The organism is Streptomyces sp. NPDC002054, from assembly GCF_040296685.1.
In the GTDB taxonomy this organism is placed as follows: domain Bacteria; phylum Actinomycetota; class Actinomycetes; order Streptomycetales; family Streptomycetaceae; genus Streptomyces.
The window spans coordinates 1-50,198 of sequence record NZ_JBEOXT010000049.1; the positions used below are offsets into that span (position 1 = coordinate 1).

43 protein-coding genes and 1 tRNA gene are annotated in these 50,198 nt (G+C 72.7%); 19 read left to right on the plus strand and 25 right to left on the minus strand.

The window, feature by feature from the left end; translation table 11 throughout:
* Window positions 1-272: 272 nt before the first annotated feature.
* The 3 genes from ABT123_RS32970 to ABT123_RS32980 are packed head-to-tail and all read right to left on the minus strand — an operon-like array spanning window position 273 to window position 3,126.
* The gene (locus ABT123_RS32970; protein WP_351321461.1) at window positions 273-1,184 is read right to left on the minus strand and encodes a LysR family transcriptional regulator; all 912 of its coding nucleotides are present in this window, start codon (window positions 1,182-1,184) and stop codon (window positions 273-275) included.
* Window positions 1,185-1,193: 9 nt separating this feature from the next.
* On the minus strand, window positions 1,194-2,126 hold the full coding sequence (locus tag ABT123_RS32975) for a DMT family transporter (RefSeq protein ID WP_502971125.1): 933 nt from the start codon (window positions 2,124-2,126) through the stop codon (window positions 1,194-1,196).
* 49 nt (window positions 2,127-2,175) lie between these two features.
* Complete coding sequence (locus ABT123_RS32980) at window positions 2,176-3,126, minus strand: EamA family transporter (protein ID WP_351321463.1); 951 nt, start codon at window positions 3,124-3,126, stop codon at window positions 2,176-2,178.
* Window positions 3,127-3,218: 92 nt separating this feature from the next.
* Between ABT123_RS32980 and ABT123_RS32985 the strand changes: the two genes are divergently transcribed.
* Window positions 3,219-3,716, plus strand: coding sequence for a MarR family winged helix-turn-helix transcriptional regulator (locus tag ABT123_RS32985; RefSeq protein ID WP_351321466.1), 498 nt, complete (start codon window positions 3,219-3,221; stop codon window positions 3,714-3,716).
* Window positions 3,717-3,847: 131 nt separating this feature from the next.
* Here ABT123_RS32985 and ABT123_RS32990 read toward each other — a convergent pair whose 3' ends face one another.
* Genes ABT123_RS32990 through ABT123_RS33000 form a run of 3 tightly spaced genes read right to left on the minus strand, consistent with a single transcriptional unit; the run spans window position 3,848 to window position 6,411 of the window.
* Window positions 3,848-4,084 (minus strand): hypothetical protein, encoded by a 237-nt coding sequence (locus ABT123_RS32990; protein ID WP_351321468.1) that lies wholly within the window; start codon window positions 4,082-4,084, stop codon window positions 3,848-3,850.
* Between the two features lie 20 nt (window positions 4,085-4,104).
* The gene (malQ, locus tag ABT123_RS32995; RefSeq protein WP_351321470.1) at window positions 4,105-6,156 is read right to left on the minus strand and encodes a 4-alpha-glucanotransferase; all 2,052 of its coding nucleotides are present in this window, start codon (window positions 6,154-6,156) and stop codon (window positions 4,105-4,107) included.
* Window positions 6,157-6,171: 15 nt separating this feature from the next.
* Window positions 6,172-6,411 carry a hypothetical protein gene (locus ABT123_RS33000; RefSeq protein WP_351321472.1) on the minus strand — a complete coding sequence of 80 codons (240 nt, stop codon included), beginning with the start codon at window positions 6,409-6,411 and terminating at the stop codon, window positions 6,172-6,174.
* A 224-nt stretch (window positions 6,412-6,635) separates the two neighbouring features.
* On the opposite strand from ABT123_RS33000, the gene ABT123_RS33005 reads away from it, so the two are divergent.
* The gene (locus tag ABT123_RS33005) at window positions 6,636-9,692 is read left to right on the plus strand and encodes a glycoside hydrolase family 84 protein (RefSeq protein WP_351321474.1); all 3,057 of its coding nucleotides are present in this window, start codon (window positions 6,636-6,638) and stop codon (window positions 9,690-9,692) included.
* Between the two features lie 56 nt (window positions 9,693-9,748).
* On the opposite strand, the gene ABT123_RS33010 is transcribed toward ABT123_RS33005, so the two are convergent.
* Window positions 9,749-10,288 carry an HNH endonuclease gene (locus tag ABT123_RS33010; protein WP_351321476.1) on the minus strand — a complete coding sequence of 180 codons (540 nt, stop codon included), beginning with the start codon at window positions 10,286-10,288 and terminating at the stop codon, window positions 9,749-9,751.
* Between the two features lie 263 nt (window positions 10,289-10,551).
* Here ABT123_RS33010 and ABT123_RS33015 point away from each other — a divergent pair, with 263 nt between their 5' ends.
* The 14 genes from ABT123_RS33015 (at window position 10,552) to ABT123_RS33080 (ending at window position 29,312) form a co-directional block, all read left to right on the plus strand.
* Window positions 10,552-11,640 (plus strand): mechanosensitive ion channel family protein, encoded by a 1,089-nt coding sequence (locus tag ABT123_RS33015; RefSeq protein WP_502971126.1) that lies wholly within the window; start codon window positions 10,552-10,554, stop codon window positions 11,638-11,640.
* A gap of 183 nt (window positions 11,641-11,823) precedes the next feature.
* Window positions 11,824-13,020: an ROK family transcriptional regulator gene (locus tag ABT123_RS33020; protein WP_502971130.1), complete on the plus strand. Its 1,197-nt coding sequence runs from the start codon at window positions 11,824-11,826 to the stop codon at window positions 13,018-13,020.
* 116 nt (window positions 13,021-13,136) lie between these two features.
* Window positions 13,137-14,471 (plus strand): ABC transporter substrate-binding protein, encoded by a 1,335-nt coding sequence (locus ABT123_RS33025; protein WP_351321482.1) that lies wholly within the window; start codon window positions 13,137-13,139, stop codon window positions 14,469-14,471.
* Between the two features lie 7 nt (window positions 14,472-14,478).
* Window positions 14,479-15,432 (plus strand): carbohydrate ABC transporter permease, encoded by a 954-nt coding sequence (locus tag ABT123_RS33030; RefSeq protein WP_351321484.1) that lies wholly within the window; start codon window positions 14,479-14,481, stop codon window positions 15,430-15,432.
* A gap of 1 nt (window position 15,433) precedes the next feature.
* On the plus strand, window positions 15,434-16,354 hold the full coding sequence (locus ABT123_RS33035; RefSeq protein ID WP_351321486.1) for a carbohydrate ABC transporter permease: 921 nt from the start codon (window positions 15,434-15,436) through the stop codon (window positions 16,352-16,354).
* Between the two features lie 5 nt (window positions 16,355-16,359).
* Complete coding sequence (locus ABT123_RS33040; protein ID WP_351321489.1) at window positions 16,360-17,625, plus strand: 6-phospho-beta-glucosidase; 1,266 nt, start codon at window positions 16,360-16,362, stop codon at window positions 17,623-17,625.
* Complete coding sequence (locus tag ABT123_RS33045; RefSeq protein ID WP_351321491.1) at window positions 17,616-18,629, plus strand: N-acetylglucosamine kinase; 1,014 nt, start codon at window positions 17,616-17,618, stop codon at window positions 18,627-18,629. Before ABT123_RS33040 ends, ABT123_RS33045 begins: the two co-directional genes overlap by 10 nt.
* A gap of 193 nt (window positions 18,630-18,822) precedes the next feature.
* A complete protein-coding gene (locus tag ABT123_RS33050) occupies window positions 18,823-20,226 on the plus strand; it encodes a GlnX family signal transduction membrane protein (RefSeq protein ID WP_502971129.1) in 1,404 nt (467 codons plus the stop codon).
* Window positions 20,227-20,350: 124 nt separating this feature from the next.
* Window positions 20,351-21,289 (plus strand): glutamate ABC transporter substrate-binding protein, encoded by a 939-nt coding sequence (locus tag ABT123_RS33055; RefSeq protein WP_351321536.1) that lies wholly within the window; start codon window positions 20,351-20,353, stop codon window positions 21,287-21,289.
* Between the two features lie 26 nt (window positions 21,290-21,315).
* Window positions 21,316-22,551 carry a coiled-coil domain-containing protein gene (locus ABT123_RS33060; RefSeq protein ID WP_351321537.1) on the plus strand — a complete coding sequence of 412 codons (1,236 nt, stop codon included), beginning with the start codon at window positions 21,316-21,318 and terminating at the stop codon, window positions 22,549-22,551.
* The gene (locus tag ABT123_RS33065) at window positions 22,548-25,424 is read left to right on the plus strand and encodes a serine/threonine-protein kinase (protein WP_351321493.1); all 2,877 of its coding nucleotides are present in this window, start codon (window positions 22,548-22,550) and stop codon (window positions 25,422-25,424) included. Before ABT123_RS33060 ends, ABT123_RS33065 begins: the two co-directional genes overlap by 4 nt.
* Window positions 25,425-25,427: 3 nt before the next feature.
* On the plus strand, window positions 25,428-26,990 hold the full coding sequence (locus ABT123_RS33070; protein ID WP_351321495.1) for a PP2C family protein-serine/threonine phosphatase: 1,563 nt from the start codon (window positions 25,428-25,430) through the stop codon (window positions 26,988-26,990).
* A gap of 18 nt (window positions 26,991-27,008) precedes the next feature.
* Window positions 27,009-28,331: a vWA domain-containing protein gene (locus ABT123_RS33075; protein ID WP_351321497.1), complete on the plus strand. Its 1,323-nt coding sequence runs from the start codon at window positions 27,009-27,011 to the stop codon at window positions 28,329-28,331.
* A 42-nt stretch (window positions 28,332-28,373) separates the two neighbouring features.
* Window positions 28,374-29,312, plus strand: coding sequence for an FHA domain-containing protein (locus ABT123_RS33080; protein WP_351321499.1), 939 nt, complete (start codon window positions 28,374-28,376; stop codon window positions 29,310-29,312).
* Between the two features lie 15 nt (window positions 29,313-29,327).
* Here the strand turns inward: ABT123_RS33080 and ABT123_RS33085 are convergent, their stop codons facing one another.
* On the minus strand, window positions 29,328-30,305 hold the full coding sequence (locus tag ABT123_RS33085; protein ID WP_351321501.1) for a methyltransferase domain-containing protein: 978 nt from the start codon (window positions 30,303-30,305) through the stop codon (window positions 29,328-29,330).
* 85 nt (window positions 30,306-30,390) lie between these two features.
* Between ABT123_RS33085 and ABT123_RS33090 the strand changes: the two genes are divergently transcribed.
* Window positions 30,391-30,795, plus strand: coding sequence for a globin (locus ABT123_RS33090; protein WP_351321503.1), 405 nt, complete (start codon window positions 30,391-30,393; stop codon window positions 30,793-30,795).
* A 39-nt stretch (window positions 30,796-30,834) separates the two neighbouring features.
* On the opposite strand, the gene ABT123_RS33095 is transcribed toward ABT123_RS33090, so the two are convergent.
* From ABT123_RS33095 to ABT123_RS33130, 8 genes are all read right to left on the minus strand, one after another.
* Entirely contained in the window at window positions 30,835-31,536 is a 702-nt protein-coding gene (locus ABT123_RS33095) for a DUF8010 domain-containing protein (protein WP_351321505.1), read from the minus strand.
* Entirely contained in the window at window positions 31,533-31,964 is a 432-nt protein-coding gene (locus ABT123_RS33100; RefSeq protein ID WP_351321507.1) for an acyl-CoA thioesterase, read from the minus strand. The genes ABT123_RS33095 and ABT123_RS33100 overlap by 4 nt, the downstream gene beginning before the upstream one ends.
* Window positions 31,965-31,966: 2 nt before the next feature.
* The gene (ettA, locus tag ABT123_RS33105; protein WP_351321509.1) at window positions 31,967-33,631 is read right to left on the minus strand and encodes an energy-dependent translational throttle protein EttA; all 1,665 of its coding nucleotides are present in this window, start codon (window positions 33,629-33,631) and stop codon (window positions 31,967-31,969) included.
* 95 nt (window positions 33,632-33,726) lie between these two features.
* Complete coding sequence (locus ABT123_RS33110; protein WP_351321511.1) at window positions 33,727-35,232, minus strand: bifunctional phosphatase PAP2/diacylglycerol kinase family protein; 1,506 nt, start codon at window positions 35,230-35,232, stop codon at window positions 33,727-33,729.
* 63 nt (window positions 35,233-35,295) lie between these two features.
* Window positions 35,296-36,453: a TQXA domain-containing protein gene (locus ABT123_RS33115; RefSeq protein WP_351321513.1), complete on the minus strand. Its 1,158-nt coding sequence runs from the start codon at window positions 36,451-36,453 to the stop codon at window positions 35,296-35,298.
* Window positions 36,454-36,626: 173 nt separating this feature from the next.
* The gene (locus tag ABT123_RS33120) at window positions 36,627-37,028 is read right to left on the minus strand and encodes a single-stranded DNA-binding protein (RefSeq protein WP_351321516.1); all 402 of its coding nucleotides are present in this window, start codon (window positions 37,026-37,028) and stop codon (window positions 36,627-36,629) included.
* A 101-nt stretch (window positions 37,029-37,129) separates the two neighbouring features.
* Entirely contained in the window at window positions 37,130-38,956 is a 1,827-nt protein-coding gene (locus ABT123_RS33125; protein WP_351321518.1) for a GTPase, read from the minus strand.
* A gap of 4 nt (window positions 38,957-38,960) precedes the next feature.
* Window positions 38,961-40,562 carry a dynamin family protein gene (locus ABT123_RS33130; protein WP_351321538.1) on the minus strand — a complete coding sequence of 534 codons (1,602 nt, stop codon included), beginning with the start codon at window positions 40,560-40,562 and terminating at the stop codon, window positions 38,961-38,963.
* Window positions 40,563-40,857: 295 nt separating this feature from the next.
* Between ABT123_RS33130 and ABT123_RS33135 the strand changes: the two genes are divergently transcribed.
* Window positions 40,858-40,933: transfer RNA gene (locus ABT123_RS33135), tRNA-Arg, on the plus strand.
* A 9-nt stretch (window positions 40,934-40,942) separates the two neighbouring features.
* On the opposite strand, the gene ABT123_RS33140 is transcribed toward ABT123_RS33135, so the two are convergent.
* From ABT123_RS33140 to ABT123_RS33175, 8 genes are all read right to left on the minus strand, one after another.
* The gene (locus ABT123_RS33140; RefSeq protein ID WP_351321540.1) at window positions 40,943-41,809 is read right to left on the minus strand and encodes an LmbU family transcriptional regulator; all 867 of its coding nucleotides are present in this window, start codon (window positions 41,807-41,809) and stop codon (window positions 40,943-40,945) included.
* A gap of 229 nt (window positions 41,810-42,038) precedes the next feature.
* Window positions 42,039-42,773: a response regulator transcription factor gene (locus ABT123_RS33145; RefSeq protein ID WP_351321520.1), complete on the minus strand. Its 735-nt coding sequence runs from the start codon at window positions 42,771-42,773 to the stop codon at window positions 42,039-42,041.
* A 39-nt stretch (window positions 42,774-42,812) separates the two neighbouring features.
* Entirely contained in the window at window positions 42,813-44,234 is a 1,422-nt protein-coding gene (locus ABT123_RS33150) for a class II 3-deoxy-7-phosphoheptulonate synthase (RefSeq protein ID WP_351321522.1), read from the minus strand.
* Between the two features lie 58 nt (window positions 44,235-44,292).
* Window positions 44,293-44,604 carry a phosphopantetheine-binding protein gene (locus ABT123_RS33155; RefSeq protein WP_351321524.1) on the minus strand — a complete coding sequence of 104 codons (312 nt, stop codon included), beginning with the start codon at window positions 44,602-44,604 and terminating at the stop codon, window positions 44,293-44,295.
* A gap of 241 nt (window positions 44,605-44,845) precedes the next feature.
* Window positions 44,846-45,064 carry a hypothetical protein gene (locus ABT123_RS33160; RefSeq protein WP_351321526.1) on the minus strand — a complete coding sequence of 73 codons (219 nt, stop codon included), beginning with the start codon at window positions 45,062-45,064 and terminating at the stop codon, window positions 44,846-44,848.
* Window positions 45,065-45,267: 203 nt separating this feature from the next.
* Window positions 45,268-46,605: a lysine N(6)-hydroxylase/L-ornithine N(5)-oxygenase family protein gene (locus ABT123_RS33165; RefSeq protein WP_351321528.1), complete on the minus strand. Its 1,338-nt coding sequence runs from the start codon at window positions 46,603-46,605 to the stop codon at window positions 45,268-45,270.
* Window positions 46,606-46,692: 87 nt separating this feature from the next.
* Complete coding sequence (ddaH, locus tag ABT123_RS33170) at window positions 46,693-47,529, minus strand: dimethylargininase (RefSeq protein WP_351321529.1); 837 nt, start codon at window positions 47,527-47,529, stop codon at window positions 46,693-46,695.
* A gap of 140 nt (window positions 47,530-47,669) precedes the next feature.
* A complete protein-coding gene (locus ABT123_RS33175; protein ID WP_351321530.1) occupies window positions 47,670-48,929 on the minus strand; it encodes an arginine deiminase in 1,260 nt (419 codons plus the stop codon).
* 187 nt (window positions 48,930-49,116) lie between these two features.
* Here ABT123_RS33175 and ABT123_RS33180 point away from each other — a divergent pair, with 187 nt between their 5' ends.
* Window positions 49,117-49,770 carry an FMN-binding negative transcriptional regulator gene (locus ABT123_RS33180; protein WP_351321531.1) on the plus strand — a complete coding sequence of 218 codons (654 nt, stop codon included), beginning with the start codon at window positions 49,117-49,119 and terminating at the stop codon, window positions 49,768-49,770.
* A 108-nt stretch (window positions 49,771-49,878) separates the two neighbouring features.
* Here the strand turns inward: ABT123_RS33180 and ABT123_RS33185 are convergent.
* Window positions 49,879-50,198: hypothetical protein (locus tag ABT123_RS33185; RefSeq protein ID WP_351321532.1), on the minus strand; the 320-nt coding region annotated here is incomplete at its 5' end.

Genomic DNA, 50,198 nt, shown 5'->3' on the forward strand with positions numbered 1-50,198 from the left:
ATATCAACACCCGCTGTAGCACACTCTTCCCCACCACGACGCTCTCCCGATCCCCCCCCCCCCCCCTCCCCGAACCCGGGGCTCCGCCCCGGACCCCGTGGGGTTGCCCGGGCTTCGCCCGGCACCCCGCTCTCGGGGGCTCCGCCCCCAAACCCCCCGGGGCGGAGCCCGGGCACCCAGGGGGTGTGGGGCGCAGCCCCCACAGGCGGGGTCCGGGGCCGCAGGCCCCGGTTTCGGGAAGGGGCGGGGTGGGGGAAGGCTCCGCGCAGCGGTTAGGGGCGGGGGGTGGCTGCGTTGCGGAGGGCCTCCAGGACCTGGGCCACTGCCGGGGCGGTGTCTGCGCCGCGGCGGGTGGCTGCGATGACGTGCCGGATCGGGCGGTCCCGGCCGAGGTCGCGGACCCGGACGCCGGTGGCGCGGCTCGCCGCCATGCGGGGGATCAGGGCCACGCCCATGCCGGCCTCGACCAGGGCGAGGATCGCGGTCCAGCCGGCCGCCGAGTGCGCCTGTTCCGGGACAAAGCCGGCCGCCTCGCACGCCGTGCGGGTGATGTCCGACCAGGGGCCGGAGCCCCCGTAGATCCAGGGTTCGCCCGAGAGGTCCGCCAGCCGCAGCCGGGGCGCAGCGGCCAGCGGGTGGTCCGGGGGCAGGGCCACGTCCAGGGGGTCGGCGAGCAGCGGGATGCGGGTGAAGCGGGGGTCCCGGGCGGTGGGGGCGTGGGCGGCGAGGGAGAGCGCGAGGTCCACGGCCCCGGCGGACAGCAGCTCGTACGATTCCGCCGCCTCGGTCTCGCGTACCCGGACCTCGACGCCGGGGTGGGTCAGCCGGAGGGCCGCCACGGCCGGGACGACCAGGGCGGGGACGGCGGTGGAGAAAGCGCCGAGCCGGACCTCGCCGGTCTCCCCCGCCCGGTAGCCGGCCAGCTCGGCGTCGGCCCGTTCCAGTTGGGCGAAGACGGCCTCCGCGTGCCGCAGGACCAGGTGGGCGGCGCCGGTGAGGCGGACCCGGCGGCCCTGGGCCTCGAGCAGCGGGACGCCGAGCTGTTTGGCCAGGTTGGTGAGCTGCTGCGAAACGGCCGAGGGCGTCATCAGCAGCGCCTCGGCCGTTGCGGTCACCGTGCCCTGCTCGCCGAGCGTGCGCAGGATGCGGAGCTTCTTGATGTCCCACTCGGTGGTCCCGGTCATGGGCCGAACCTACCGGCGGGCGCCGAGGGCGACGCCGCCGAGGATCAGCCCCATGCACAGCAGCTGGACCGGCCCGGTCTGCTCGCCCAGCAGCAGGAAGCCCAGGACGGCCACGCAGACGGGCTGCAGGTAGTAGACGACGCCCGCGCGGGCCGCGCCGATCAGCGAAATCGCCTTGTTCCAGGCGAAGAAGGCCACGGCGGAGGAGAAGACGCCCACGTAGAGCAGCGGGCCGACGGTGCCGGCGGAGACCTCGAACCCGCCCTGGACGGCGACCGACACCGCGTACGCCGGGGCCAGCATCAGCGCGCCGAACACGAAGGTGGTGAGCAGGAAGGTGAGGCCGGAGATCTCGGCGGGCTTCCGCCGCAGCAGCGCGCTGTAGGAGGCGAAGGACAGGGCGGCGCCGAACATCCACAGGTCGCCGGCGGCGAAGTCCACGGTGAGCGAGCCCTTGCCGACGAGCAGCAGCACGCCGGAGGCGGCCAGCAGCAGCCCGAAGGAGCGGACGGCGCCGAGCTGCTGGCCGCCGAGGCGGGCGAAGACCGCCATGATGACCGGCGAGGCCGCCATGATCATGCCCATGTTGGAGGCGGAGGTGGTCAGTCCGGCCTGGTGGACCAGGGTGTTGTAGAGGGCGATGCCGAAGAACGAGGCGAGGGTGACGAAGCCCAGGTGGCGGCGGATCAGGTGGCGCTGCCGCCAGGCCTCGCGGGCGGCGAGCGGGGCGACGGCGGCGATCGCGATGATCCAGCGCCAGAAGACGGCCTGTACGGGCGGGATGCTGTCGGCCATGCCCCGGGTTGCGACGAAGCTGCCGGACCAGACGACCGTGGCCACGAGGGCGAGCAGGACGCCGAGGCCGGCCGCCTCCTTCTTCGCCTGCGCGGTGCGGTTGCCCGGCTGGTGCCCAGCGGTACGGACGCGGTCCAGGACGGCCACGGCTATCTCCCCCTCGGGTGGGTGCGGTTCATTCGTATGAGGTGCCGGCCTACCGTCGCACCTTCTCATCGCTCAGGTCCATCGAAAACTTTCGATCGTTCTGTTCAGTTTTACTGAACGATTTCCGGGCGGGCAGCTGGCCCACCACGGTCGCGGAGAACGCGATCGCCATCCCGAGGAGCTGGACCGGCGAGAGTGCCTGGCCAAGCGCGGCCCAGCCGATCACGGCGGCGGTGAGCGGGGAGAGCGGGCCCAGCAGGGTCACCGAGGTGGCGGCGAGCCGCCCGATGCCGCGGAACCAGAGCCAGTACGCGGCGCCGGTGTTGAGCAGCATCATGTAGCCGTAGCCCAGGTAGGCCCGGCCGTCGAGGGCGGGCGGGGCGCCTTCCAGCAGGGCGGCGACCGGCAGGATCAGCAGGCCGCCGGCGGTGAGCTGCCAGCCGGCCAGGGCCAGCGGCCCGACGCCCTCCGGGCGCCCCCAGCGCTTGGTCATCACGATGCCGGCCGCCATCGAGGCGGAGGAGGCGACTCCGGCCAGTACGCCGACCAGGTCGAGCGCGGCCCCCGCCTTCAGCACCACCATGCTGACGCCGAACGCCGCGGCGACGGCGGCGAGCAGCGACCGTCTGCTCGCCCTCTCGCCGAGCAGCAGCGCGGCCAGGCCGATGACCATCAGCGGGCCGAACGCGCCGAGTACGGCGGCGACTCCGCCGGGCAGCCGGTAGGCCGACAGGAACAGCAGGGGGAAGAAGGCGCCGATGTTCAGCGCGCCCAGCACGGCCGACTTCCACCACCAGGCGCCCTTGGGCAGGGTGCGGGCGGCGGCGATCAGCAGCAGCCCCGCGGGCAGGGCCCGCATCACCCCGGTGAACAGGGGCCGGTCGGGTGGCAGCAGCTCGGTGGTGACGAGGTAGGTCGAGCCCCAGGAGATGGGCGCGAGGGCGGTCAGGGCAATGGTGCCGATGGTGGCAGTGCGGGCGGTGCGGGCGGTGCGCTTCATGACGAACCCCTCCGGCGCGAAGTAGATTGCTAGAAAGTAGCTTAGCTCTAAGCTACTTTCCGTCAAGCAAGTTTTCTTGCGATACTGCGGTCATGAGCGAACTGGCGAACAGGGACGCGGTGGATGCCATCACCGCCCAGTGGAACGCGGTGCGTCCGGAGCTGGACGTCTCCCCGATGGGGATCTTCGGCCGGATCTACCGGATCGCCCGGGCCATGGGCGACGCAGCGGAACGGGCGTACGCGCGGTACGGGATCTCGCGCGGCGAGTTCGACGTCGTCGCCACGCTGCGCCGGTCAGGCGAGCCGTACACGCTGTCGCCGCGCCAGCTCTCGGCGACGCTGATGCTCACCACGGGCGGGATGACCGGGCGGCTGGACAAGCTGGAGAAGGCCGGGCTGCTCTGCCGCAAGCCCGATCCGCACGACCGGCGGGGACTTCAGGTGACCCTCACCGAAAAGGGCCTGGCGCTCGTCGACGAGGCGGTCGTGGCCGGCCTGGAGGTCCAGCGGGCGGCACTCGCCGGGCTGACCGAGGAAGAGGCCGAACTGCTCACCGGGCTGCTGCGGAAGCTGCTCGCCCAGGTCTGAGCGGCGGCACCGGCCATCGGCGGCACCGGCCATCGGGCGAATGCCCGGGCATGCGAACGGGCCGGTCCGCGCGGAGACTCCACTCGGACCGGCCCACGCGCGGCAGACCGCGCGGGAAGATCTACTGCGGCCTACTGCGGCTGCTGCTTGCGCGACTTGTCGCCGACCATCACAAGACCCGCGATGACCAGGAACAGCGCGATCGGCAGCACCACGAACAGGCCGATGGTCGCGGCGATGCTGAGGCCGGGACCCGGGTCGTCACCGTCGTCACGCGTCAGCGCGAGCGCGGGAGACGTCATCAGCAGCATCATCAGCGTCGTACCGGCCGTCACAGCGCCGGCGCGCAGGGCGTTCTTCTTGTCCACGGTGCAAACGTAGCGAACACCTAAACGAGTCGCGCGCCCGGGGGTGCCGTACGGGACTCCGCCTGCTCCCGCACCGCCCTGAGCAGGGCCTGCGCCCGGGGCGAGGCGGCCAGTCCCTCCAGGGTCACCGGCCGGCCCGAGCCGTCCGCGACCGGCAGCCGCCAATTGGGGTACTGGTCCCAGGTGCCCGGCAGGTTCTGCGGCCGGCGGTCCCCCACCGCGTCCGGCAGCCACACCCCGACCAGCCGGGCCGGGGTGGCCAGCAGGAAGGAGTACAAGGCCTGCACTGCCTCCTCCTCGTTCTTCGCGGTCAGCCCGAGGCCGTCCAGGACCCCGAGCCATTCGGCGGTGTCGGCGGTGTCCGCCGCCCGCTCCTCGGCCGCGGAGCGGGTCAGCAGGCCCAGCCGGTCCCTCAGCTCCACATGCTCCCCCGCCAGTTTCGCGGCGGACGGCGGCAGATCGTGGGTGGTGGCGGTGGCCAGGCAGTCGGCCCGCCAGTCGGCCGGGGCCAGCGGGCGCCCGTCGCCCCGCCAGTCGCGCTCGAACCAGAGCACGGAGGTGCCGAGCACCCCGCGCCGGGCGAGGGCCTCCCGGACCCCCGGCTCGACCGTCCCGAGGTCCTCGCCGATCACCAGTGCCCCCGCCCGGTGCGCCTCCAGGACCAGGATCGCGAGCATCGCCTCGCCGTCGTAGCCCACGTACGTGCCCTCGGCGGGCGGGGTTCCCTCCGGGATCCACCAGAGCCGGAACAGGCCCATCACATGGTCGATGCGGAGCGCGCCCGCGTACCGGAACACCGCCCGCAGCAGCTGCCGGTACGGCGCGTACGCGGTCGCGGCGAGCCGGTCCGGCCGCCAGGGGGGCAGGCCCCAGTCCTGGCCGCGCGCGTTGAAGGCGTCCGGCGGTGCGCCGACCGTCGTCCCGGGGGCGTGCAGACCGGGCGCGGCCCACACGTCCGCGCCCTCCGGGTGCACCCCGACCGCCAGGTCGTGGACCAGACCGACCGTCATGCCCGCCTCCCGGGCGGTCCGCTGCGCCGCGACCAGCTGGGTGTCGGTCAGCCAGGCCAGCCAGCGGTGGAACTCCGCGCCGCCGGGGCCCGCGTCCCCTTCCACATCCGCGTCCGCGGCCACCGGCCACTGCGACCGGTCGGTGCCGTACCGATCGGCCAGCGCCGCCCAGCGGGCGTGCCGGTCCAGGGCCGGGCCGCCGGCGGTGCGAAACCGCGCGTACTCGGCCTCGCGCCCCGGGTCGCGCGGGAGGGCGTACAGGCGCTCCAGAGCGGCCCGCTTCAGTGCCCAGACGGCATCGCGGTCGATCAGCGCGCCCTTCTCCAGCACCTGCCGGCTCAGCTCCGCGCCCTGCTTGCGCAGGCGGGACAGCACGTCCCGGTCGGGGCAGTCGGCGTACTCCGGAAGGTCCTCGATCCGCAGGTGGACCGGATCCGGGAAGCGCCGCGAGGAGGGCCGGTACGGGGACGGGTCGGTCGGGGTGCCCGGCACGGCCGCGTGCAGCGGGTTGACCTGGAGGAATCCCGCCCCGTGGGTCCGCCCGGCCCAGCGCGCCAGCTCCGCCAGATCGCCGAGGTCGCCCATGCCCCAGGAGCGCCGGGACAGCAGCGAGTACAGCTGGACGAGCAGCCCGTACGAGCGGCCGGGCGCGGCCGGGGCCCGGTCCGGGGCCACGATCAGGGTGGCGGTGCCGGTACGGCCATCGGGCGCCTCGGCGGTGATCCGGTGCACCCCGCAGGGGAGGTCGGGCCCCCAGGCCCGCTCGGCCTCGGCGCCCTCCGGCCGGACCAGGAGCCGGGTGCCCGGCGGGAGTTCCGCGAGGGCGGCCGGCACCTGCTCGTCGGCCCAGTGGACCAGGGTCGGGGGCAACAGCCGGGCGGCGGCCTCCCGTTCGGCCCGGGCCAGCGAACTCCGCACGCCCTCCGGGGTGCCGGCGGCCACCCCGAGGAGCCCGAGCACCTCCCGGACGGTCCGCTCCGGCACCCGGACGGTGACGTCCTCGGCCGGCTGGTAGGAGACGGCGACGCCGTGCAGGGCGGCGAGCCGGGCCAGGTCGTCCATGGGGGGGTCCTTTGATCAGACGCCCGCGGCGGTGGCGGGCGTGGTCGGCTCGCTCGTCAGGGGAGCCTCGTCGGTGAGGGGTGGTTCGCTGGTCAGCGGTGCGTGGGCGGTGTCGGCGAGCGGGGGCTCGCTGGTGAGGGGGCCGGAACCGGGGCGGGGCAGGTGGCCGAGGAGCGGGGCGGCAGGGGTAGCGGGGGCGGCGGGGCGTTTGGAGCGGGGCCGGGGCGGGGTGTGGGGGTGCGGGCGGGCGGTCATCGGGCTCTCCTCATGGGGGGCTGCGTGACAACGAGCGCGGGGCCCCGGGGTATGCGGCTGCGCGCGACGGACATCGGAACACCGCAGCCCTACCCATCCCGCTGGCCTGCATTCCTGGGGCATTTCGGTCAGAGCGCCCGCGTACATTGACACTTGAGCCGTACGGGTGGTGGGCTCGGGCTCATTCGTGCGAGCGGGGGGGCCACTCGGAACGAGGAGACAGCGTGCAGCTCAGCGGCAGGAAGCGGGCCACGGCCGTGGCGGTCGCCGTCGTCGGCGGTCTGCTCGGCGGTGCCGCCGTCGGCCCCCCGACGGCCTTCGCCGACCCCTCTCCGGCTGCCCCGGCGGCCCCGGGGACCGATCCCGCCGCCGGCGCCGCGCAGCCGGGCACTGCGCCGACGCCGGGCACTGCGCCGGCTCCGGGGACGGCCCCGGGCACCGGGCTCGCGACCGGCCCCGCCGCCGATCCCGTCGCCGCCCCCCAGGGTCCTCCCGTCTGGCCGCGCCCGCAGTCCCTGACCGCCGACCGGTCCCGCGAAGTCCCGCTCGGCAGCGAGGCCGTTCTGGTGGTGCCGCTCACCGGCGCCGATCCGCATGCCGTGGAGGTGATCCGCACCGCGCTGCGCGCCGCCGGGGTGAAGACCCTGCGCGAGCAGCACCCGTACGTCCCGCTGCCCGCGCAGGGGACCGTCTTCCGGGTCCAGGGCGCGGACGCCGAGGCGGCGCTGCAGGCGCTCGGCGCCGGGACGGCGGAGGACCTGCCGGCCGGCGGCTACCGGCTGGCGGTGGGCCGGGAGGGCGGCCGGGACACCGTCGCGCTGGCCGGCTTCGGCGACGACGGGCTGTTCCACGGCGCCCAGACCCTGCGTCAGCTGCTCGAGGGCGCCCGGGGCAGGGTTCCCGGCGCGGTGGTCCGGGACTGGCCGGCCGCCCCGGTGCGCGGCATCACCGAGGGGTTCTACGGGGAACCGTGGACCTTGGAACAGCGGCTCGCCCAGCTGGACTTCATGGGCCGCACCAAGCAGAACCGGTATCTGCTCGCGCCCGGCGACGACGTGTTCCGGCAGGCCCGCTGGCGCGAGGACTATCCCCAGGCGCAGCGCGAGGAGTTCCGCCGGCTCGCCGAGCGGGCCGCGGTCAACCGGGTGACCCTGGGCTGGGCGGTGGCCCCGGCGCAGTCGATGTGCCTGTCCTCGGCCGCGGACCGCAAGGCGCTGCAGCGCAAGCTGGAGGCGATGTGGGAGCTGGGCTTCCGCGCCTTCCAGCTGCAGTTCCAGGACGTCAGCTACACGGAGTGGGGCTGTTCGGCGGACCGGCAGCGGTACGGCAAGGGCCCGGCGGCGGCTGCGCGGGCGCATGCCGAGGTCGCCGGTGAGCTCGCGGCCGGGCTGGCCCGGCAGCATCCGGGCTCGGCTCCGCTGTCGCTGATGCCCACCGAGTACTACCAGGAGGGCGCCACCGAATACCGGACGGCGCTGGCCGCCGCGCTGGACGGCCGGGTGGAGGTGGCCTGGACCGGTGTCGGGGTGCTGCCGCGCACCATCACCGGCAAGGAACTGGCCGGGGCCCGCACGGCCTTCGGGCATCCGCTGGTCACCATGGACAACTATCCGGTCAACGACTGGGAGCCGGGCCGGATCTACCTCGGCGCGTACACGGGCCGCGAACCGGCGGTGGCCAACGGCTCGGCCGGTCTGCTGGCCCATGCGGCGCAGCAGGGCACGCTGTCCAGGATCCCGCTGTTCACCGCCGCCGACTTCGCGTGGAACCCGCGCGGGTACCGGGCCGGGGCCTCCTGGGAGGCGGCCGTGGCCGAGCTGGCCGGGGGCGACGTACGGGCCCGGGAAGGGCTGGCGGCGCTCGCCGGGAACACCGCGTCCTCGGCGCTGGGGCAGCCCGAATCGGCGTACCTGCACCCGCTGATGGAGGAGTTCTGGCGGGCCCGGGGCGCCGGTGACCGGGCGGCGCTGGACCGGGCCGCGGACCGGCTGCGGGCGGCGTTCACGGTGATGCGGGAGGCGCGCGGGCGGCTCGGCGAGGAGCTGGTGCAGGAGGCGGGGCCCTGGCTGGACCGGCTGGCGCAGTACGGCACGGCAGGCGAGCTGGCCGTGGACACGCTGCGGGCCCAGGCCCGCGGGGACGGCGCGGCGGCCTGGCGGTCCTATCTGGCGCTGGGGCAGGCGCGGACGGCGACGGCCGGGCCGGGCGCGACGGTCGGCCAGGGGGTCCTGGACCCGTTCCTGGCGAAGGCGGCGGCCGAGGCGGACGCCTGGACCGGTGCGGCCCTGCCGACGGCGGGTCCGGTGAGCCGGGATTCCGGGTCCTGGACGCTCCGGCTGGACCGGCCCCGTCCGGTGTCCGCGGTCACGGTGATGACGGATCCGTTGACCCCCGCGGTCCGGGGCGCCTCGGTGGAGGCGCACATCCCCGGGGAGGGCTGGCGCAAGCTCGGCGAGGCGGCCGGCTCGGGCTGGACCCAGGCGGAGGCGACCGGGCTGACGGCGGATGCGGTGCGGCTGGTGTGGGCCGGCGAGGCGCCGGCGGTGCGCGGGCTGGTGCCGTGGTTCGCGGACGGGCCGCAGGCCAGGTTCGAGCTGGGCGGCAACGGCCGTGCGGACGCCGAGATCGGCGGCCGGCCGCAGCGGGTGGCGGCGGAGCTCTCGCCGCTGCGGCCCGGCGAGGTCCGCGGCTCGCTGTCGGCGCGGCCCCCGCAGGGCATCAAGGTGGAGGTGCCGGCCGAGACGACGGTGCCGCGGGGGACCGCGGTGGCGGTCCCGGTCGAGGTCACCGTGCCGGAGGGCACCCCGGCGGGGGTGTACGAGGTCCCGGTCAGCTTCGGCGGGGAATCGAGGACCCTGACGGTCCGGGCCTTCCCGCGGACCGGCGGCCCGGACCTGGCGAAGTCGGCCACCGCCTCGTCCTCGGGGGACGAGACCCCGGACTTCCCGGCCTCGGCGGCGGTCGACGGCCTGGCCACCACCCGCTGGTCCTCACCGGCGGAGGACGGGGCGTGGTGGCAGGCGGAGCTGGCGGCGCCGGTGCGGCTGGGGCAGCTGGTGCTGCACTGGCAGGACGCGTATCCGACGGAGTACCGGGTGGAGACCTCGGCGGACGGCGTCACCTGGCGGCCGGCCGCGACGGTGGCCGACTCGCGGGGCGGCCGGGAGTCGGTGCGCATGGACGCGCCGGACACCCGTTTCGTACGGGTGGTGTGCGACGTCCGGGCGACGCAGTACGGCTGCAGTCTCTGGTCGGCGGAGGCCTACGCGGTCATCCCCTGACGGGTTGTACGACCAAAGCCCCCGCCGCCCTGCCGGGCAGCGGGGGCTCGGGCCGGTCAGGAGGCGGCGGCGGCTCCGATGCGGTCCAGGGCGTCGTCCGCGCCGAACGGCTGGAGGTACGGCATCCAGCGAGGATCGCGGTGGCCGGTACCGATGATGCGCCAGGCCAGCCCCGACGGCGGAGCCGGCTGGTGGCGAAGGCGCCAGCCGAGGTCGACCAGGTGGCGGTCCGCCTTGACGTGGTTGCAGCGGCGGCACGCGGCGACGACGTTGTCCCATACGTGCTGGCCGCCCCGGCTGCGCGGGATGACGTGGTCGACGCTGGTGGCGACGCCGCCGCAGTACATGCAGCGACCGCCGTCCCGGGCGAACAGGGCGCGCCGGGTGAGTGGAACGGGCCCCCGGTAGGGGACCCGCACGAAGCGCTTGAGCCTGACCACACTGGGTGCGGGGACGGCCCTTGTCGCGCTGTGCAGGAAGGCGCCGGATTCTTCCAGGGAGACAGCCTTGTTCTCCAGGACGAGGACGAGCGCGCGGCGGAGCGGTACGACGCCGAGGGGCTCGTACGACGCATTGAGGACCAGGACGTGTGGCACGCGGATGCCTCCTTGTACGCCGGCGGCGCGTGGCTCGCGCCGGGACGATCTGCTCTCAGTCTCTCCTCACGGCTGGCCGAAGCGCCACCACGCGCCCGTAACGGGTCGGAGGTGTTTTCAACCACACCTCTTCCTTTCCCAGGTGAGTCTGGTCTCTCCCTCGAACAACGCGCCGGAGTGGATCTCTTGCCCCGTTAGTGTGGATGGCCTGCCCGCACACACCCCTTTCCGCGGGCAGGCCGCTACACCTGGAGGTTCCCGCCGTGCCCTGGCCCGCCACCCTGCTTCCCGCGGAATCCGATGTTCCGGATGCGCCGCGCAGTGTCCAAGAGGCGCAGGAGAGCGTCACCAACGCCGCGAGCTTCATCGAGGAGAACTGGGCCACCTGGCTGAGCATCGGCCTGAAGATCCTGCTGATCATCGTGATCGCGGGAGTGATCCGCTCGGTGGTCCGCAAGGCGCTGACCAAGCTGATCAACCGGATGAACACCAGCGCGGAGGCCGTGGAGGGCACCGCCCTGGGCGGGCTGCTGGTGAACGCCGAGCGGCGGCGACAGCGCTCGGAGGCGATCGGCTCCGTGCTCCGCTCGGTGGCCTCCTTCGTCATTCTGGGCACGGCCGCGCTGATGGTGCTGGCCGCCCTGAAGATCGATCTGGCGCCGCTGCTGGCGAGTGCCGGTGTGGCCGGTGTGGCGATCGGTTTCGGTGCCCGGAACCTGGTGACGGACTTCCTGTCCGGGGTGTTCATGATCATGGAGGACCAGTACGGCGTCGGCGACAAGATCGACGCCGGGGTGGCGTCCGGTGAGGTCGTCGAGGTCGGACTGCGGGTGACCAAGCTCCGCGGGGACAACGGCGAGATCTGGTACGTCCGCAATGGCGAGATCAAGCGGATCGGGAACCTCAGCCAGGGCTGGGCCACCGCGATGGTGGACGTGCAGGTGAAGCCGACCGAGGACCTGAAGAGGGTCAAGGGGATCATCCAGGGCGTCGCCGACGGCATGGCCAAGGAGGACCCCTGGGACGAGCACCTGTGGGGTCCGGTGGAGGTACTGGGCCTGGGCGAGGTGCTGCTGGCCTCGATGACCGTGAACATCTCCGCGAAGACCATGCCGGGCAAGCAGTTCGCCGTGCAGCGCGAGCTGCGCTGGCGGATCAAGGAGGCCTTCGACGCGGCGGGCATCCAGATCGTCGGCGGTCTGCCCGCCGTGGACGAGGATGCGGCTCCGGCTCCGGACCCGGCAGCCGCCGTGGCCCCGCCGTCGGCGCTGGCCAACCCCACCTCCCCGCAGTCCCTCGCGGCCACCCCGATCCCGGCACCGGCCGGGGACCGCGTGCGCATGACCAAGTAGCCCCACCAGGCAACCCGGAGCACCACCACCGCCGCTGCCCCGCAGACCTTCAGGTCTGTGGGGCAGCGGCATTGACACGGCCCGGACACTGACAGGAAACTTCCCTAACAGTTCACCCGGTACGAGAGAAAGCCCGGTCCCTTGGCGAGCGTGACCCCCGGAACCCCCAGCCTGCTGCGCGCCATGAACGACCGGGCCGCGCTGGAACTCCTGCTGGCCCACGGCCCGCTCTCCCGGACGAGGATCGGCCGGCTGACCGGCCTCTCCAAGCCCACCGCCTCCCAGCTGCTGGCCCGGCTGGAGGCGGCCGGGCTGGTGGTCGCCACCGGCACGGCGAGCGGCCGTCCCGGCCCCAATGCCCAGCTGTACGCGCTGAACGCCGCGGCGGCGCACGTCGCCGGGCTGGACGTCACCCCCGACCGGATCCTCGCCGCCGTCGCCGACCTCACCGGGGAGGTCGCCGGCACCTTCGAGCTCCCCACCCGGGGCCGTCCCGGCCGGGTCGTCGACCAGGTCACCGAGGCCCTCGACGGAGCCGTACGGGACGCCGGACTGCCGGCCTCCGCAATCCACCGCCTGGTCATCGCCACCCCCGGCGCCTTCGATCCGCACACCGGCGCCCTCCGCTACGCCAGCCACCTCCCCGGCTGGCACTCCCCCACCCTGCTGGACGAGCTGGCCGCCGCCCTGCCCATGCCCGTGGAGTACGAGAACGACGTCAACCTCGCCGCGGTCGCCGAGCAGCGCCTCGGTGCCGCCCGCGGCCACCAGGACTTCGTCCTGCTGTGGAACGAGGAGGGCCTGGGCGCGGCCCTGGTCCTCGGCGGCCGGCTGCACCGCGGCTGGACCGGCGGCGCCGGCGAGGTCGGCTTCCTGCCCGTCACCGGCCATCCGCTGGTCCGGCAGGTCACCCGGGTCAACTCCGGCGGCTACCAGGAGCTGGCCGGCGTCCAGGTGGTCCCGGCGCTCGCGGCCCGGCTCGGCATCGAGCCGCCGGAGCCGGCGCCGGCCGAGCCGGTCGGGGGGACCACGGCGTACGGGCCGCAGGTGGCGACCGCCGTGGCCCTGCTGAGCGAGGCCGCCGCCCGGCCGGAGGGCGCCCGGCTGGAGCTCCTGCGGTCCTACGCCACCGCGCTGGCCACCGGCCTCGCCTCGCTGGTCGCCGTACTCGACCCGGAGATCGTGGTGCTGTCCGGCGCGGTGATCGGCGCCGGCGGGGAACCGCTGCACGAGCTGCTGACCTCCGAACTGGCCGACCTCGCCCCCTCCCGGCCCCGGCTGGTGGTCGGGGAGGTACGGGAACGGCCGGTGCTGCGCGGGGCGTTGGAGAGCGCCCTGGCCGCCACCCGCGACGAGGTCTTCGACACCTCCCGCCGCTGACCGCTCCGCCGCCGTACCACCACCGCTCCACGGCTCAACGGCTCCACGGCTCCACCGCTCCACCGCGTTTCCCCTGCACCCCTCAGGAAGATCCCCGCGCAGAGAGTGACACCGCCATGCCCAGAATCTCCCGCCTGAGCTCCGCCACCACCCTGGCCGCCGCGATATCCGTGCTGGCCACCGCGTGTACCGGTTCGACCGGGACCACGGCTTCCGACAACCCGGCCGACGAGGTCACCCTCAACTTCTGGCACGGCTGGTCGGCACCCGGCGAGGTCAAGGCCATCGAGGCGAACATCGCGCGGTTCACGGCGGCGCACCCGAACATCAAGGTCAAGGTCACCGGCAACATGACCGACGACAAGATCAACCAGGCGCTGCGGGCGGGCGGCGGCAAGGCCCCGGACGTGGTCTCCTCGTTCACCACCGACAGCGTCGGCAAATTCTGCAACTCCGGCGCTTTCGTCGACCTCAACCCGTTCCTGGCCAAGTCGAAGATCGACAAGGCGAAGGTGTTCCCGCAGTCCCTGCTGAACTACACCCAGTTCAAGGGCAACCAGTGCACCCTGCCGCTGCTCAACGACGCCTACGGCCTGGTCTACAACAAGGACGCCTTCAAGGCGGCCGGCATCACCGCCCCGCCGAAGACCTGGAGCGAGTTCGCCGAGGTCGCGCAGAAGCTCACCAAGACCAAGGGCGACTCCTACGAGCAGCTCGGCCTGATGCCGACCTTCCACGGCTACGAGACCACCCCGATGCGGCTGGCGGCCCAGTGGAGCCCGACCTACTTCACCCCGGACGGCAAGTCGAACCTGGCCGCGGACCCGGCGTTCGCGAAGATGCTGGCCGCGCAGAAGGACCTGGTGGCGAAGCTCGGCGGGTACGAGAAGCTGGAGCGGTTCCGGGCCTCCTTCGGTGACGAGTGGGGCGCCGAGCACCCCTTCCACAAGGGCCAGGTCGCGATGCAGATCGACGGCGAGTGGCGGCCGAACATGGCCAAGGACGCGGGCGTGACGTTCGAGATCGGCACCGCGCCGCTGCCCGTCCCCGACGACCAGGCCGCCGACTACGGCAAGGGCTATGTCTCCGGCACGATCATGGGCATCGCCTCGGGCAGCAAGAAGCAGAACGCCGCCTGGGAGCTGGTGAAGTACATGACCACCGACACCGAGGCGGTGGTGGCCTTCGCCAACGGCATCCACAACGTGCCCTCCACCCTCGAGGCGCTGGCCTCCCCGAAGCTCCAGGTCGACGACAACTTCAAGACCTTCCTCGACATCGCCAGGCACCCGAAGTCCTCCACCACCCCGCCGCAGGCCGACGGCGGCACGTACCAGCTGACCTTCACCGACCTGGCCTACCAGCACGAGAAGGGCGCGGTCGGCGACCTGCCGGCGGCCCTGGCCAAGACCGACGCGCAGATCGACACGGACATCGCGAAGGCGAAGTAGGCGCCCGATGGCCACCACCGCCACCACCCCGGCCCTCCGCAGGAAGCGCAGGAGGACCGCACTGCGCACGGCGGCCTTCATGTCGCCCTGGCTGATCGGGTTCGGCGTCTTCTTCGCCTACCCGCTCGCGTCCACCGTGTACTTCTCCTTCACGAAGTACGACGGCTTCCGCCCGCCGGTCTTCAACGGCCTGGACAACTGGACCTACGTCTTCACCCAGTACCCGCTGTTCTGGCCGGCGATGCGGAACACCCTGTGGCTGGTCGTGGTGATGGTGGCCTGCCGGGTCGTCTTCGGCCTCGGCATCGGCCTGCTCGTCACGAAGGTCAAAACGGGCGCGGGGCTGTTCCGGACCCTGTTCTACCTGCCCTACCTGGCGCCCCCGGTCGCCGCGACCCTGGCCTTCGTCTTCCTCCTCAACCCGGGCACCGGGCCCGCCAACACCCTGCTGGACGCGGTGGGCCTGCCGCAGCCCGGCTGGTTCACCGACGCCGACTGGTCCAAGCCCGCACTGACCATGCTCGCCGTGTGGGGCATCGGGGACCTGATGGTGATCTTCATGGCCGCGCTGCTCGACGTACCGAAGGAGCAGTACGAGGCGGCCGAACTGGACGGCGCCGGGGCCTGGCGGCGGTTCCGGCACATCACCCTGCCGAACATCTCGCCGATCATCCTGTTCGCGGTGGTCACCGGGGTGATCCAGGCGATGCAGTACTACACCCAGCCGCTGGTGGCGGGAAAGGTGGCGGCCGGCGTGATCGGCGGTTCGGGCCAGCAGTTCGAGCCGGGCTACCCCGACAAGTCCACCCTCACCCTGCCGCAGATCGTCTACAACGTCGGCTTCCAGCGCTTCGACTACGGCACCGCGTGCGTGCTGGCCCTGGTGCTGTTCGCGCTGTGCATGGCCTTCACCGCGCTGCTGATGCGCCGGCGCGGCGGACTGATCGGAACAGGTGACTGACATGGCCCAGGTAGTGGAGCGGAAGCCCAGGAAGAACAGCGCCGGGACGGTCCCCGCCGGCACCGCGGATTCCGCCCGCACGGTGCGCGCCGCGCGCCGCAGGGCGGTGCTGCACTGGATCGCCGTGCACTCCCTGGGGGTGGCCGCCGCCCTGTTCTTCGTCCTGCCCTTCGTCTTCGTCCTGCTGACCTCTCTGATGACCGATCAGCAGGCCCTCACCCGGGACCTGGTGCCGCGCACCTGGGAGTGGGAGAACTACACGAAGGTGTGGGACACCCCGGGCTTCCTGACCTGGTGGCGCAACACCCTGCTGTACGCCGGGCTGGGCACCCTGCTGACGGTGGTGTCCTCCATCCCGGTGGCATACGCGCTCGCCCGGTTCCGGTTCCGCGGGCGTCGGCTGTCACTGCTGCTGGTGATCGCCATGATGATGCTGCCGCCGCAGGTCGTGGTGATCCCGATGTACCTGTTCTGGGCCAAGCAGCTGGACCTGTCGGGCACCCTGTGGCCGCTGATCATCCCGCTGGCCTTCGGGGACGCCTTCTCCATCTTCCTGCTGCGGCAGTTCCTGCTGACCATCCCGGAGGAATACCTGGACGCGGCCCGGATCGACGGCTGCGGCGAGCTCCGCGCCCTGCTGCGCGTGGTCCTGCCGATGGCGAAACCGGCCATCGCGGCGGTCGCGCTGTTCCAGTTCTTCTGCCTCTGGAACGACTACTTCGGCCCACAGATCTACGCCTCAGACAACCCCGCCGCCTGGACCCTCAGCTACGGCCTGGAGTCCTTCAAGGGCGCCCACCACACCAACTGGAACCTCACCATGGCCGCCACCGTGCTGGTCATGGCCCCGGTGATCGTCCTCTTCTTCTTCGCCCAGAAGGCGTTCGTGGAAGGCGTCACCCTGACCGGAGTGAAAGGCTAGACACGATGAAACTCGCAGTGGTGGGCGGCGGTTCCACCTACACCCCCGAGCTGATCGACGGCTTCGCACGGCTCCGCGACACCCTGCCCGTCTCCGAGCTCGTGCTCGTCGACCCGGACGCCGAACGGCTGGCACTGGTCGGCGGGCTGGCCCGGCGGATCTTCGCCCGGCAGGGGCACCCGGGGACCGTCACCACCACCTCCGACCCGGACGCCGGGGTCGCGGACGCCGACGCCGTGCTGCTCCAGCTGCGGGTGGGCGGGCAGGCGGCCCGGCAGCAGGACGAGACCTGGCCGCTGGAGTGCGGCTGCGTGGGGCAGGAGACCACCGGCGCGGGCGGGCTGGCCAAGGCGCTGCGCACGGTGCCGGTGGTGCTGGACATCGCCGAGCGGGTCCGGCGGGCCAACCCGGACGCCTGGATCATCGACTTCACCAATCCGGTCGGCATCGTCACCCGGGCCCTGCTGCAGGCCGGCCACAAGGCGATCGGCCTGTGCAACGTGGCCATCGGCCTCCAGCGGAAGTTCGCCCGGCTGCTCGGGGTGTCCCCCGCCGAACTGCACCTGGACCACGTCGGGCTGAACCACCTGACCTGGGAGCGGGGGGTGCGCCGGGGCGGCCCGGAGGGCGAGGACCTGCTGCCGGGCCTGCTGGCCGCCCACGGCGAGGCGATCGCCGCCGACCTGCGCCTGCCGCGGGCCGTGCTGGACCGGCTCGGCGTCGTCCCCTCGTACTACCTGCGGTACTTCTACGCGCACGACGAGGTGGTCCGCGAGCTCGGAACCAAGCCCTCGCGGGCCGCCGAGGTCGCCGCGATGGAGCGGCAGCTGCTGGAGATGTACGGCGATCCGGCGCTGGACGAGAAGCCGGAACTGCTGGCCAAGCGGGGCGGGGCCTTCTACTCGGAGGCGGCCGTCGACCTGGCGGCGGCCCTGCTCGGGGACGGCGGCTCCCCGGTGCAGGTGGTGAACACGCTCAACCGGGGCACCCTGCCGTTCCTCGCGGACGACGCGGTGATCGAGGTGCAGGCGCGGGTCGGGCGGGACGGTCCGGTGCCGCTGGCCGGTCCGGCCCTGGACCCGCTGTACGCCGGACTGGTCGCGCAGGTGTCGGCGTACGAGGACCTGGCGCTGGACGCGGCCCTGCGCGGCGGGCGCGACCGGGTGTTCCGGGCGCTGCTGGCGCACCCGCTGGTGGGCCAGTACGACCGGGCCGAGGGCCTCACGGACCGGCTGCTCGCGCACAACAAGGAGCACCTGGCATGGGCCTGACCGGCGGGGTGGAGCGGCCCGCCGTGCTCGCGGTGGACGCGGGCAACAGCAAGACGGATGCGGCGCTGATCGGCGCCGACGGCTCGGTGCTGGGCACCGGGCGGGCGGGGGGCTTCCAGCCGCCCGTGGTGGGGGTGGAGGCGGCGGTGGACGTGCTGGCCGAGGCGGTCGCGGAGGCGGTGGACGCGGCCGGCCGGTCCGGACCCCCGTACGCGGACCATGTCTCGGCCTGCCTGGCCAATGCCGACCTGCCGGTGGAGGAGGCCGCGCTGGCGGACGCGCTGCGGCGGCGCGGCTGGGGCGGGACCACCGCGGTCCACAACGACACCTTCGCGGTGCTGCGGGCCGGGCTCCCGCCGGGCGCGGCACCCCGCGGGGTGGCCGTGGTCTGCGGAGCCGGGGTCAACTGCGCGGGTCTGCTGCCGGACGGGCGGACCGCCCGGTTCGCCGCGCTGGGCCCCCTGTCCGGGGACTGGGGCGGCGGGGGCGGGCTGGCCAGGGAGGCGCTGTGGTACGCCGCCCGGGCCGAGGACGGCCGCGGGGAGCCGACCGCGCTGGCGGCGGCGCTGCCCGCACATTTCGGCCGGTCTTCGATGGCGGAGCTGATCGAGGCCCTGCACCTGGGCGGGCTGCCGGCCGGGCGGATCCACGAACTGGTGCCGGTGCTGTTCGCGGTGGCCGCCGCCGGGGATCCGGTGGCGCAGTCGCTGGTGCACCGGCAGGCCGACGAGATCGTGGCGATGGCGGCGGTGGCCCTGGGCCGGCTGGACCTGCTCGGTGAGGAGGTGCCGGTGGTGCTGGGCGGCAGTGTGGTGGCCGCCCGGCATCCGCAGCTCAACGACCGGATCGCGGCGCGGCTGGCCGAACGGGCCCCGCGCGCGCGGATCTCCGTGGTGCTGTCCCCGCCGGTGCTCGGTGCGGCCCTGCTGGGGCTGGACGCGCTCGGTGCGCCGCCCGGCGCACAGGCGAAACTCCGCACCCATTTCCCCGCCTGCGTGGGGTGAACCGGCCTCCTTCCCGGGGCAGGAGGGGAACCGTGGCGGTCCTGCGCACGTATTGACGGTGAAGACGACAACAGGACCACAGCAAGCCATGGCAGGGGCGAATCATCCAAGATCCGCCACCTGGTGCTGTGCGCGGCCGTCCGTACGGCCATACTGCTGCGACGACAGCAGTCCACGACCAGGGGGAGGTCAGGTGGCCACGACCACCAGCGCGCCCGCGCCGGAGGGCGGCACAGCCGTGCCCGCCGCTCCTCCGCCGCGGCGCCGCACCGCATGGGCGGAGGGCGTGGAGCAGCTCCGCGGCGCCGCGACCACCGAGCCCGGGCGGCTGCGGATCATCGGCGCCGTACTGGCCCTGCTGGTGGTGGTCTTCGGTGCAGTGACGGCCTGGCAGATCACCGACCGCAGTGCCGCCGCGGACGATGTGGTGCACCGCAGCCAGCCGCTGAGCGCGGACGCCGCCAGCATCTACCGCTCCCTCGCCGACGCCGACACCACCTCGGCCGGCGGGTTCCTGGCCGGCGGGCAGGAGCCGCGGGCGGTCCGCGAGCGGTACGAGAAGGACATCGCCAACGCCTCCCGGCTGCTGGTGAAGGCAGCCGCGCACACCGGCGCCAGCGCCGAGTCCCGGCGGGAGATCGCCCTGCTGGGCGAGCAGCTGCCGCGCTACACCGGGCTGATCGAGCAGGCCCGGGCCACCAACCGGCAGGGCCTGCCGCTCGGCGGCGCCTATCTGCGGTACGCCAACGAGCAGATGAGCAGCCTGCTGCTGCCCGCCGCCCAGCGGCTGTACGAGGCGGAGACCCGCCGGCTGTACGCGGACCACGACGCGGCCCGGTCCTGGCCGCTGGCCTCGCTCGGCACCGGTGTGCTGGTGATCGCGGCCCTGGTGTGGGCACAGCGGCGCAACTACCGGCACACCAACCGGGTGTTCAACCACGGGCTGCTGGCCGCGACGGCGGCCACCACGGTGGTGCTGCTGTGGCTGGCGCTGGGGCACACCATGGCCCGCTCCGGGCTGGACGAGGCCCGGGCGCACGGCCAGGAGTCGCTGAAGGTGCTCAACGACGCCCGGATCGCCTCGCTGCAGGCGCGGGCCAACGAGAACCTGACCCTGGTCTCGCGGGGCGCCGTACTGGCCGAGGACGGCAAGTCCGACAAGTACGACGTGGACTACGCGCGGAACATGAAGGATCTGGACGCGGGCCTGACGGCCGCCCTGCGGCTGGCCGACGACGGGCAGGGCCGGACCCCGGTCGAGCAGGCCTCGGACGGGGTGAAGCAGTGGCAGCAGCGGCATGCGGCGGCCCGCGAGAGCGATCTGAAGGGCGATTACGAGCTCGCCCAGCCCCAGGTCATCGGCGGCCTCGACAAGAACGGGGTGTCCTGGGACAAGACGAGCAGCGGGGCCTCCTTCGACACGGTGGACGCCGTCCTGGAGCAGGCGGTGGCCCATGAGCAGCGGGAGTTCACCGAGGCGGCCGGGGGCGGCCTGGCCGCGCTGGGCGGACTGGTGACGGGCGCGGCGGCCCTGGCGGCCGTGGGTGCGGCGGCGGCGCTGCTCGGTATCGGGCGCAGGCTTTCGGAGTACAGGTGAGATGCGGATGCGCATGAGGCGGTACGGGAGCGGCAGCGCCGAAGGCGGCGGGAGCGAGGGCGGGACGGGCGCGGCCCCGGCCCGGCGCCGGAACCGGCTGCGCGGCTGGGGCGGGGTGACGGCGATGGCCGGGGCCTGCGCCGTGACGGCCGTGGCCGTGCTGCTGCCGCTGGCCCACGGCGCCCCGGGCACCGGTGGCCCGCCCGCCGGGCAGGGGGCCCGGGTGCCCGTCGTGTCCCCGGCGCTGCCGGGCGCGGACACCTGCCGGGACCCGGAGGCGAGCCTGCGCCCCAACGGCCTGGACGGTGCGGCCATCCAGCGGATCAAGGCGGCCGGGAAGCTGGTCGCCGGCGTGGACCAGAACAGCTTCCGGTGGGGGTACCGGGATCCGGCCACCGGCCAGCTGACCGGCTTCGACATCGACCTGGTGCGGGCCATCGCCAAGGACCTCCTCGGCGACCCCGACGCGGTGATCTACCGGGCCATTCCCACCAGCCAGCGCATCCCGGCCCTCAAGGAGGGCCGCGTCGACATCGTCGTGCGCACCATGACCATCAACTGCAAGCGGCTGGAGGAGGTCGCCTTCTCCACCGCGTACTTCGAGGCCGGGCAGCAGGTGCTGGCCCCGCGGAAGTCGGGTATCACCGGGTACGACGCCAGCCTCAAGGGCCGGCGGATCTGCACCGCCGCCGGGTCCACGGCGGAGGCGGCACTGAAGAACGAGTCGTACGGCTCGGTGCCGGTGAGCGTGCCCAACCAGCTGGACTGCCTGGTGCGCCTGCAGCTCGGCGAGGTCGACGGGATCGTCACCGACAACGCGCTCGCGGCGGGGCAGGCCGCGCAGGACCCGTCGGTGGAACTGGTGGGCACCCCGTTCACCAAGGAGTTCTACGGGGTGGCGATGAACAAGGACGCCTCCGACCTGGTGCGGCGCGTCAACAAAGTGCTGGAGAACTACCGGGCGGGCGGCGGGAGCAGTCCCTGGATGACATCGTACGAGCGGCACCTGAAGGATGATCTGCGGGGCATCGGAGCACCGCCGGCACCGAAGTACCGGGACTGAACCGGGTGACCGGAACGGAGGCGGTGATGGACCGGGACGAGGTCGACCGTGCACTGGCACGGCTGGCCGCGGAGCACGAGGCCGTGGAGACCTCGCTGCTGGCGCTCCAGGACCACGCCGGGCGGCGGCTCCTGGAGGGGGCCGAGCTGACCGGCCTGACCAAGGAGCGCTGGGCGGCGGCGGACGCGTCGATCACCCGGCTGTGGACGTATTTCGACGCCTACAGCGGGGCGCTGGCGGCTGCCCGGGAGATCCGGGAGCGGCGCCGCTGGCCGGGCCGTGAGGAACTCGCCGAGCTCACCGAGCGACTGCGCGGCCCGGGGGTGTTCATCGCGGGCGGCACGGTGGCCAGCGACCGGCTCGCGGAGCGGCTGTCGCTGGCGGAGCTGGTGGCCCGGATGAACGAGCTGTACGCGAGCTCGCTGGACGTGGTGGTGGCGGCCGACGCGGTGTGGTCGGCGCTGCCCGCCCGGATCGACCTGCTCGCCGCGGAACTGCACCGGACCCGTTCGCTGGCCCACTCGGTGGGCGTGCGGCCGGGTGAGCACCCCTCGGGCGACGACCTCGAGGAGATCACCGTCGAGCTGACCGCGCTGCGCGCCGAGGTGATCGCCGACCCGCTGGCGTTCTGGACGCCCACCCCGGGCAGTTCGGCGCCGGGCGGGGGCCGTCCGGACACCGCCCGGTACGACCGGGCGGCCCTCGCGCTGGAGGACGTACGGCGGGAGGTCGAGGCCGTCCTGGACGTACGGCAGGACGCGGAGGCGCGGCTGATCGCCCTGCGGGACGTGCTCTCCCGGGCGGACCGGACCCTGGCGGAGGCGCGGACGGCACGCGGCGAGGTGCTGGCGAAGATCGCCGCCTCGGAGGTCCCGGCGGTCAGCGGCCCGCCCACCGCCCTGCAGGAGCAGCTGGCGGCAGCCGCCGAGCACCGCCGGAACGCCCGGTGGCACCGGCTGTCCCCGCTGCTGGAATCGCTGGAGGAACGGGCCGAGGACGAACTGCGACGGGCCCGCGAGTCGTTGACGGCGGTGACAGCGCCGCTGGCGGTACGGGCGGAGCTGCGCGGCCGGCTGGATGCGTACCGGGCGAAGGTGGCCCGGCACGGGATGGCGGAGGACCCGCTGCTGACCGAACGGTACGACGCGGCACGACGGATGCTGTGGAGCGCGCCCTGCGACCTGCGGGTGGCCGAGCAGGCCGTACTGCGCTACCAGCAGGCGGCGGCCGAGGCCCTGATGCCGAGAAAGGACACGACATGAGCCTGGCCGGGACACCGTGCCGGCGCCCCGACTGCCCCGGGGCGTACGAAGACATGGGCGGCGGGGAGCTGTACTGCGACACCTGCGGGCTGGCGCCGGAGGCGGCGGCCTCGGAGCTGGTGTCGCCGCCGACCGGGATGACGAGGGGTGCGGCGCCGGATTCGGGGCCGGCGGGTTCGGCAGGTTCGGCTTCCTCCTCGCGGTCGTCTTCGCGGTCCTCCCGTTCCTCGCGGTCCGCCTCCTCGCGGCGGTCGGTGTCGGGGCGGCTGTCGCGTGCGCTGTCCGGGACCGGGTCCACCCGGTCGGTGTCGGTGCGCAGCTCGGGCTCCGCGGTCTCCGCCTCCGGGCGGAACCGGCTGGGGGCCGGGCTGGTGGCCGTACCGGACGTCCCGCGTCCGGATCCCTCGACGGCGGTGCTGGAGAACCCGGAGGTCCCGGAGCGGAAGCGGTTCTGCTCGCGCTCGGACTGCGGGGCTCCGGTGGGGCGTTCGCGCGGCGACCTGCCGGGCCGGACGGAGGGCTTCTGCACCAAGTGCGGCCACCCGTACTCCTTCGTGCCGAAGCTGCGCGGCGGCGACGTCGTGCACGGCCAGTACGAGGTGGCGGGCTGCCTGGCGCACGGCGGCCTGGGCTGGGTGTATCTCGCGGTCGACCGGGCCGTGTCGGACCGGTGGGTGGTGCTGAAGGGCCTGCTGGACACCGGGGACCAGGACGCCATGGCGGCGGCGATCTCGGAGCGGCGGTTCCTCGCGGAGATCGAGCACTCCAACATCGTGCGGATCTACAACTTCGTGGAGCACCTGGACCAGCGGACCGGTTCGCTGGACGGGTACATAGTCATGGAGTACGTGGGCGGCAAATCGCTGAAGGAGATCGCGAACGAGCGGCGGCGGGAGGACGGGCGGCGGGATCCGCTGCCGGTGGAACAGGCCTGCGCGTACGGCATCGAGGCGCTGGAGGCGCTGGGGCACCTGCACAGCCGCAACCTGCTGTACTGCGACTTCAAGGTGGACAACGCGATCCAGCAGGCCGATCAGCTGAAGCTGATCGACATGGGCGCGGTGCGGCGGATGGACGACGAGGAGTCGGCCATCTACGGCACGGTCGGCTACCAGGCGCCGGAGGTGGCGGAGGCCGGGCCGTCGGTGGCCTCCGACCTGTACACGGTGGCCCGCACGCTCGCGGTCCTCACCTTCGACTTCCAGGGCTACACGAACGTGTTCGTGGACTCCCTGCCGGACCCGGAGCACATCGAGGTGTTCCGGCGGTACGAGTCCTTCTACCGGCTGCTGGTCCGGGCCACCGACCCGGACCCGGACCGGCGGTTCGCCTCCGCGCAGGAGATGGCGGACCAGCTGACCGGCGTGCTGCGCGAGGTCGTCGCCCTCCAGAGCGGCCGGCCGCGCCCGCACCTGTCCACCCTCTTCGGCCCCGAGCTCCGGGTCCCGGACACCCTGCTGTTCGCGGACGCCCCGAACCGCACGGTGTCCCACCTGGGCCTCCGCCCCCTGTCCAGCCGCGGCCGGCGAGCCCGCACCCCGGGCCACGCCCTGCCGGCCGGTATGCCGGCCGGCGGGGTGTCGGTCCCGGCCGTGACCGGCCCGGCCGGTGCTGCAGCAGCGCCGCAGGGCGGGTGGCCGGGCACCGGAAGCCACGGCCTGCCGACACCCGCCGGCGCGGTTCCGCCGCAGGCGGGACCGTGGGCCGGTACCCCGGCCAACGGTCCCGGGGCTGCCGGGCCGGGCTCGGGCTCCGGGCCGGCAGGCCATGGCCTGGCCGCCGGTACGCCGGCCGGCGGGGTGGCGGTGGCCGGGATCGGGACGACTGTCACGCATGTGGCGGGCGGGCCGGTGCCGGCCACTGCGCCGGCAACGGCACCCGCACCGGCCACGCCCGCCGGGCCCGCACGGGTGCCCGCGCCGCGCCCGGCCGAGGCCGGCCCCGCCTGGCTCACCGCGCTGGACCCGCGGACCACCGCACTCGCGCTGCCCGTACCGCTGGTGGACTCCGCCGACCCCAACGCCGGGTTCCTCGCCGGCCTGCTGGCCTCCGCCCCCGCCGACCTGCTCGGCGCGCTCGGCTCCGCGCCCGCCGACTCCGCCGAGCTGCGGCTCCGCGAGCTGCGGGCCCGGCTGGAGCTCGGTGAACCGGCCGCGGCCGGCCCGGCCCTGGCCGAGCTGGAGGCCCGGCACCCGGACGACTGGCGGGTGGTCTGGGCGCGCGGCATCGCCTCGCTGGCCACCGGCGACAACGAGGCCGCGGCGGTGTCCTTCGACGCGGTCTACGACGCCTTCCCGGGCGAGCCCGCCCCCAAGCTGGCGCTCGGGCTCTGCGCGGAGATCCTGGGCCAGCTGGACAATGCCGCCGAGTACTACCGGCTGGTCTGGATCACCGACCCCGGCTTCGTCAGCGCCGCGTTCGGGCTGGCCCGGGTGCAGCTGGCCGCCGGGGACCGGGCCGGGGCGGTGGGCACGCTGGAATCCGTACCGGAGTCCTCGATCCACTACACCGCCGCACGGATCGCGGCGGTACGGGCACGTCTGCGCGAACGGTCCCCGGCCGACCCGCTGTTGGCCGACCTGTCGGCCGCTGCCGGGCAGGTCGAGGGGCTGCAGCGGTTCGGCCTGAGCCCCGAACGGCACGAGCAGCTGACGACCGAGGTTCTGGGCTCGGCCCTGGACTGGGTACTGTCGGGTAGCCGGGGTGCGGACCCCGGCCGGACCTCGCTGCTCGGCAGTCAACTCGACGAGCGGGGGCTGCGCTTCGGCCTGGAACGCTCCTACCGCGTCCTGGCCCGGCTGGCGCAGCGGGGCGAGGAGCGGATCGAACTGGTGGAACGGGCAAACCGTTTCCGTCCCCGGACGTGGGTGTGAGTGATGGAGCGGATGCAACAGCCGTCGGGCTGCCCCAGCTGCGCGGAACCGCTGGAGGAGGGTGACCTCTTCTGTGGCCGCTGCGGACACGACCTGTCCTCGCCGCCACCACCGCAGGTCGACCGCCCCACCCTGGCCGTGTCCGCGCCGCCCGCGGCGGTGCCGGCTCCGGCCCCGGCGCCGGAGGGCTACGGTCCGTCGGCAGCCACGTCCGCCGGGTACGGTCCGGCGGGCGCCTACGGGACGGCCGAGGCCGCACAGCCACAAGCACAGTCGCAGGCACAGGCACAGGCTCCGGTGCCCGACCCCGGCCCGCCCGCGCCCGGTTGGGGCAGCGTGGCCGGTGCCGCGCCGACCCTGGTCGGCGACCCGGCCGGCTGGGCCGAGCACCGCCCCACCCGCTACGACGGACCGGCCGGGGACCCGTACGGTGCCGCCGCGCAGCACAGCACCCCGGGCGGACCCGGACCGTACGGCGGCGGAGCCGTCCCCGGCCCGCAGGAACCCCAGGACCCGTACGCCGGGCACCCCGACGCACCCGAGGCCCCCGCGGCGCCCGCCCCGGCCCCCGCACCCGCCCCGGCGCAGGCACCTGCCCCCGCCCCGGCATCCGCGCCCGCGCCCGCCCCCGCCGGCGGCAAGACCTGCGTGGCCTGCCGGGCCGGCCGGGTCGACACCGACGGCTACTGCGAGAACTGCGGGCACGCCCAGCCCCGCGAGCGGGACCACGTCGAGGAGGAGCTCGGCAGCGTCGCCGCCGTCAGCGACCGCGGCCTGCGGCACCACCGCAACGAGGACTCCTTCGCGGTCTCCGCGACCGCACTGCCCGACGGATCCGCCGCCACCATCGCGATCGTCTGCGACGGGGTCTCCTCCGCCAGCCGCCCCGACGACGCCTCCGCCGCCGCGGCAGCCGCCGCCAACGAGGCCCTGCTGGACGCCCTCCCGCGCGGCGCCCACCCCCAGGAGGCCATGCACTCGGCCATCCTGGCCGCGGCGAACGCCGTCAACGCGCTGGCCCCGGAGGTGCCCGGCGCCCAGAACGCGCCCGCCTGCACCCTGGTCGGCTCCGTGGTCAGCGGTGGCCTGCTGACCGTCGGCTGGGTGGGCGACAGCCGGGCCTACTGGGTGCCCGACGACCGCGCCGCGCTCGCCCACCGGCTGACCGAGGACGACTCCTGGGCCGCCCAGATGGTCGCCGCCGGCCTGATGGGCGAGGCCGAGGCCTATGCCGACGTACGCGCCCACGCCATCACCGGCTGGCTCGGCGCCGACGCGTACGAACTGGAACCGCACACCAAGACCTTCCGGCCGGACCACCCGGGCGTGGTGATCGTGTGCACCGACGGGCTGTGGAACTACGCCGAATCGGCCGCCGAGATGGCCGCCGTGGTGCCCGTGGACGCCTCCTCGCGTCCGCTGCACAGCGCGCAGGTGCTGGTCGGGCATGCCCTCGACGGCGGCGGTCACGACAACGTGACCGTGGCGGTGGTCCCGTTCGCGGTGCCGCCGGCCGAGCAGTTCACCGAGCCCGAGCCCCCGTCCGCCATCACCCCGCAGGCCTGATCCGCAAGGAGAACGTTTGTGGCGAACTTCGCCAAGCCGAGCGCCCCTCGTTTCACCGCCGAGGTGTACCAGAACGAGTTCCTGCCCGCGGGCGGGCGGGACGTGCACGCCATCGTGACCGTCACCGCCACCGGCGGGGCCACCGCCACCCAGGTGGCGCTGCCCGGCTCCGCCGCCGTGGTGATCATGGTCGACTGCTCGGGGTCCATGCAGTACCCGCCGGCCAAAATGGAGGGCGCCCGGCAGGCCACCGCCGTGGCCGTGGACGCCCTCCGCGACGGCACCGCCTTCGCGGTCGTCGCCGGCACCCACGTGGCCAAGGAGGTCTACCCCGGCCAGGGCCGCCTCGCGGTCGCCGACCCGGTCACCCGCGCCCAGGCCAAGGAGGCCCTGCGGCACCTGGAGCCCGGCGGCGGCACCGCCATCGGCACCTGGCTGAGGCTCGCCGACGGACTGTTCCGGAGCAGTGCCGCCACGATCCGGCACGGCATCCTGCTCACCGACGGCCGCAACGAGCACGAGGAACCGGAGCGGCTGCGCGCCACCCTGGAGGCCTGTGCCGGCCGGTTCACCTGCGATGCCCGCGGGGTCGGCACCGACTGGGAGGTGAAGGAGGTGACCGGGATCGCCGGCGCACTGCTGGGCACCGCCGACATCGTCGCCGACCCTGCCCACCTCGCCGAGGACTTCCGCCTGATGATGGAGAAGGCCATGGGCAAGGAGGTGGCGGACGTCGCCCTGCGCCTGTGGACCCCGGCCGGCGCGGAGATCCAGTACGTCAAACAGGTCGCCCCCACCGTCCTCGACCTGACGGACCGGCGCACCGAGGCCGGCCCGCGGGCGGGCGATTATCCGACCGGCTCCTGGGGCGACGAGTTCCGCGAGTACCACGTGTGCGTCCGGGTCCCGCAGGCCGCCGTCGGCCAGGAGATGCTGGCCGCGCGGGTCTCGCTGGTGCTGCCCGATCCGTCCGGCCAGGCGCCCTCCGTACTGGCTCAGGGACTGGTCCGGGCCGTCTGGACGGACGATCTGGCCGCGTCCACCGCGCTCAACCCGCAGGTGGCCCACTACACCGGTCAGGCCGAGCTGGCGCAGGTCATCCAGCAGGGGCTGGAAGCCCGCAAACTGGGTGATATCGGTGGTGCCACGGCCAAGCTGGGTCGTGCCGTACAACTGGCAAGTGCATCCGGGAACGAAGACACTGCCAAACTGCTGGCGAAGGTGGTCGACGTCGTGGACGCCGCTGCCGGTACTGTGCGGCTGAAGGCAAAGGTCGCGGATGCGGATGAGATGACCCTCGAAACGCGTTCCACCCAGACCGTACGAGTGAAGAAGACCTGACAAGGACCTGCCGTGTGGGGCGGGGAGAAGGGGGACGGGGCCATGCCGACCTGCCCGAACGGGCACCAATCGGTCTCCGACGACTGGTGCGAGGTCTGCGGCCACCGCATGGCCGCCCCCGCGGGCGCGCCCGCGGCGCCCTCCTACGGATACGGCTACCCGCCGGTCGGCGCGGACTCGACCGCCCAGGCCGAACTCTGCCCGCTGTGTCGGACCCCGCGCGAGTCCATGGCCCAGTTCTGCGAGGAGTGCGCGTACAACTTCCTGACCGACAGCCCCACTTCGTACGCTCCCCCGGCACCGGCACCGGCACAGGCACCGGGCCCGGCCGCCGCGACGTACGGCCAGGACCCGTACGGCTACCAGGGCTCCCGGCCCTCCCAGGTCAACAGGCCGGCCGAGCCGCTGGCCGGCGGGGACGACTGGCTGCTCCCGCCGCCCTCCCAGCAGGCCCAGCAGGCCCCGCCGGCCCCGCCCGCACAGCAGCACTACCAGCAGCAGCCGCCGGTGCGGCAGGAGCAGCAGCACCACGGGCAGCCGGGGTTCCCCGGCCAGGCCGGCCACGCCCCCCAGGGCGGCTCCTGGACCGCCACCATCGGCCCGGACCGCTCGTACTTCATGGCGATGATGCAGCGCAGCGGCCCCGAGGCGGCCGGCCTCAACCTGCCCGCCTACTCGCCGGAGCAGCACCTTCCGCTGTCCGGCGGTCAGATCACCATCGGCCGCCGCCGCGCCTCCACCGGTGAATCCCCGGACATCGACCTGTCGGTGCCGCCGGAGGACCCGGGCGTCTCGCACCAGCACGCCGTCCTGGTCCAGCAGCCCGACGGCAGCTGGGCGGTGGTGGACCAGAACTCCACCAACGGCACCACCATCAACGGCGGCGAGGAGCCCATCCAGCCGTATGTGCCGGTCCCGCTGACCGACGGCGACCGGGTCCACGTCGGCGCCTGGACCACCATCACCGTCCGCCGCGGCTGACCGGCGCCCGCCCGCTCAGCCGTCCCCCAGGGGCCACACGTACGGCCCCTGGGGATCGTCGAGCCAGGACCACTGGCCGGCGCCGCTGACCGTCACCCCGAACCGCTCCCGGGCGGGCCGCCCCTCCGTGCGCCACAGGTCCAGCGCCTCCCGCGGGTGCAGTACCCCCGCCGTAAGCAGCAGCATGAACTGGAAGCGCTCGTTCTCCAGCAGTTCGTACGGCAACCCGGCCACGATCTCCGGCGGCGCGGCCTCGGCTCCGCGCAGCGGCACGAAGTACGCCGAGGTGTGCAGGAAGCCGCCCTCGGCGAAGTGGGCGTCCCGGACCCGCAGCGCGATCAGCCCGGTGGACAGCGGCGCCAGGATCCGCGCTCCCGGCCGGCACTGGCCCAGCCAGGCGGGCGGGATCTGCGGCAGGGTGCAGGTCACGATGATCCGGTCGAAGGGCGCGCGGGCCGGTGCCCCGCGCGCGCCGTCGCCGGTGATCACGGCGGGGTGGTAGCCGAGCCGGTCCAGATGCCGCCGCGCGGACTCGGTGATCTCCTCGTCCAGGTCCACGGTGGTGACCTGTGCGTCGCCGAGCCGGTGGCAGAGCAGGGCGGCGTTGTAGCCGGTGCCGGAGCCGATCTCCAGCACCCGGTCCCCGTCCCGGACCTGGAGGGCGTCCAGCATCTTGGCCATCAGCGAGGGCTGGCTGCTGGAGGAGACCAGCCGGCCGTCCCGCAGCCGGGTCGCCAGCGGGGTGTCCGCGTACACCCCGCGCAGCCAGCGGGCCCGCTGGGCCGGGTCGGGGTCCTCGCACCACAGCCGCTCGTGCCCGGCGCCGCGGCCGGTGAAGAAGTACGGAACGAACAGGTGCCGGGGCACGGCGGCGAAGGCCGCCCGCCAGGCCGGATCGGAGAGCACCCCGGCCGCGGTCAGCTCCCGCAGTTGCGCGGCGTGCGCAAGCTCCGGCTCCACACTGTGCTCGGCATGCACCTGGTGGGCGCCCATGCCTCCACTCTCCTGCGCCCGGGCCGGGGATGCGAGCGGTCCTAGGACCCGGGTCCTCCGTCCGGGCGTCTGAGACCATGGGCGGGTGAATGAGATTCCGCGAGGCACGCTTCAGGAGCAGACCTTTTACGAGCAGGTGGGCGGCGAGGAGACCTTCCGCCGCCTGGTGCGTCGTTTCTACCAGGGGGTCGCGGAAGACCCGTTGCTGCGTCCGATGTACCCGGAGGAGGATCTCGGTCCGGCCGAGGAGCGGTTCGCGCTGTTCCTGATGCAGTACTGGGGAGGCCCGACCACCTACAGCAACCACCGCGGCCACCCGCGGCTGCGGATGCGGCACGCGCCGTTCCAGGTGGACCAGGCCGCGCACGACGCGTGGCTGCGGCACATGCGGGTCGCGGTGGACGAGCTGGAGCTGGCCCCGGAGCACGAGGCGCAGCTGTGGAAGTACCTGACGTACGCGGCTGCGTCGATGATCAACACGGCCGGTTAGGAAGCCGGGCGGGGGCTGGGCGCGGGGCGGGGCGGGGGCTCAGACGGGGCGGACCTGAAGGGCGCCCAGGCCGCCGCCCGGCCGCCGGGTGGCGACGGACCCGTACGGGGTGCGCAGGCGCAGCCAGCTCCCGGAGGCCAGCAGCGCCACCGGGGAGGGGGCGTCGGGCGCGGGGGCCGGGGCCGGCACGGTGAGCCGTATCGGCCGCAGGAAACCCAGGGACTGTGCGGCGTGCACGGCGCGCAGCGGCAGCTCGGTGTCGCCCAGGGTCCGGGACCAGATCTCGCGGCCGATGCGGTCCCGCTCGGCGCGGGTGCGGTGCTGGGCGGGCAGGGCCTCGTCGCGGGCCCGGAACTCGGCGACGGCGGCGGCCAGGGCCTGGCGTATCGCCTCGGGGGCCGGCAGTCCCGGTACTTCCCGCCAGCCGCCGCGGGGCGGCAGCACACCGGCCCAGGGCGGCCCGGTGACGGCGGCGGGCACCACGGCGGTGCCGGCGGACTCGTCCACCGACTCCAGCAGCTCGCCGGCGGACACCGTGAGGTCCAGCGCGGCGGGCTCGGCCAGCCGGGCGGTGCGGATGGCCAGCACCTCGAAGGAGGGCGGCCGGCCGAACACGGCGACCGCGCCGCCGCCCGCCTGAAGGCGGACCGCGGCGGCGCGGTCGTAGTGCACGAGCCGGCCCAGGAAGGCGGCGAGATCCGCCGCCTCCCCGGAATCGGCGAAGCGCAGCCGGTCGGTCATGCGGCGCGCGCCGGTCCGGCCGAATCGTCGACGTACTTCTCGAGGAAGAAGCGCTCCTCCTCGGTGATCCGCCGAGGCCGCTGGGTCTCGAGGTCGAACGGCACGACGACGGTGGACGCCCGCACGTACACGGTGTCCTCGTCCTTGACCTCGTAGGCGATGGTCAGCGAGGCCGCGCCTATCTTCGTCACCCACGACTCGATGGTGACGGGGTCATGCCGGTGCACGAGCGGGTACTTGTAGTCGATCTCGTGACGGGCCACGACGGACCCGCCCTGGAACGACTGGGAGCCGTTGCCCGGCGCCAGCCGGAACATGAAGTCGATGCGGGCCTCCTCCAGGTAGCGGAGGAAGACCACATTGTTGACGTGCCCGAAGGCGTCCATGTCCGACCAGCGCATCGGGCAGCGGTAGATATGACGGGCCACGCTCAGCCTCGCGTCAGCTTCTTGTACGTGGCACGGTGCGGACGCGTGGCGTCCGGGCCGAGCCGCTCGACCTTGTTCTTCTCGTAGGACTCGAAGTTGCCCTCGAACCAGAACCACTTCGACTCGCCCTCGTACGCCAGGATGTGCGTGGCGACTCGGTCCAGGAACCAGCGGTCGTGGGAGACGACCACGGCCGCACCGGGGAACTCCAGCAGCGCGTTCTCCAGCGAGGACAGGGTCTCGACGTCGAGGTCGTTGGTGGGCTCGTCGAGGAGCAGCAGGTTGCCGCCCTGCTTGAGGGTGAGCGCCAGGTTCAGGCGGTTGCGCTCACCACCGGAGAGCACCCCGGCCGGCTTCTGCTGGTCCGGACCCTTGAAGCCGAACGCGGACACGTACGCCCGCGAGGGCATCTCGACCTGGCCGACGTTGATGTAGTCCAGCTCGTCCGACACGACCGCCCAGAGGGTCTTCTTGGGGTCGATGTTGGCGCGGCCCTGGTCCACGTAACTGATCTTGACGGTCTCGCCGACCTTGATCTCGCCGGAGTCCGGCTTCTCCAGGCCCTGGATCATCTTGAACAGCGTGGTCTTGCCGGCGCCGTTCGGGCCGATGATGCCGACGATGCCGTTGCGCGGCAGCGTGAAGGACAGGTCGTCGATGAGGACCTTGTCACCGAAGGCCTTGGAGAGGTTGGTGACCTCGACCACGATCGAGCCCAGACGCGGGCCCGGCGGGATCTGGATCTCCTCGAAGTCCAGCTTCCGCATCTTGTCGGCCTCGGCTGCCATCTCCTCGTAGCGAGCGAGACGGGCCTTGGACTTGGCCTGACGGCCCTTGGCGTTGGAGCGGACCCACTCCAGCTCTTCCTTGAGGCGCTTGGCGCGCTTCTCGTCCTTCTTGCCCTCGACCTTGAGGCGCTCGGCCTTCTTCTCCAGGTAGGTGGAGTAGTTGCCCTCGTAGGGGTGGGCGCGACCGCGGTCGAGCTCCAGGATCCACTCGGCGACGTTGTCCAGGAAGTACCGGTCGTGGGTGACGGCCACGACGGCGCCCTTGTACTGGGCCAGGTGCTGCTCCAGCCAGTTCACCGACTCGGCGTCGAGGTGGTTGGTGGGCTCGTCGAGGAGCAGCAGGTCGGGGGCCTCCAGCAGGAGCTTGCAGAGGGCCACGCGGCGCTTCTCACCACCGGAGAGGTTGGTGACCGGCCAGTCGCCGGGCGGGCAGCCCAGAGCGTCCATGGCCTGCTCCAGCTGGGCGTCGAGGTCCCACGCGTTGGCGTGGTCCAGGTCGTCCTGGAGCTTGCCCATCTCCTCCATCAGCTCGTCGGTGTAGTTCGTCGCCATTTCCTCGGCGATCGCGTTGAACCGGTTGAGCTTGCCCTTGATCTCGCCGACACCGTCCTCGACGTTCTCCAGGACGGTCTTGGACTCGTCGAGCTTGGGCTCCTGCATGAGGATGCCGACGGAGTACCCGGGAGACAGGTACGCCTCGCCGTTGGACGGCTGCTCGATGCCCGCCATGATCTTGAGAACGGTGGACTTGCCGGCGCCGTTCGGGCCGACCACACCGATCTTCGCGCCGGGCAGGAAGTTCAGGAAGACGTCGTCAAGGATCACCTTGTCGCCGTGCGCCTTGCGCGTCTTGCGCATGGTGTAGATGAACTCAGCCAAGAGAAACCGTCCGGCAGATCGATGGTGGGCAGATACACCCCATAGTGCCGTACGTCCATCCCGTGACGGAAACCCGTCCACCGGCGGGCAGGGGGTCAGCGGGGGCGGTAGACGGTCAGGGCGGCGGGGAGCTTGTCCAGGACACAGGCCGTGGGAGCGCGGCCGTACTCCCCGTCGTAGGCCACCGGGGTGCCCTCCGGGATGTCCGCGAGGTGGAGGGTGTGCAGGCGGGTCGCGACATGTACCGGGGAGCGGGTCAGTGGGCCGGTCAGGGCGGCGGCGAGGAGGCGGATGCCGGGGTGGCCGCCGCCGTGGACCAGGCGTACGTCGAGCTCGGACTCGGCCAGGCTGAGCCGGCGGCGGGGGGTGGGGCCGGTGCCGTGGTAGGTGCCGTTGCCGGCGAAGAGCAGCCAGACTGAGCGGGCCCGGCCGGCCAGCCGCAGCCGGACCGGGTGCTGCGAGCGAAGTACCTGCACGGTGGCCAGCAGGGCGGCGGGGCCGCCGCCGATCCGCGGGGCCCAGCGCAGCCGGCGGCCCAGCAGCTCCGGGTAGGCGCCGAGGCTGAAGGTGTTCAGGAAGTACCCGGGCCCGGCGGAGCCGTCCGGTCCCGGGGTGAACCGGCCGACCCCCACCCGGACGGCATGGCCGTCGGCCACGGCCCGGCAGGTGTCCTCGGGCCCGGTGAGCCCGAGGTCCTGGGCGAAGTGGTTCAGCGTCCCCCCGGGGAAGACGGCCAGCGGCACCCCGGCCCGCAGCGCGGCGGTGGCCGCCGCATTGACGGTGCCGTCGCCCCCGCAGACGCCGAGCGCAACGGACCGGGCCGCAGCATCCGCCAGGACCTCGGGCAGCTCCTCGCCCGCGCACTCGACCAGCTCGGCGGCCGGCAGCTGCGCGGCGAGCAGGTCCAGTACGGCCGGGTCCGCCGTACCGGATCCGGTGTTGACGACGACGGTGAGCCCGGCGCCGTCGGGCAGTGCCGGGGCCGGGGCCGGGCTTTCGTCACCCGGGGTGATCCGCGCCTGCTCCGCCTCGGCCGCGAGGCGCCGTACGACCAGCCCCGCCCCGACCCCGAGCGCCGCCCCGGCGAGCACATCCGTCGGGTAGTGCACCCCGGTGTAGACCCGGGAGAAGGCCACGGACACGGCCAGCGGAGCGATCACCGCACCCCAGCCGGGCGCGGCCGGGGCCAGGCCGGTGAGGAAGGCGAAGGCGGAGGCGGAGTGCCCGGACGGGAAGGAGGTGGTCCACGGCTGCCGAGCCGGCTGCCGGACCGCCGGCACCGCGTCGATCAGCGGCCGGGCCCGCCGTACGGACCATTTGCCGACCGTGTTGACCGTGGCCGAGGCCAGCGCCAGCGAAGCGGCCCCGCGCAGGGCGGCCCGCCGGGCCCTGGCGGACCCGAACACCACCAGCCCCGCGGCGACCCCGCCCCACAGCAGCCCGTGGTCCGCAGCCCTGCTCAGCCGCGGCAGCACCCGGTCGCCCCCCGGCCAGTGCCGCCGCGCCACGGCGTCGAAGAGGCCCCGGTCCCACCGCGCCACAACGCCCCGCCAGGTCACCGGCCCGCCATGGGTTCCCGCCACTCGCGCGTCCTGTTCCATCCCGGTCACCTACCCGCCGCCCCTCACCGGGACCCCCTCCGTCGCCCCTCCTCCCCCGTCCGGCTACTCCTCTTCGTCCAGTGGCCGCTTGCGCAGCAGCAGGACCACCATCCCGCCGAGGACCACCAGGCCGACCGCCAGGGAGGCGATCACCGGGGTGGCCGCGGAGCTGCCGCTGGCCGCCAGGCGGTCCTCAGTCTCCTTCTCGTCCGCCATCGCCGCGGTGACCGGCACCCCGACCACCGCACCCGGGGCACTTGGGGCACCCGGCCCGCCCTGCGCGGCCAGGTTCCCGGGCGCGGGCGCCGGCCAGACCGCGCCGGCCCCCGCGGTGGCCGCGGAGTCGCTGGAGCCCGCCACGATCTGGGCCTGGCTGTGCTCGCCGCTGGTGAAGACCCGTCCGACCGGGACCTTGGTGGCCCCCTGGACCGTCACCGACGCGGTGCCGTCGGGGGTGCCCGCGGGCACCTCGAAGTACAGCCGGGTGCCGTTGACCGCGGTCGTGACCGGCCGGCCCTCGGCGTCCAGCACCCGCACCCCCATCCGCTCCGCCGCCGGGTCCGGGGTGACCGTCACGCTCTGCGCGCGGGTGTGGACGGTGACCGGGCCGAGCCGGCTGCCCGCCGCCCCCGACACCTCGGCGGGCTGCAGGCTCAGCGAGGCGGGCGGCTCCGGGAGCCGCCGGGACTCCCGCTGGAGGTAGTCGGCCAGCTTCTCCGCCGCCGGGTCGGCCGCCTCCACGCTCGCCCCGTCGGTGAGCCGCCAGATCGCCACCTGTGTGCCGGCCGCCGCGCTCTCCGCGGTGAGCGCTCCGGCACCGGCCGCCTTGGCGAGCCCGGCGAGGTCGTTCAACTGGGGGTAGGAGTGCTCCAGCACCCAGCGGATCCGGCCGGCCTCGCCGTTTCCGCCGAGCGGGCTGCCGCTCCACGGTGTCTCGGTGTACCGCTCCTCGGGCGGGGCGAAGCCGGTCAGCCCCACCCCGTAGGTCTGGAGCATTCCGCCGCCGTCGACCCGCATCTCGTACAGCCCGGCCGGAACGTGCCGGACCGCCCCGTCCGTGCCGCGCAGCAGCGCCTGCCCGTAGGTCTTCAGCCCGTCGAGCACGGCGCTCGCGCCTTCCGGCGGCCGGGACCCCGGCCGCTCGGCCTCGGCTGCGGTCGCCGCACCCGGCGCGGCGGCGAGGGCGGCGGCCAGCAGGGCAACGGCCAGCGGTCTGCGCACCCCGCCCCCGCCCCCACCCCCAGCGGTGGAACCGGAACGATCGGTGGAATCGGTAGAACCGGAATGAACGGTGGAAGCGGAATGAGCGGGAACGGCAATAGACACAGTCTTCCCCTTCGGGCCAAAGACCCTGGTGCCCGTGAGTACCGGGGAATCCTAGCGGGCTCGAACACCTAGACCACCGCCGCCTTCTGAGATCCCGTCAGTATCGACTCGACTTTGACGACCCGGCGGAACGCGGCGGTGCCGCGCGTGAGGTCGTGCCCGACGGCCACCGCATCGATGTCCGCCGAAAACCACTTCCGGCCCTCCCGCTCCTCGTCCCGCACCCGCAGCCGTCCGTGCACCACAAGCGGTTCGCCGACCGCCACAGAACCCATCAGGTTGGCGGCCAGCGCGCGCCGCGCCCACACCGTGTAGAAACTGGTCGGCCCGTCCGTCCAGGCCTGGGTCTGCCGGTCCCGGAACCGCGGCGTCACGGCGAAGCGGAATCTCGCCGTTGGCCCGTTCGGCGTCTCCCGGTAGTCAATCTGCGTCGCCACGTGCCCCACCAGTGTCACCAGGGTCTCGTTCATCCCGGTCGTCCCTCCCCCGTGCTTGCGGGCCGCACGGCCACGGCACCCGCTCCGGACTTCATGCTCCGCCCACCCGCCCCCACCCCGCTCCCCCCTGTGGATTACTGACGGGTTGTGGACAACCGGTTCCCCCCTGCCACCACCGCGTACTGCTCCCGCACCTCCCGGTACCGCAGCAGTTCGGCCGCGACCGGCTCCAGCACCCTGGCCCGCCCGCAGCCGGCCGCCGCCTGGCGGAGCCGGCGTTCGGCGTCCTGCCCGTACCGGCGGGCGGGTCCGCGAGCCGCCATCGAGCAGGACCATTCGACCAGCGGCCCGCCCACGATCCCGGCCGCCATCAGCAGCACGGGCAGCAGCAGGCCCGGTTCCAGCACCCCGGCGATCTGCCCGACCAGCCACAGTCCGCCGAAGATCTGCACCAGGGTCATGGCGGCCTGGCCCAGGACGGCAGCCGGCCACCAGGCCGGCCGCGGCGGCTTTCCGGTGGGCACGCCCACCGTCACCGCCAGTTCGTCCAGCGCCTCCGGCATCCGCTCGGCACCCCGGACGGCGGTCTCCCGTACCGCCTGCGCCCACGGTTCGGGCAGTCCGGCGGCGGCTTCGTCGGCCACCGTCCGCACCGCCTGCTCCACCCGCTGCCGCGCGGTGACCTCTTCCTCCCGCGGCGGCTCCGGTTCGCCGCCGAAGGTACGGCCGCCGAGTGCGGCCAGGGCGGCCAGGCCGCTGAGCCGGTGCGGGGCGCGCCGGCTCTCGTACCAGCGCCACAGCCGCAGCCAGGGCGTTCCGCAGGCCTTGCCGGCGTTGCGCCGCCAGGCCCGTTCGGCGGCGAGCCCGGCCGCGTACGCGCCGACCGCCTCGGCGAGCCGGTCCTCGAACTCGGTCCGGGCGGTTTCGCTGATCTCCGGCCCGCCGTGCCCGTCCGCGACGTACAGCGTGCGCAGCCGGTGGGCGGCCCGGTCGACATCGGCGGAGATCCGCCGGGTGGCGGCGCCCCGTTCCTGGGTGAACTGGCCCAGCAGTTCACGGAGCTCGCCGACGCCTTCGCCCGTGAGGGCGGACAGCCCGAGCACAGTGGCCCCGGGTTCGCCGTGTTCGCCGAGGGCGATGCCGTCCTCGTCGAGGAGTCTGCGCAGGTCGTCGAGGACCTGGTCGGCGGCCTCGCCGGGCAGCCGGTCGACCTGGTTGAGGACGACGAAGGTGATCTCGGCGTGGCCGGCGAGCGGCCTCAGGTAGCGCTCGTGGAGGACGGCGTCGGCGTACTTCTCCGGGTCGACCACCCACACTACGGCGTCGACCAGAGCCAGTACCCGGTCCACGTGCGCGCGGTGGGCGCCGACGGCGGAGTCCAGGTCGGGCAGGTCGACCAGGACCAGTCCCTGGAGCAGGTCGGCGTCCGCGGTGTCGCGGGGGCGGCGGCGGAGCCGGCCGGGGATCTCCAGCCGGTCCAGCAGCCCGGCCGCGCCGTCGGTCCAGCTGCACGCGATGGGCGCGGCGGTGGTGGGACGACGCAGTCCGGTCTCCGAGATCTGCACTCCTGCGAGTGAATTGAAGAGTGTGGATTTGCCGCTTCCGGTAGCTCCGGCGATGGCGACGACGGTGTGCTGGGGGGAGAGTCCGCGCCGGGCGGCGGCCTCGTCGAGCACCCGGCCGGCCTCGGCGAGGGTTTTGCCGTCGAGCCGGGTACGGGAGAGGCCGACCAGCTGGCGCAGGGCGTCGAGGCGCGCCCGCAGGGCCCGCCCCTCGCGGCTGAGGGGTGGCGGGGCGGGGGTCTTGCCGCCGTCGCTGCCGGCTCCGGAGACGGCCCGGACGAGCGCCTCGTCGGTGCCGTCGTCCTCGTCCTCCTCGTCTTCGGCGAGCCGCCGGGCGATGAGCCCGTCGTCCCAGCGGTCGTCCCAGCGGTCGTCGGTGTTCTCGGTGAGGGCAGTCACCTCGTCATCTCTCCTTCTGCAGTACGGAGAGCGCGGCGATCAGCTCGGCCTGCGGCTCCGGGGTGACTTCGAGTGCGTCGAGGGGGGCCAGGCGGCGGTCGCGTTCGGCCCTGAGCACCTCGTCGAGGTGTTCGCCGACGAGTTCGCCGCCCCGGTCGCGCAGCCGCAGCGCCGCCTGTGCGCCGATCCGCTCGGCGAGTTTTTCGCCGGCGATCCGGGCCCGCTTGCCGCCCAGCAGTGCGGCGACGAGCAGGGCGGCAATCTGGTCGGGGTCGGGTGCGGGCTGCCGGTCGAGCCGGGCCACCTCGTCCTCGGCCAGTTCTTCCAGGACCCGCCGCCAGCGGCGTACCGCCATCCCGATCCGTTCACCGGCCTCGCGGTCGGGGGCGGGCAGCGGGACGGCTCCGGCGGCGGGCTCCCTGCGCCAGACGGCGGCGATCCGCTCGTCGGCGGCGGCGACGGCGCACTGGAGGAGGGCGGCGAGGCTTTCGGCGAGGGAGTCGAGCAGTTCGTCGGCGGTGGTGTCGAGGGGGTAGCCGCGCCAGCGGGTGAGGGCGTCGCCGGCGAGCACGGCGCCCTGGTCGAGCCGGTTGCGGACCCGCTTGCCCTCCTTCTTGTACGCATCCTCGACCGCGGCGGTGAGCCGTACGGCGGCTGCGTGCTGGGCGGCGACGGCGGAGGCCAGCGCGGGCATCCGGCGGCGCAGGGAGTCCAGCACGCCGAGCGCGGTACGGCCGACCGCCTGCTGCCGGGCGGCCGGGTCCTGGGCGTGGTGGATCAGCCAGGCCGCCAGCGGGGCGACGGCGGAGGCCGGCAGCAGTCCGCCGCCGCCGGCCGATTCCGGGAGCTCCGGCACGGTGAAGCGGGGTACGTCGCCCAGTCCGGCGCGGGTGAGCAGGGCCCCGTACTGGCGCGAGACCTCGCCGAGCACCTGGTGCGGCACCCGGTCGAGCACGGTGATCAGGGTGGCCTTGTACTCCTTGGCGGTGCGCAGCAGGTGCCAGGGGACGGCATCGGCGTAGCGGGAGGCGGTGGTGACCATGACCCAGACGTCGGCGGCGCAGATGAGCTCGGCGGCGAGGTTGCGGTTCTCCACCACCAGCGAGTCGATGTCGGGTGCGTCGAGCAGGGCGAGGCCGCGGGGCAGGCTGCCGATGGTCTCGATGCGCAGTTCGCGGGCGTCGGTGCCGCCGGGGCGGCGGGTGGCGCGCCCGGGGCCGGCGGCCTCCTCGAACCGGTCGCCCCAGACCCGCATGAGGTCGGGGAGCACCCGCATCCCGGCGAACCAGTGGTGATCATCCGGATGGCAGACGAGGACGGGCGTGCGGGTCGTGGGCCGGAGCACGCCCGCCTCGCTGACCTGCCGTCCGACGAGGGAGTTGACGAGGGTGGACTTCCCCGCGCCGGTGGATCCTCCGATCACCGCGAGGAGCGGGGCCTCGGGGGCTCTGAGGCGGGGCACCAGGTAGTCGTCGAGCTGGGCGAGCAGTTCGGCTCTGGTCTGACGGGCGCGCGGGGCGCCGGGAAGGGGCAGCGGCAGACGCACGGAGGCGACCCGGTCGCGCAGGGCGGATAGGGCATCGAGCAGCTGAGGCCGTACATCCAAGGTCACCACATGCGAAGAATGCCCAATTTGTGACCCTTTTTGAAGCTTATAGGCCCTCTGCGCGCCGACCGCCACTCCGACCGGCCGGACGCCGGAACAGATGGGGCGACTGGGGCACAGGCATAACGAGTGCACAACACCCGGGGCGCGGCGGCGCAAAAGCGGTGCGAGAATCGCATCTGCCTGCGATTATCGGGACCGCTTCACCGAACCTCCACATCGTGGCACGCGGGTGAAGCAACCGGGACAAGGCGACGGGAGCCCTATCCTTGACCCGGCTCACGGTCACCTTCCGGCCCCCGTAGCTCAGTGGATAGAGCAGGTGCCTTCTAAGCACTTGGCCGCAGGTTCGAGTCCTGCCGGGGGCACCAGCCTGTGGTTCACGCACTCCACAGGCCGGCGCATGCCGAGCCGTCGTACGGGCCGTACGGGCGGGGAGTTCCCTGGGAGCCCCCGGGGGTCCCGAGTGCCCCGAGTGCCTTCGAGCACCCGTAGAGACTCTGGTAGCGGCGCCGGTCGGCGGCCTCGGCGCGAACCTCGTCGATCAGGTCGTCCATGCGCCGGTCGATGTCCTCCGAGGACACCTCAGACACCGCAGACTCTACGGACACCGCAGACTCCGCGACCGGATCCGCCGCCTCCAGGGCGGCCGGCTCCGCCTCCGCCGGGCCGAGCGCCCCGAAGACCCGTTCGGCCGCCGAGTCGAGGGTCGCGAGGACCCACTCGTCCAGGTCGGTTCCCAGCGTCTCCGCAGCCTTGAGCCAGCAGTCGAAACGTTCCGCCGGAACCGCGAGCTGGCGCCTCGGGGCAGGTCGCTCGCGCAGCGTCTCCACGCCGTCCCGGGACTCCCGCAGGGCGGCCCGGAGCTGCTTGGTCGTCCACTTGAACTCCTCGGCCCGGGTGAGCCACAGGTCCTGCTCCTCCACCGGCAGCGAAGCCACCTCGGCGTGGTGCTGGAACGTCAGCTTCGCGCGCCGGCGGCCCATCTCGAACCTGCGGGCTATCCAGGCGTAGTTGCGCAGCGTCTGGTAGCGCAGACCCGCCGCCTGGATGCCCTGCTGGTAGCGGTCTCCGTAGTGGTCCTTGCCGTACGCCAGCCAGTCACCGAGCCACCACGAGGACGAATCCACGACACCGGCCAGCTGACGGCCGGCGCGCTGCCATTCCTCGAAGGTGAACACGACCGGCAACTGGAGGCCGACTCTTGTCGTGAGTACCTGTTCGGTTCCGGGCTGACCTTGGCGCATTGCGCGCTGCGGGGGAATCAGCCTCGACACCTGCGGACCGGGACGGTGGGTGGCTTTCGTTCCGACACCGGTGTTGTTGGCCAAGTTCACGTGCACGACCTCATTTCAGCCGACTAGTGTGCGCGCTCGAGAACACATCATTTTCCGCCAGACCGAATGCGGTGAAGGGTGGGGCTGATACCTTGTCAAGTTCCCCCGAGTGACACTGGAGTGGTTCTGAAGTGGGTTTCTAGGCCACCCTCTCCAGCATCCGCCGGCGGCGTTCGCGGGTGAAGTCGATCGTGTTGACCTGGGCGGCGTGCCGGTCGGTGAGATAGCGCAGCACCGCGAGCACCCGGCGGTTGTCGCCCGGACTTCCCGGAATGTTCAACTTGTCGAAGACCGCGGCGACCCGCTTCTCCACCGTTCCCGCGGAAACGATCAACCGCTCGGCGATCGCGCTGTTGGTACGGCCCTGCGCCATCAGCGTCAGCACCTCCAGCTCCCGCTCGCTGAGCAGCCCGAGCCCGCTCGCGGCCCCGCCGTCGGGCCGGGCGCCGGCGCCGGCCGCCAGCGCCCCGACCATCCGGGGGTCGACGACGGTACCGCCACCGGCGACCTGGGACAGGGCGCCCATCAGTCCATCGGTGTCGGTCATCCGGTCCTGGAGCAGATAGCCCAGACCGGAGCCGTCCCCCGCGAACAGGCGGGCCACGTGCTGCGGTTCGGGCGCCGAGGAGAAGAGCAGCACCCCGGTGCCGGGGTGCGCATCGCGCGCGGCGAGCGCCGCCCCCACGCCCTCGTCGTCCCAGGTGGGCGCCAGCCGGACGTTCGCGATGAGCACGTCCGGCCGGTGGGTGTCGACGAGGGCGGGCAGCACGCGGGCGTCGTGGACCGCCGCAGCCAGCTCATGGCCCCGGTCTCCGAGCACGTGAGCCAGGCCCGCCCGCAGGATCGCGGAGCCTTCGGCAATGACAAGACGCATGGTTGATCACTTCCTTTGGCCATGGCCGGGATCGGGGAGTCAACGCCGCCGGTACATTTCGGCGGTGAGAAAGGCGAGTTCCAGGGACTGAGTACGGTTCAGCCGCGGATCGCAAGCGGATTCATAGCGATCCGTCAGGTCGCCGAAACGCACTCGGGCTCCTCCGCCCACGCACTCGGTGACGTCATCTCCGGTGAACTCCAGGTGGATTCCGCCGGGATGCGTACCAAGGCCCCGATGCACCTCGAAAAATCCGGTGACCTCATCGACAATGTCGTCGAAATGCCGCGTCTTGTGCCCTGAGGGCGCCGCAAAGGTATTGCCATGCATGGGATCGCAGACCCATGCCACCCGGGCGCCCTCCATGGTCGCCCGCTCGACCAGCGCGGGCAGCCGGTCGCGCACCGTTCCGGCGCCCATGCGGACCACGAAGGTGAGCCGGCCCGGTTCGCGCTCCGGGTCCAGCTTGTCGACCAGCGCCATGACCGTGTCCGGGGTGGTGCCCGGGCCCAGCTTCACCGCGATCGGGTTGGCGATCCTGGAGAAGTAGTCGATGTGCGGCCCGTCGAGGTCCCTGGTCCGCTCGCCGATCCACAGCAGGTGGCCGCTGGAGGCATAGGAGCGGCCGGTCACGTCGTCGACGCGGGTCAGCGACTGCTCGTACTCCAGCAGCAGGCCCTCGTGGCTGACGAAGAACTCGACCGCGCGCATCGCCTGCTCGTCGCTGCTGCCGCAGGCACGCATGAAGGACAGGGCCTGGTCGATCCGGTCGACCAGGCGGGCGTAGCGGGAGCCGACGGGGGAGTTCCGGACGAAGTCCTGGTTCCAGCTGTGCGCCTGGTGCAGGTCGGCGTCGCCGCCCGTGGTGAAGGCGCGTACCAGGTTCACCGTGGACGCGGCGGCCTGGTACATCCGCAGCATGCGGCCAGGGTCCGGGATGCGCTGGGTCCGGGTGAAGTCGAAGCCGTTGACGGCGTCGCCGCGGTAGGCGGGCAGGGTGATGCCGTCGCGGGTCTCGGTGGGCTGGGACCTCGGCTTGGCGTACTGGCCGGCCATCCGGCCGACCTTGACCACCGGCACGCTGCCGGCATAGGTGAGGACCAGGGCCATCTGCAGCAGGGTGCGGACCTTGGCCTGGACGGCGGCGGCCGTCACATCGGCGAAGGTCTCGGCGCAGTCGCCGCCCTGGAGCAGGAACGCCTCGCCCCGGGAGACCGCGGCCAGCCGGTCCTTGAGCGTCTCGCACTCGTTGGCGGAGACCAGCGGCAGGGCCGCGTTCAGCTGCGTCCGGACCACGTCGACGGCCGCGTGGACCGGCCAGTCCGGCTGTTGGGCGGCGGCCCGCTGTTCGGCGGTCCACAGCCGCGTGTCGGTCGGGTCGACGACATCTGCCGTGGGCACCCCCTCGGGGGACTCGCCCAGAACCTGCTCCGCTGCCGTTGCTTCGATTACGGTGGTCATCTTCCGGTGTCTCCCATGAATGAGTCGGCTTCGGTACCGAGTGGGTGCCTGGTAGACGTCAGCCGATGGCCGGGACGGCAGCGGTGACGGTGACGCTCCGGACGCTGAGCCTCTGGTCGAGCAGGTCCGCCAGTTCGGACAGGCTGTGCGTACGGGCGAACTCGTTGATGGAGACGTGCCGATCGAGCGCGATCACCAGACGGGCGGCGGCCCGGGACGTGCCGCCGATGGCGAAGAAGTTGTCGGTGCGCTGGATGCGGTCCACCGGCACGCCGAGTACGTCGGCCCACAGCCCGGCCAGCCGGCGCTCACTGTCGGTGCCGGGGCGGCTGCCGGCCGCGTTGCCGTACTCGTCCGTGTCGTCAGTCATGTGCGTCGCCTCCACCAGGGATCTGCGCCTCTACGCGAGCCGATGTCCGGCTTCACGTCTTCATGAGGAAGACACTAGGGAGAGGTCTTATCAGGCCAATATTGCTCGTCTTCCGACGGCAGGCCTGTGGCAATAGCCCGCCGGTACACAGAGACCGCGGGCGGCGCGTGGGATTCACGCGAAAGGACCGCCGGGTCGTGACCCGGCGGATGTCCTCACAGCTTATGGACGGGTGGGGAATTTAGTCCAGGCCCTCCAGGAGGCGCTGCATGGCGCCCACCCGGCTGCTCAGCTCGGCGACCTCGCTGTGCAGCTCCCGCTGCAGGTTGACGGCTGCCCGGTCCGCCGAACGGCGCTCCCGCTGAAGGCTGTTGGAGAACCAGAGCAGCCCCGTGACGACCAGTGTGGTGGTCGCCAGCATCGTCGAACTGGCGATGACCGCTCCTGCTGTGGAATCCATGATGACGTCCTGCCTCCGGGCCGCTTTCGGCCCTCTCGTGGGAATGTCCGGGGTGGGGGTATAACCGAAATTACGCGCCCGCGCGCGCGGGCACCATGGAGGAAAACCTCCGTCTTTTCGCCGCGCCGGTCAGCAGAAAGCCCCCGCGACGACCCGTGGTGCACAGACGGATCGGCGCGGGGGCGCGGCTGCGACAGGTCGGATCAGCTGTCGGCCGCCTGGAGCGCGACGGCCGGCGCGAGCTCCCGCTCGGCGCGTCGCTGGATGATGGAGTCGGCGATCTCACCGCTGCGGACGGCGATGTTCGACAGCAGGGAGGAGGTCAGGCCGTGCGTGTGCTCGGTCCCTCCCTGGAGGTAGATGCCGATCGGCAGGTCCGGGGTGGTGACGAGCCGGTAGTCGCGCTCCACCCGGTGGCGCCCCGCCTCGTCCCGCAGGCAGAAGCGGTCCAGGTCGCCGAGCAGACGGCTCGGGTCCAGGGCGTCGTAGCCGGTCGCGAAGACGATCGCGTCGACCTCCAGAACCGGCGGCTGGCCCTCCAGTTGGGAGACCAGGTGGACGCGGGTCTCGGCACCGACGTGCTCCACCGAGCTGACCTTGGTCAGGTTGCGGAAGTGCAGCCGCTTGGCGTCGCGTACGTCCTCCTCGTACTGGATCTCGTAGAGGTCCCGGATGACCGCGTCGTCGACCACCCCGTAGTTGGTGTTCTTGTGGTAGCGCCAGAACGCGTCCCGGGCCCGCTCGGTGCCGAAGTAGTACTCGTCGACCGCGGACGAGTCGAACACCTCGTTGGCGAACGGGGTGTCGTCGGCGACGGAGTAGCCGTACGAGGGCATGATCGCGGTGATCTGGGCGTGCGGGAGGCGCTCGTACAGGAACTTGGTGATCTCCGCGGCGCTCTGGCCGGCACCGACCACCGCCACCCGTTTGAGGTCGCCCGGCTCGGCCTGGCCGTACCGGGCCAGGAACTCCGAGCTGTGCCAGACCCGTTCGTGCCGCGCTATGCCGTCCGGCATGCGTGGGACGAGGCCGGTCGAGATGACCACGTTGCGGGCGTTGACCGTCCGGCTGCCGCCGGCCTCGTCGGCCACGTCGAGCTGGAGGTACTCGGGGGTGTCGTGGGTGGCCTCCGGGGGGAGCCGGATCCCGGTGACCGCCGAACTGTAGGTGACCACGTTGCTGAGGCTCGACTCCGCCCACTCCAGGTACTGGTGGAATTCCGCGCGGGTCGGGAAGAAGTCCTGCCGGTTGACGAACTGCGCGAGGCGGCCCGAAGCGTGCAGGAAGGACACGAAGCTGTACCTCGACACCGGGTTGCGGAAGGTGACCAGGTCCTTCAGGAAGGAGATCTGCATCGTCGCCGACGGCAGCAGCATGTTGCGGTGCCATCCGAACCTGGGCTGCCGCTCGAAGAAGGCGGAGGTGATCGGGTTCGTGAGGACGTTCGCGCGATGCTCTTCCAGGGAGATGGCGAGCGACAGGTTGGACGGACCGAATCCGATGCCGACCACGTCGTAGATCTCGTGTTCGCGAGCACTCATGGATGACTCTCCCACTGGCATAGGTGTGGTGTGACTTCTGACTGACTTCTGCTGATTTCTGCTGACTTCTGATGACCTCTGGCGGGGTCAGGAGCCGGCCCGGTGGCGGATCTCCTGGGTGGTGCACTTCACGCTGCCGCCCGCCTTGAGCAGCTCGGACAGGTCGACGCCGATCGGCTCGAACCCGTGGGCGCGCAGCTGCGCGGCCAGTCCGGTCGCGGTTTCCGGGAGGAACACGTGCAGGCCGTCGGAGACCGCGTTGAGGCCGAAGGCCTCGGCGTCCGCCTCGTCGACCAGGATCGCGTCGGGGTAGAGCTCGCGCAGGACGGCGAGGCTCTCCTCGGCGAAGGCGCCCGGGTAGTACATGACCTCGGTGTCGGAGAGCGCGGCGAGCGCCACATCGAGGTGGTAGTAGCGCGGGTCGACCAGGGTGAGGCTGACCACCGGGATGCCGAGGGCCTGCTGCGCCTCGGCATGGGCGCGCGGGTCGGTACGGAAGCCGGTGCCGGCGAGCACGGTCCGGCCGACCACGATGTAGTCGCCCTCGGCCTCGTTCACGTACTCGGCGGAGAAGATCTCGGGGTAGCCCTGGGCGGTGTACCACTCCTGGTAGGCCGGGGCCTCGGCGGCCCGCTCGGGGTGGCGGAACTTGGCGATCAGCACCCGGTCGTCGACCACGGTCGCGCCGTTGGCGGCGAAGACCATGTCCGGCAGGCCTGCGAGGGGCTCGACGAGATCGACGGTGTGGCCGTGTTCCAGATACAGCCGGCGCAGGGCCTCCCACTGCTCGATGGCCAGGTCGGTGTCGACCGGCTTCCCCGGGTCCATCCAGGGGTTGATCGCGTAGTTGACGTCGAAGTGCGTCGGACGGCACATCAGGTAGTGGCGGGGCGTGGCCTGACGGGCGGTCTGGGGCTGGGACAAGGGACTTCTTCCTCTCGGTATGGGGGACTCCCGTGAAGCCGGGTGGCTGGATGCGATCTCTCTTCCGAAGCTATCGAGCGGCGTTTCCTTTTCGTTATTGATCGTATTTCGACGGGTACTTACGGATTTTTCGGCCGCGGTCAGGCCGCACCGCGCTCGATCGGGCAGCTCATGCAGCGCGGGCCGCCACGGCCGCGGCCGAGCTGGTCGCCGCGGATCTCCAGCACCTCGATGCCGTTCTCCCGGAGCATCCGGTTGCTGTTCTCGTTGACCTCGTACGCGATGACGGTGCCGGGGGCGATGGCCAGCAGGTTGCAGCCGTCGTTCCACTGCTCCCGCTCGGCGGCGTAGGAACTCTGCCGGGTCTGCAGGACCCGGACCGTGTCCAGGCCGAGGGCGTCCCCGATCGAGTCGAAGACGTCCTTGTTCTCGGTGACGTCCGGCACCTGGTGGTGTCCCGGGGTCAGCGTCCAGGACCGCAGCTCGCGCCGGTCCAGGCCGGTGAAGAGGGTGAAGGCATCCTTGTCCACCATGGTCAGCACGGTGTCGAGGTGCATGAACGCCCGGGCCTTCGGCAGCTCCATGGCGATCACCCGCTGCGCGGAACCGGTCCGGAACAGGCGGCGGGCCAGGAGCTCGACGCCGGCCGGGGTGGTGCGCTCGCCGAGGCCGATGAGCACGGTGCCGTTGCCGAGCACCAGGACGTCGCCGCCCTCGAGCGCGGCCGGGGCCATGGCTTCACCGTCGATCCAGCGGTGCGCGCCGGACTCGGCGAACATCGGGTGGAAGTTGTAGATGGCCTCGTAGTTGACGGTCTCGCGCTTGCGCCCGGACATCATCATCGGGTTGACCGAGACTCCGTCGTAGACCCAGCAGCTGGTGTCGCGGGTGAAGAGCGAGTTGGGCAGCGGCGCGAGGACAAAGGCGTCGTCGGCCATCAGGTCGAGTCCGAGGGAGCGCACGCCGCCCGGGGAACGCTCGCCCAGTGCCTCGATCAACTCCTGCTTGTTCAGGCCGCCGAGCAGGTGGGTGGCCAGCTCGTCCGGGCCCATGGCGGACAGCACCTGACCGGTGAGCCGGGCCAGGGCGGGCCCGAGGTGGGGCTGGCGCTCGTCCAGGATGCGCTCCAGGACGAAGTTGACGGCCTGCTCGTCCTTGACCGTTTCCGCGAGCAGGTCGTGCAGCAGGTGGACGGTGACCCCCCGGTCGCGCATGACCTGCTGGAAAGCCCGGTGTTCCTGCTGGGCCCGGGACACCCATACGACGTCGTCGAAGAGCAGCTCGTCCTTGTTGGCCGGGGTCAGCCGCTCGAATGCCAGACCCGGCTCGTGCAGGATGACCTGTTTCAGTACACCGATCTCAGAATCCACATGGAACATGTTCTCTCCTGACTTCGACATCGGAGCAGCGAGAACTCCTTCATCGAAAGCTAGGCGAACGTGTTTCCGTTTCGCTATCGAATGCTTTTCGGCCATCGCCGCCGGCCGGGCGCCTCCACCGTGAAGTCGGCTCAATAACGATTCAAAAAGGCGCGTAGTTAGTGTTCTCGGCAGATGGAACACCCCGAAGCCGAGAGGACGAATCCAGATGTTCGTGCCACCGTTCTACCGCGAGCCATCCGGTTCGTGGATGGTAGATCTGATCCGGAACAATCCGCTGGCTCTGCTGGTCCACAATGGCAGCCCCCTCGCAGGCCCGTTCGCCACCCATCTCCCGGTGATTCCGGATCCGGACGCGAACCGGGAGTGGGCCCCCGACCTGGCGGGCGCGACCCTGCTCGGGCACATGAACCGCTCCAACCCGCACTGGGCGGCGATCGAGTCCGGCGCGGTGGGTCTGCTGACCTTCACCGGCCCGCACGGCTATGTCTCGCCGACCGTGTACGGCAAGACGCCGGCGGCTCCGACCTGGAACTTCACCTCGGTCCACGTCCGCGGCACGATCCAGAAGATCGACTCTCCGGGCCCGTCCGAGGACACCCTCGAGGTGGTGAAGTCCACCGTCCGCGCCTTCGAGACCGACTTCGGCGACGACTGGGACATGACCGAGTCGATCTCCTACTTCCGCCAGATCCTGCCGGAGGTGGGTGCCTTCCGGTTCACCGTCTCCGGGGCCGACGGGATGTTCAAGCTCAGCCAGGAGCAGGCGCCCGAGATCCGCGACCGCGTCTACCGGTCGTTCAGCGAACGCGACTGCGCCCGCCACCGCGCGGCTGCCTCCCTCATGGCGAGCCTGCCGTGAGCAGCGCCTCCGGCGAATCCCGGCAGTTCTCACCGAATTTCGACATGGGCGTCCGTTCCGCGGCCCTGCTTGTGTCCAAGATGATTGCGGCCCGCTTGTCCGAATTCGTCAGCCGACGCCGGTCCGGCAGGCCGTAATGAATGCCGGGAGCATCGTGGAGAGTGTTGCCCATTCCGCCCACGTGGTCTTCTGCAAGAACCGAAAGATTGCTTTTCGCCTGACCGGCCGAATGCGCGGCTCCCCGTTCTCCGCGCGCCGTCCCGGCGATACCCGCACCACCGGCACCACCGGCGACCTGCACCCCGCACCCGCCGCTGCATCCAGCTCATTCAAAGGAGGAATGTCATGACGGCCATCACGGCTACCGGTCTTCGCAAGGCCTACGGGGAGCACAAGGTCCTCGACGGTGTGGACCTGCACATCCCGCA

What these genes read in the sequence shown, in the direction of transcription:
- ABT123_RS32970 (WP_351321461.1), bottom strand. Translation starts at nt 1,184, where the DNA reads ATGACCGGGACCACCGAGTGGGACATCAAGAAGCTCCGCATCCTGCGC.
- ABT123_RS32980 (WP_351321463.1), bottom strand. Translation starts at nt 3,126, where the DNA reads ATGAAGCGCACCGCCCGCACCGCCCGCACTGCCACCATCGGCACCATT.
- ABT123_RS32985 (WP_351321466.1), top strand. Translation starts at nt 3,219, where the DNA reads ATGAGCGAACTGGCGAACAGGGACGCGGTGGATGCCATCACCGCCCAG.
- malQ (WP_351321470.1), bottom strand. Translation starts at nt 6,156, where the DNA reads ATGGACGACCTGGCCCGGCTCGCCGCCCTGCACGGCGTCGCCGTCTCC.
- ABT123_RS33000 (WP_351321472.1), bottom strand. Translation starts at nt 6,411, where the DNA reads ATGACCGCCCGCCCGCACCCCCACACCCCGCCCCGGCCCCGCTCCAAA.
- ABT123_RS33020 (WP_502971130.1), top strand. Translation starts at nt 11,824, where the DNA reads ATGAACGACCGGGCCGCGCTGGAACTCCTGCTGGCCCACGGCCCGCTC.
- ABT123_RS33025 (WP_351321482.1), top strand. Translation starts at nt 13,137, where the DNA reads ATGCCCAGAATCTCCCGCCTGAGCTCCGCCACCACCCTGGCCGCCGCG.
- ABT123_RS33030 (WP_351321484.1), top strand. Translation starts at nt 14,479, where the DNA reads ATGGCCACCACCGCCACCACCCCGGCCCTCCGCAGGAAGCGCAGGAGG.
- ABT123_RS33035 (WP_351321486.1), top strand. Translation starts at nt 15,434, where the DNA reads ATGGCCCAGGTAGTGGAGCGGAAGCCCAGGAAGAACAGCGCCGGGACG.
- ABT123_RS33040 (WP_351321489.1), top strand. Translation starts at nt 16,360, where the DNA reads ATGAAACTCGCAGTGGTGGGCGGCGGTTCCACCTACACCCCCGAGCTG.
- ABT123_RS33045 (WP_351321491.1), top strand. Translation starts at nt 17,616, where the DNA reads ATGGGCCTGACCGGCGGGGTGGAGCGGCCCGCCGTGCTCGCGGTGGAC.
- ABT123_RS33055 (WP_351321536.1), top strand. Translation starts at nt 20,351, where the DNA reads ATGGCCGGGGCCTGCGCCGTGACGGCCGTGGCCGTGCTGCTGCCGCTG.
- ABT123_RS33060 (WP_351321537.1), top strand. Translation starts at nt 21,316, where the DNA reads ATGGACCGGGACGAGGTCGACCGTGCACTGGCACGGCTGGCCGCGGAG.
- ABT123_RS33065 (WP_351321493.1), top strand. Translation starts at nt 22,548, where the DNA reads ATGAGCCTGGCCGGGACACCGTGCCGGCGCCCCGACTGCCCCGGGGCG.
- ABT123_RS33070 (WP_351321495.1), top strand. Translation starts at nt 25,428, where the DNA reads ATGGAGCGGATGCAACAGCCGTCGGGCTGCCCCAGCTGCGCGGAACCG.
- ABT123_RS33080 (WP_351321499.1), top strand. Translation starts at nt 28,374, where the DNA reads ATGCCGACCTGCCCGAACGGGCACCAATCGGTCTCCGACGACTGGTGC.
- ABT123_RS33085 (WP_351321501.1), bottom strand. Translation starts at nt 30,305, where the DNA reads ATGGGCGCCCACCAGGTGCATGCCGAGCACAGTGTGGAGCCGGAGCTT.
- ABT123_RS33095 (WP_351321505.1), bottom strand. Translation starts at nt 31,536, where the DNA reads ATGACCGACCGGCTGCGCTTCGCCGATTCCGGGGAGGCGGCGGATCTC.
- ABT123_RS33110 (WP_351321511.1), bottom strand. Translation starts at nt 35,232, where the DNA reads ATGGAACAGGACGCGCGAGTGGCGGGAACCCATGGCGGGCCGGTGACC.
- ABT123_RS33120 (WP_351321516.1), bottom strand. Translation starts at nt 37,028, where the DNA reads ATGAACGAGACCCTGGTGACACTGGTGGGGCACGTGGCGACGCAGATT.
- ABT123_RS33140 (WP_351321540.1), bottom strand. Translation starts at nt 41,809, where the DNA reads ATGCGCCAAGGTCAGCCCGGAACCGAACAGGTACTCACGACAAGAGTC.
- ABT123_RS33145 (WP_351321520.1), bottom strand. Translation starts at nt 42,773, where the DNA reads ATGCGTCTTGTCATTGCCGAAGGCTCCGCGATCCTGCGGGCGGGCCTG.
- ABT123_RS33150 (WP_351321522.1), bottom strand. Translation starts at nt 44,234, where the DNA reads ATGACCACCGTAATCGAAGCAACGGCAGCGGAGCAGGTTCTGGGCGAG.
- ABT123_RS33155 (WP_351321524.1), bottom strand. Translation starts at nt 44,604, where the DNA reads ATGACTGACGACACGGACGAGTACGGCAACGCGGCCGGCAGCCGCCCC.
- ABT123_RS33160 (WP_351321526.1), bottom strand. Translation starts at nt 45,064, where the DNA reads ATGGATTCCACAGCAGGAGCGGTCATCGCCAGTTCGACGATGCTGGCG.
- ABT123_RS33165 (WP_351321528.1), bottom strand. Translation starts at nt 46,605, where the DNA reads ATGAGTGCTCGCGAACACGAGATCTACGACGTGGTCGGCATCGGATTC.
- ABT123_RS33175 (WP_351321530.1), bottom strand. Translation starts at nt 48,929, where the DNA reads ATGTCGAAGTCAGGAGAGAACATGTTCCATGTGGATTCTGAGATCGGT.
- ABT123_RS33180 (WP_351321531.1), top strand. Translation starts at nt 49,117, where the DNA reads ATGTTCGTGCCACCGTTCTACCGCGAGCCATCCGGTTCGTGGATGGTA.